A 48340-nucleotide genomic window follows, 5' to 3' on the forward strand; every position below is an offset into this window, starting at 1 on the left:
AAGTTAGTTTGTCTAGCATCTAAAAATAAAAATTGACGTTTCACGTTGTTTGTTTCGTTCAGTTTTCAAAGAACTACGTTGTCGCTCACAAGCGACTTTATCAATATAACATTTTGTTATATTTTCGTCAACAACTTTTTTTAATAAGTTGTTTTTCGTTTGTTTTGCTTGTTACCTTTCGTGGCAACGGATATAAATATACCAGTTTAATTATTAAAATGCAATAGTTTTTCTAATAAAATTTTTAACTTAGTAAAAAAGTATAAAAACAGCACATTTCTTCTATATAAATATAATTTCTCGCACCATCAAGATCTATTATACCCACGCAACTCATACTCAAATAAAAAAAGCTTTGGAGAAATCTCCAAAGCTTAGTCTTGTTTATGACGCATAGCAGGGAATAATAATACATCACGAATAGATGGTGCATTTGTTAATAACATAACTAGACGATCAATACCGATTCCTAATCCACCCGTAGGAGGCATACCGTACTCAAGAGCTTCGATATAATCATCATCCATCATGTGAGCTTCGTCATTACCTTGCTCACGCTCTTTTAATTGAGCTTCAAAACGTTCTTTTTGATCAATTGGATCGTTTAACTCAGTGAATGCATTTGCATGTTCACGTGCAACGATAAATAACTCGAAACGATCTGTGAATCGTGGATCTTCGTCATTCTTTTTCGCAAGTGGCGAAATTTCTACCGGATGACCGTAAATAAATGTTGGTTGAATTAATTTATCTTCTACTTTTTGCTCGAAGAACTCATTAATGATATGACCAACTTCCATTGTATCCTTAATTTCTACATTATGTTCTTTTGCAAGCTCACGCGCTTCTTCTACACTCATCGGAGTCCAGAAATCCGCTCCAGAGTGTTGCTTAATTGCATCTACCATATGAAGACGTGTCCATTCTGGTTCTAGATTAATTTCATAATCACCATATTGGATCGTTGTTGTACCCAATACTTTTTTCGCAATATGAGCAACCATATTTTCTGTTAGTTTCATAATATCATTATAATCAGCGTACGCTTCATATAATTCAATCATCGTAAACTCAGGATTATGACGAGTTGATACACCCTCATTACGGAATACACGGCCGATCTCATAAACTTTTTCTAATCCGCCCACAATAAGACGTTTTAAATGAAGTTCAATTGCGATACGCATATATAATTCCATATCTAACGCATTATGATGCGTAGTGAAAGGACGAGCAGATGCTCCACCCGCAATCGCGTGCATCATAGGCGTTTCTACTTCAAGATAACCGTTGTCATCTAAATATCTTCTCATTTCACGAATGATTTTACTACGAGTAACAAATGTTTCACGACTTTCCATACTTGTAATTAAGTCTAAGTAACGTTGACGGTATCGTTGTTCAACATCTTTTAATCCATGGTATTTATCCGGTAATGGACGAAGAGATTTCGTTAAAAGCGTAAATCCTGTTGCTTTTACTGAAAGTTCTCCAACGTTTGTTTTGAACACTTTACCTTCAATACCTACTAAGTCACCTAAATCTGCTGTCGTAAATAACTCGTACTCTTCATCTCCAACAGTATCTTTACGAACGTAAATTTGAACTTGTCCGTGTAAATCTTGAATGTGTGCGAATCCAGCTTTTCCTTTACCGCGTTTTGTCATAATACGACCAGCGATAGAAACCGTGATTTCCTTCTCTTCTAATTCTTCTTTAGAGAATTCTCCATATAGACTTACTAAGTCGGTTGTTGAATTTGTGCGTTCAAATCGTTTACCGAACGGATCGATTCCTTGCTCACGTAAATTATGTAGCTTTTCACGACGAACAAGCAATTGGTCGTTTAATTCTTCGTGGTTCATGTTATCCATGATATTGATATCACTCCAGCTCTATTAATTTTTACAATATATACAGTATAGCATTTTCTACTCAACTAGAAAAACTGCCAGCAACTAACTGGCAGTTCTTCTTTCTTTCACGTAATTATAGGAAGTGTGTAGAAGAATGTCAATCTTCTCCGTCCTCCTTATTAACCAACGTAAATTGTTTGTTGTTTCGCCTCTACTTCTTCTACAAATGCACCTAATACATTCGCAAGGTCTTCACGCGTGTTGCAAGTATTGATACCATTACGCACACTCGCATTACCACGAACACCTTTTAAATACCAAGCCGCATGCTTTCTCATCTCTCTTACAGCAACATTTTCGTTCTTTAAATCGATAAGACGATCTAGATGCAACATACATACATCAATTTTCTCACGGACTGTTGGTTCCGGCATTAATTCACCTGTCTCTAAATACTTTACCGTACGATAAATCATCCATGGATCCCCAAGAGCTGCACGACCAATCATAACACCATCTACACCAATCTCATCAAGCATACGCTTCGCATCTTGCGGTGTTTCGACATCACCATTTCCGATAACCGGGATATTCACAGCTTGCTTTACTTGTTTAATGATATCCCAATCTGCTTTCCCTTCATACATTTGCACTCGCGTACGTCCGTGAACCGCCACAGCTTGTCCGCCAGCACGCTCAACAGCTCTAGCATTTTCTATTGCGAAAATATGTTCTTCATCCCAACCGATACGCATTTTAACCGTAACCGGCTTTTCAACAGCATCTACAACCGCTGCTACCATTTCGTATATTTTATTTGGATCTAGAAGCCACCTTGCCCCCGCATCACATTTAACGATTTTCGGTACTGGGCAACCCATATTAATATCAATAATGTCTGCTGTCGTATATTTATCTACGTATTTCGCAGCATCTACAAGCGTTTCTTTCTCTCCACCGAAAATTTGTAAACTTAATGGTTTTTCTCTCTCATCAATATATAACATATCTAATGTTCTTTTGTTATTCAGTAATATTGCCTTATCACTTACCATTTCAGCACAAACTAAACCTGCACCAAATTCTTTAACTGTTAAACGGAATGCAGAGTTACACACTCCCGCCATCGGTGCTAATACAACCGGATTTTTCATCTCAATATTTGCAATCTTTAACAATCAACCTACTCCTTCCTGCACAGTCACTTTGGCATTAATTCATCTATCGAAACATTTAACGCCTTAGCAACTTCTACTACAAAATCTTGAGAAGGCGATCGATTCCCTCTCTCAACTTCACCTAAAACAGATACTGATACCCCTAATTCTTTAGCAAAACCTTCTTGCGTGTAGCCTTTTAGCTTTCGAAAAGCACGAATGCGTCTTCCCCATTTTTCTGCTTCCATACCGTTACTCCCTCTCGCCTTTTCATTTCTTCTACTTGTGAACGTGAAATGTTTTGTTTTATATCTTGATTAATCTCTAACAACGGAACGATAACAAAAGCTCTTTCGAACATCCGCGGATGCGGAACAATAAGATTCTCTGCTTCAATATTCTCTTGATTATAAAGTAAAATGTCAAGGTCGATAGTCCTCGGCCCCCACCTAATTTCCCTTTTTCTTCCTAGGTCATTTTCTACTTTTTGTGTTACTTTCAATAATTCTTGCGGTGATAAATTGGTAGAAATTTTTATAACTAAATTTAAAAAACAACTTTGATCAGTATAGCCAACTGGATCAGTTTCATACACTGACGAAACATCATCAACTTGAATATACGGACTTTTATTTAAAAACTGAATGGCTTCAGTTAAATACGTATAACGCTCTCCAATATTTGACCCTAATGCAATGTACGCTATATTATTCATGGACGTTCTCTCGTAATTTCTACTGCTACAGCGCGATAATGGCCCGGTATCGGCGGATCTGGTTTAATCACCTTAATTGTACACCGTGAAATACTTTTATATTGCTTTAATATATCTGCAGCAATATTTTCAGCGATACTCTCCACAAGCTTATACTTTCTATCCTCAACAACTTTTCTACATAATTCGAAAAGCTCTCCATAATTGACCGAATGCTCTAAGTCATCAATTTCCCCTGCACGCTTTAAATCCAACTCCACCGTTAAGTCAACTTTAAATCTCTGACCTAATCTATTCTCCTCTGGAAACACACCATGATAACCATAAAATTCCATATCATGGATATAAATTTTATCCAATTACCTTACCCCCTTACCAATCATCGCATCCATCATTTTAGCCATACGCGCCATTTCTTTCACATCATGGACACGAACAAACTCACAGCCCTTTTCAATACCAAGACAAACAGTAGCTCCCGTTCCCTCAAGGCGTTCCTCTACTGGCAAATCTAATACGTGCCCAATAAAGGACTTTCTCGAAGTACCTAAGAGAACCGGATAACCTAGCACATTTAACTGTTCTAAATTACGCATCGCCTCTAAGTTCTGCCCCGGTGTTTTAGCAAAACCGATACCTGGATCTAAAATAATATTCTCATCTCGCACACCAGCATTTTTAGCAATTTTAATACTGTCATACAAATCAGCAATCATATCCGCCATTAAATTACGATAATTCATATTATCACGGTTATGCATTAAAATGATGGGTACATCATAATGGGCTGCGACTTCAGCAATTTTCGGCTCCGCCTTCGCCCCCCAAATATCATTAATAATATGAGCACCAGCCTCAATTGCTTGCTTTGCAACTTCAGCTTTATATGTATCGATAGATATAGGTAATTTTACTTCTTTTGAAACTGCTTGAATCATCGGGACGACTCGCTTTATTTCTTCTTCTACTGATACTTTAGCAAAACCTGGGCGAGTAGATTCGCCACCAATATCAATAATATGAGCACCTTCACCTTGCATTTCTTTTGCGTGACGTACCGCAGCATCTACCTCGTTGTAACTACCACCATCAGAAAACGAATCTGGTGTTACATTTAAAATCCCCATAATTAATGTCTTTTCATTTAAATTCAATGTATATTCGCCGCAGCGTAAATCATAATCCCACTTCAAACTACACATCTCCTCTTCGTAATTCATTTCTGCTCCATAATTTCTCTCTTTGCATTCCATAAAGGTACATTAAACTTTTTGTAACCACTCCTACTTTACCCGGGAAATCCTGCGCTTCTATACGATAAAGCGGAACAATTTCTTGAATAGAGTTTGTTACGAAGACTTCATCCGCTGAAAGTAGCTCATCTTTTGTAAAGAAACCTTCCTTTACTTCTATATTTAATTCTTCAGCACTCTTTATAATAAACGCACGAGTGATACCATTTAAAATACCTGTCTCTAACGAAGGTGTATATAAAACATCACCTTTCACAAAAAATAGATTCGAAACAATACCCTCTGCAACATAACCTGCTTCAGTAAGGAAAATACCTTCCTTGCTCACAACATTTCCAATTTCACGCTTACCTAAAATATTATTTAAATAGTGATGAGACTTCAGGCGAAATGTCCCTTCCGGTGTATTTCGCACTTGTTTTAAAATAACACCTTCTTTTTCTACTACATCTCCTGGAGCTGTTAAAGGTTTTATAAAAACAATAACCGAAGGCTCTTCGTATATTTCCGTTTGTAATCCTATTTCATCTATACCCGCCGATACATTAAAACGTACATATGCATGCTTCAATTCATTCTTAGCGAGTAAATCTTTCAAAATAAGCATCACATCATTTTTTGTCATTGTCCATTTAATTTGCAATGTATCCAGCGCCTCTATTAAACGGTCATAATGATCATCCAATAAGAAAGGATGACCATTATAAATACGAAACGTTTCAAAAACTCCAAGACCATATAAATAACCATGATCATAAGGGGAAATTCTCGCTTCACTTGCTTCTACATACTGACCATTTACGTAAATTAACATAATGTCGCACTTGGACTGTATTTACGAATGAAATTCTGCAATAACTCTTTCCCATGAGAAGTCATAATAGATTCCGGATGGAATTGCACACCCTCTATCGGCAATGTCTTATGACGAAGCGCCATAATTTCCCCTTCCTCCGTCCAAGATGTTACCTCTAAGCAATCTGGTAACGTCTCTTTCTTAACAATAAGGGAATGATAGCGCGTCGCAGTAAACGGATTAGGAATATCCGAAAAAATCGTCTTTCCATCATGATGCATAAGCGAAGTTTTCCCATGCATTAATCGCTCTGCACGAACAACCTCTCCACCAAACACTTGTGCAATAGATTGATGCCCTAAACAAACTCCAAAAATCGGAATCTTCCCCGCGAAGTATTTAATAACTTCCATACTAATCCCCGCTTCATTAGGACTACATGGACCTGGAGAAATCATTAGAAAATCTGGTTTCATATTCTCGATATCTGAAATCGTCACTTCATCGTTACGTTTAACAACGAGCTCTTGTCCAAGTTCTCCAAGAAACTGCACTAAATTAAATGTAAAAGAATCATAATTATCAATCATTAATATCATTTCTCTCACCTAACCGTTTCTTCGCTACGTTCTTTTGCACGCCATAAAGCAATCGCCTTTTTTAACGACTCTTTATATTCATTTTCCGGATTTGAATCAATTACAATTCCCGCCCCCGCTTGTACATGAGCTTTTCCATCTTTAGCAAGAAGTGTTCTAATTACAATATTCAATTCTGTATCTCCAGAATAACCAATCCAACCGATTGAACCTGTATAAATCCCTCGGCGAACAGGTTCTAATTCCTCAATAATTTCCATTGTACGTATTTTCGGGGCACCAGTAATTGTTCCACCAGGGAATACAGCCTTCACTAAATCAAAAGCATCTTTATCTTCTTCCACCTCACCACGCACATTAGAAACAATATGCATAACATGTGAGTATTTCTCAATTACCATAAATTCATCTACTTCTACAGTGCCATATTTACAAACACGCCCTAAATCATTTCTTTCTAAATCCACAAGCATTACATGCTCTGCTCTTTCTTTTTCGTTCTTAATTAATTCTCTTGCTAATTCTTCATCCTCTTGCTCATCCGCGCCTCTAGATCTCGTTCCAGCAATTGGTCTTGTACTTACTTCAGTTCCTTGTTTCTTAATTAACAACTCTGGCGATCCACTAACAATTTGAAAATCCCCAAGCTCCAGGTAACCCATATATGGAGATGGATTAATTTCACGAAGACTTGTATAAATTTCTAGTGGATGCGTTTGTAAAGTTCTTTCTTGTCTCGTCGACAAGTTTACTTGGAACACATCACCCGCCCCAATATATTCTTGAATACATTCAACTGCCTTCATAAAGCCTGTTTCTGTAAAGGCAACCGCTTCATTTTTCTTTTTAGGACGTTCAAACGGCATAGTCACTTCAGGCACTTCTGCCACCCAAAGATCCTTCCATTCATTTAAACGTTCTTCTGCTTCTGCATGCTTATCTACATAATGTGTAATAATCCACAATAGCTTTTCTTTTTGATCATAGACAAACACATCGTCAAATAATAAAAAGTATATATCGGGTATATTCAGATCATCCTCTGCAAGAGAAGGGAGTTTTTCGATATAACGGATACAATCATAACTAAAGTAGCCAATTGCACCACCTTGAAAAGGCGGGTACTGTGGATTGTAGTCTGTTTTCCATTTCTCCATATATTCTTGCATTAAATCTAATGGATTCCCTCTTTTTATTGTTTCCTTACCGCTTTCACTTATATGTAACTTTTCACCCTTCCCTTGGATTACCGCTACCGGGTTTAAACCCACTATGTTATAACGACCGCCACGTCCACTTTCCAGCAAAATATGTTGCGGCTTATCCTGAGAAAGAAATTTATATTGCTTAAAGAAATCTAACTGATATGGAATAGAAAGCGCTAAAGATTTTCTTCGTTGCATATCAACACCCCGTCTTCTTTTATCCCACCCTCTTAGATGAACCAGCTCCAACTACATAAGTTATTTATATAGAGATTGATTATACTCGAAGGCTAGTGAAAATAATTTAATTATACTACCTCTTATTTTACATGAAGTTTTCTAGTCATTCACTCTTTTCCTATTTCCAATCCAAAAAGAAAAAGCATCCTTTTTCAAGGATGCTTTTTCAATCGCATTTAATTATGATTCAAATTGATAAAGTGGTGTACTTAAATAACGTTCACCGTTACTCGGAATAATAACAAGTACCTTTTTCCCTTTACCTAACTTTTTCGCAACTTCTGTTGCTGCATAAATAACTGCGCCTGAAGAGATACCAACTAAAATACCTTCCTCTTTAGCCACTCTTCTCGCATATTCAAATGCTTGCTCTGTTTTCACTTGAATAATTTCATCATATACTTCTACATCCAACGTCTCCGGAACAAATCCCGCCCCAATTCCTTGGATTTTATGTGGACCTGGTTTCCCACCAGATAATACTGGTGAATCTGCAGGTTCTACTGCATAAATTTTAATATCTTTATACGCTTCCTTCAGCACTTCACCAGCACCAGTAATCGTTCCACCTGTACCAATACCTGCAATAAACGCATCTAATTGGTCGCCCATTTGTTCAATAATTTCTGGACCTGTTGTTAAACGGTGAATTTCTGGATTTGATTGGTTTTTGAACTGTTGTGGTATAAAGTAGCCATGCTCTTTCGCTAATTCAGTCGCTTTACGAATTGCTCCACCCATCCCTTCAGGACCTGGAGTCAATACTAATTCAGCACCGTAAGCACGTAATAAATTACGACGCTCAATACTCATTGTTTCTGGCATTACTAAAATTGCATTATATCCTTTAGCAGCCGCTACCATCGCTAAACCAATCCCTGTGTTACCACTTGTTGGCTCAATGATTGTATCGCCCTCTTTTAACAATCCCTTTTTTTCAGCATCTTCAATCATAGCTAGTGCAATACGATCTTTAACGCTACTCCCCGGATTCATAAATTCTAGTTTTAAGTATATATCTGCGCTGTCTGATTCTACGATGCGGTTCAACTTAACGATCGGCGTTTTCCCGATTAATTCTGAAACTGATTGTGCCACTCGCATTCCTGTCACTCCTAACACCGAGTATTTTTATTGGTTTTATCTATATTTAGATTTTGTCAGAAAATTCCCTGTTTGTCAATCTATTCGGAGGGTTAATCCCCTTATTACAAATTCTCAATTAAATTTGTAATATCTTCTTTAGAGAACTTGTATCGTTCATTACAGAAATGACAATGAACTTCTGTTTCTTCTTCTTCTTCACGAATTTGCTCTAACTCTGTTTTACCTAAACTAATCAACACACTCTCAATACGTTCACGTGAGCACGTACAATTAAATTGAACATCCATTGTTTCTAATACTTTTACTTTATCTTCTCCAAGGACTGCATATAGTAGCTCTTCTGGAGAAAGACCTTGTTCGATCAATGTTGATACAGGCGGGATTTTTTGCAAACGATCTTCAATGAATGAAATTGTTTCTTCCTGTGCGCCCGGCATAATTTGAAGGATAAATCCACCCGCCGCTAATACGCTGTCATCTCCATTTACAAGTACACCCACACCAACAGAAGAAGGCGTCTGCTCAGAAACTGCGAAATAATACGTGAAATCTTCCCCTAGTTCTCCCGAAACGATTGGAGATTGACCGATAAACGGCTCACGCATACCAATATCTTTAATTACTGTTACAAACCCTTCTGTACCTACCGCTTGATATACACGTAATTTCCCTTGTTCCGTTCCTTCAAAATCAACATGTGGATTCGTTACGTAGCCACGTACATCTCCATTTGCATGAGCATCTACTAAGATAGGGCCAATCGGACCATTACCTTCTACCTTAATCGTTAACTTTTGATCACCTTTTAACATCGCACCCATCATTGTACCTGCAGTTAAAGAACGACCAAGTGCCGCCGAAGCTGTTCTCCATGTATCATGACGTCTTTGTGCCTCACTTACTGTATTCGTTGTACGTACACTATACGCACGTACTTCTCCATCAAACGCTAACGCTTTTACTAAATAATCTTTCATACTTATTTATTCACCTTTCTCATGCTGTAAATTTGCATTACGCTCATATAACATATACAAGCCTTTTAACGTTAAAAATGGATCTACAATATCAATTACATTCGATTCTTCTGAAATTAATTTCGCCAATCCACCTGTTGCAATAACTTTCGGTTCTTGTTTAGCTTCTTCTTTCATACGCTTAACAATACCTTCCACTTGTCCTACATAACCATAAAGAATGCCTGATTGCATCGCACTTACTGTATTCTTCCCAACAACACTGCTCGGTTTTGTAATTTCAATACGAGGAAGTTTTGCTGCCCTACTATATAAAGCCTCTGCTGAAATCATAATTCCTGGCGTAATAACTCCACCCATATAATGCTTTTCTTCATTAATATAACAATATGTAGTAGCCGTACCAAAATCAACAATAATAAGTGGACTTCCATACAATTGGATTCCCGCTACTGCATTTACAATTCGATCTGCGCCTACTTCACGTGGATTTTCATATTTAATATTTAGCCCCGTTTTTATTCCAGGCCCTACTACAAGCGGTTTAATTTTAAAATATTTTTCACACATACGTTCTAAAGCGAACATAATTGGTGGTACGACTGAAGACACAATAATACCTTTCACATCTTCAAACGAAAGACCCTCATGATCAAGTAACTGTTTTACAAGCATTCCATATTCATCTTCTGTCTTATGACGATCTGTTTCCATGCGCCAATGCTGACGAAGTTCCCCCTCTTCAAACACGCCTAGTACAGCATTTGTGTTCCCTACATCCAATACAAAAATCATATTCTCACCACTTATCTTATTTAATCTATATTTGTGTAGTATGTATAAAAACTTATAAAAACATCATATCACACATACTTATATAATCAGCTTTCCTATCCTCATCATTTTACAAAAAGATTGCTCTCTATTTCAATTTTTAATACTAGTTTTACTTAAATTACTTTATCCACTAAGCCCTTAATAGTAATTAACAAAAATCTTAACAAACAAAAAAGGAGTGACGATAGTCACTCCTTCATTTCTTACTTATCTTCTTTATCTTCATCGTCTTTCTTCATATTGATGTTTACTTTCACATCATCTGAAGATGTTGGACGCTCAGGTAATCTGCCATAATCATATAAATGATTAATTTGCTCTGCGTCTAATGTTTCTACTTCAAGTAACGTTTTCGCGATAATATCAAGCTTATCTCGTTTTTCAGTAAGAATATGTTTCGCACGAGCATAACATTCTTTAATAATTGTTTGCATTTCCACATCAATTTCATGTGCGATTGCATCACTGTAGTTTTGTTCTGAATGGAAGTCTCTTCCTAAGAATACCTGACCACCTTGTGAGCTACCAAATTGCATCGGTCCAAGCTTATCACTCATACCGAATTCCGTAACCATACGTCTTGCAATACCAGTTGCACGTTGGAAATCGTTGTGAGCACCTGTACTTGCTTCACCAAATACAATCTCCTCAGCTACTCGACCACCAAGTAAACCAGTGATTTTATCAAGTAACTCTGGCTTTGTCATGAAGTAACGATCTTCCTTCGGAAGCATTACCGCATATCCACCAGCCTGACCACGAGGGACAATTGTTACTTTATGAACGACATCAGCTTCATCAAGAACAACACCAATTACAGTATGGCCTGCTTCATGGAAAGCAACGATATTACGTTCTTTTTCAGAGATAACACGACTTTTCTTAGCTGGACCTGCAATAACACGATCCGTTGCTTCATCGATATCACTCATGTCAATCTTCTTCTTATCTCGACGTGCAGCTACTAAAGCAGCTTCGTTTAATAAGTTTTCAAGATCCGCACCAGAGAATCCTGGTGTACGAGTCGCAATTGCTCTTAAATTAATATGCTCATCAAGCGGTTTATTACGCGCATGTACTTTCAGTACAGCTTCACGGCCATTTACATCTGGACGATCTACTGTAATTTGACGGTCAAAACGACCTGGACGTAATAACGCTGGGTCAAGAATGTCTGGACGGTTTGTCGCAGCAATGATAATAATACCTTCGTTTGCACCGAATCCATCCATTTCAACAAGTAACTGGTTCAATGTTTGCTCACGCTCATCATGACCACCACCAAGACCTGCGCCACGTTGACGACCTACTGCATCAATTTCATCAATGAAAATGATACAAGGAGCATTTTTCTTTGCATTTTCAAATAAATCACGTACACGTGATGCACCGACACCGACAAACATCTCTACAAAGTCAGAACCACTGATAGAGAAGAATGGAACGCCAGCCTCACCTGCAACAGCACGTGCTAATAAAGTTTTACCTGTACCTGGAGGTCCAACTAATAGGACACCCTTCGGAATACGGGCACCAACTTCAGAAAACTTACGAGGGTCTTTTAAGAATTCAACTACCTCGACAAGTTCTTGTTTCTCTTCATCCGCCCCAGCAACATCTCTGAAACGAACTTTTTTCTTTTCATCATTATATAACTTCGCCTTACTTTTCCCGAAGTTCATAACACGGCTACCGCCGCCTTGAGCCTGGTTTAATAAGAAGAAGAATAAAATGAAGATGATGACAAACGGAATGATTGAAGTAAAGAATGTTACCCAAGCACTTGTTTCTTCTGCTGGTTGATACTTAACTTCGGCACCTTTCGCTTTATCATTGATTTTCTTTTGTAATTCCTCAGTATTTGGTGCATAAGTAACAAATTGTTCTCCTTGGCTAGAGTTATTGAATTGTCCTTTTACCTCAAATACACCATTTTTCGGTTGAAGTTGCACATTACGCACTTCACCGCTTTCTAGTTTAGTAATGAATTTGTCGTAGCTAACTGATGTCGTTTTTTGTGTCGAACCATTAAAATAGCTCACGATTCCAATTACTACTAAGAATATCAGTAAATAAAAGATGGTATTACGGAAGATACGATTCATTCCTAACCTCCTCTCACGGCATAAACACTATAGTAAATCGTAACATAGAAAAACTTTCCTATACAATTGTAAAGCCTGTATTTAATTAATTTGAGTAAACGCTTGGTTTTAATACGCCTACATAAGGAAGATTACGGTACTGCTCTTTATAATCTAATCCATATCCTACTACAAATTCATGTGGAACAGTAAATCCAACATAATCCGCTTTCAGATCAACCTTACGGCCTGTTGGCTTATCTAATAATGTAACAATTTTTACAGACTTCGCTTTACGATATTTGAATAAGTCTACTAAGTAGCTTAGTGTAAGACCACTATCAATAATATCTTCGACGATTAAAATATCGCGACCTTCTACAGAAGTATCAAGATCTTTTAAAATTTTCACTTCGCCTGTTGAAACTGTAGAGTGACCATAACTAGATACAGCCATAAAATCCATTTCAAGATATGTATCTGTTCTCTTTAATAAATCTGCCATAAATGGCATTGCGCCTTTTAATACACCAATTGCAAGAGGTACTGTGTTTTTATAATCCTCTGCAATAACTGCACCTAGTTCGCGCACCTTTTCTTGTATTTGTTCTTCAGAAATTAATACTTTTTCGATATCTTGATTCATCATTTCATTATCCTCCCGGAAGACTCCTTGCTTTTGTAGTGAATAATCATATATTTACCCTTCTTTGCCATCTCTTTCGAAATTGCAAATGCAGATCGCTTCAACAAGGGTACCCAAATAATGTTCCCACTTGCATCACAAACGACCGGCCATTCTTCTCTTTTTTCTTTTGGTACTTTCGCTTCGATAAAAATAGCTTTTATCTTTTTCGTGCCATCCATACCTTGTATTGACATGCGATCTCCATTTTCCCTAGAACGAATACGAAGTGGATATGATATATCATTATACTTAGCAACAAATACTGTTTCATTCATGTTACTTGGTATATCTTCGCTCACCTCTGTTACAAATTCATCCCCGTTCAATAGTGTAATGGTCCCGGGTACTGATAAATCTTGCAAAAAAGGAGAGACAATTTCTTGTTTAAATCTAAAGCTACACTCCTCGTATGTGCGAACAATTTTCAAATCACCTGGAAAATCAAGTGAACCTGAAGGTTGTGTCCGCTTAAAAAACTCAATCACCTTGTCAATATGTATAGAAGAAAGAGAAGATGGAATCTTATATTCATAAAGATAGTTTAATATTAGTTGAATCCCTCTTCTTTGTAAAGGCATAGACATGGATTCAAAGGCAGGAATTGATAAGCTAATTTGTTTATCACTTTTTTTTGTAATTACTTTATTCATTTTCTCAAAAGCTAATTCCTGCAAATAAGCCTCATCCTCTTGCATCTGCACGCTAAATTTTTGGAATTTCTCATGCATTTGTGGATTTTCTTCTTTTAAGTGAGGAAGGACATATTTACGTAATCGATTCCTTGTATATACTTCCTTTTTATTACTCGGATCTATACGTGGAATTAAATTTAGCTTATTACAGTAATCAACAATTTCTTCCTTCGTTACCCCAAGTAACGGCCTAATTAAATATCCATTATGAAAAGGACGCTTCACTGCAATTCCTGCATATCCTTTCGGAGTACTCCCTCTTACAAGACGCATTAAAATTGTCTCGACTTGATCATCTCCATGATGTCCAAGAGCAACATATCTTGCATCATATTTCTTCATTATTCTTTCCAAAAATGCATATCTGCATTCTCTAGCAGCAACCTGTGCATTCATTCCGTATTGCTGTTGATATTGTGATACATTAATCCTTATCGTTTCACAAATAATTCCCAGTTCTTCACAAAGGTCCTGCACAAACTGTAAATCCTCATGAGATTCATCACCTCTAAACATATGATCCACATGAGCTACTACAATTTCCAACTGTTTTTCCGCTCTTTTTTCTAATAAATAATATAAAAGGGCTAACGAGTCAGGACCACCAGAAACTCCCACAACAATTGTTGAATCATTCTTTAATACATCATGCTGCTTTACAAAGTCATCTACTTTTTCAACAAATGTATCTTTCAACTTCGCAATCACCTTTCATTAAACAAGAACAGCAACGTTAGTTACCTTGTCTATAATGGTACAACTTTTACAAACATTGTGCAAAAAAAAGATATACAAAAATTACATTTTTATCTTACATCCTCCGTGTATATTCATAAAATCAATAACATTACCTTTTCCCACAAAAAAACCTAGGTATTCACCTAGGTTTTTAAAATCAAATTATAGATAAACATTCCACTTATATTTTACTGCGCCTGCATTCCTACAATCGGAATCGTAGCCCACTTCGGCATATTTTTCTTCACTTTTGCCACCACAATAGTCATATCATCATTTATATAACCATCACAAGAGCGAATCACTTCTTCCATAATGATATCAGCAATTTCTTGCGGGTCTTCGGTTTGCAATTCTTTAATTTTCCGCTTCATCCATAATTCATGATTCTCTACATGCTGCGCGCCCTCAAAAATCCCATCGCTCATCATAATAAGGATATCGCCCGTTTTTAATTGTTCACCCACCACATCAACTTCAACATCTTCGATGATTCCCATCGGCAAATTACTTGCTTCAATTTTCAAAATATTATTCGCGCGTTTAACAAAACTCGGCGTTGATCCAATCTTTAAAAACCTAGCACTCGCATCCCGCAAATCTACCATAGCTAAATCTAATGTTGTAAACATCTCTTCTGTCGTTCTCAAAGAAAGGATTGAATTGATAGACTTAATAGCTATTTCTTCATCAATACCCGATTGGAGTATTTTTTGTAATAATTTCACCGTTTCCTTACTTTCCATATGAGCTCTTTGCCCATTACCCATACCATCACTAATCGCAAGTGCGTATTTACCAACACTTAAATCCATCATCGCATAAGAGTCACCCGAAACAAACCCACCGCCTTTTGCGGCTGTAGCCAATCCTGTATCAAGAGAATACGTCTTCGCCGAACCAAATGATATTAAACTGTGACCATTCGGATAAGAAGACTTTTCTTCATGTTTAACGACAATATTTTCTTTAAGGATATCCGAAAGCATCGGTGCAACTAACTTTTCACATTCACCATGTTCATTAGATGCAACTGGAATCAACATTTCAATATCAATACTTCCTCTATCTAAACAATAAATATCAACATGCTCTACTTCGACACCAAAATCACGGAACGCTTGCATAATCTGCTCTTCCTGCACTTGATGATTTTCACGCTCTCGTTGTATCTCCTCAGCAAAATCTTCCATAACTTTTGATACACCTAATAGTTGCTCCGCTACTATTCTACGATTTTCCTTCATTTGTTTTCGCAATTTTTGTCCCTCATAGAAGTGATCTAATTCACCCGCTACTAAATCCGTCACTTTTTTCCCTCTCACACAATGCTTGTCCCACTCACGAACTAATTTACGATTATGTTGCAGGGTTCCTTCTTCCGTTTCATTCATTATTTGTTTCATATAATCGTACGTTTTATCGAAATTCACTACCCAGCATTGATCCTTTTTAAAGCACGTTTGACATGTTTTCGCAGTAATTGTACTCAAAAACAAATCTGCTTCTGTCTCTTTATCTTCTTCCTCTACATACCCATATACAGAAAAACTATTAGATAAAGCAGCAAATACATTTGCGAATTGGTTGATTTTGTTCGCTGTAACATCACGCATCCTTCTTAAATATTGTTGTTGATCTTGCGAATGCTCTTGTGTACCTGGCATAAATTTAGCAATACGATCCAAAACAAGCTTTGGCGTTAATAAGAAGATAGCAATCGCTACACCTGACTCAATTAAAGTTGTTACAATATTTGTCTGCTTGTCTACATATAATGTAATTAAGCTTGTCCCTATTAATAAACCTAAACTAACACCTAAACGCTTCCCTTCTTTTAACAACCCACCAAGTAATCCAGAAAAAGCGAGAAGGCTAAGCTGAGACAAACTAGACACATTTGCTAAACTTAATATCAATCCTGTTACGACCCCCACTGTAGATCCTGTAGCAGCACCCGCAATAAATGCAAATACTAGTACTAAATACCTTGTAAAAATATGTTGAATAGAAGCATCATATACAAACCAATCTGTTGTACCCGTTAAAACAGATGCTAGTAATATAATCAAACAAACAATTTCTTCTGTCTCTAAAGCCTGTTGTTTTCCTTTCCTTTCCACTAAAAGCGGGACACTTTGTAAAAATATCATAGTTAATACGAAACTAAGCCCAGCCTCAATGGTACTAACGAGTAAATCGTACATGGTGACAGTTTGTTGCGCAAAATATACAACAACTAAGTGTGCGGTTAATGCGGAGATAAATACTTGAAATGGAACAAGTCCAACGGTTTTACGTGTAAATCTACTAAAGAAGATATTATAAATGAAGAAAGTAAAGATAGATGCAAAAGTAAAAAACAAATTATCTATCGAGACTGAAAGAGCTCCTCCCATTAGAGCTAAAAATGCTAGCGGCATCTTATCCCGCTTCATAACATAAACAGCAGCAAAAAACGGTAGTGCAAACGGTAAAATATTTGTTAATATATATGCTCTTCCCAAAAGAAAACCAATAACAACAATAATAAATCCCCATCTAAAGAAAACTTGTTCGAACTTCATTCGCAACTTACTCGTCCACTTTATTCCTCCAAGCTGACTCTCATTCATTGCCAATGCACTTGTATTCATAGTATTCCTTCCTGCTTTAGGCATATTTTTAACACCACCTGCATAGTTTAATTACTGTCATTATAAAAGATGATTGTTGGGATTTTTGTCAAAACAACAGTTTTCACTTTTATAATCGTTCGACTTTTTATTCGAAATAACTCTACAGATATACACGGTATGTAAGTTATCCTTGATTTTTTAATTAAATATTCAGAAAATATAGGGTGATTTTGTAGAAGTGTTGTATGTCTTAATCCATTTAACAAAAAAAGATCATGCAAATTTGCATGATCTTTTTAGATGACCCGTACGGGATTCGAACCCGTGTTACCGCCGTGAAAGGGCGGTGTCTTAACCACTTGACCAACGGGCCGTTAAAATAAATATAGCGGCGGAGGGGATCGAACCCCCGACCTCACGGGTATGAACCGTACGCTCTAGCCAGCTGAGCTACACCGCCATGTCGTCTTATTTAACGGACAATTAGTATCTTACATCAGATATTATTTAAAGTCAACACATCTTGAAAACTTTTTTAAAATATATTTTCACATATAAAAAAGCACCCTGAGCCATCACTCTGGGTACCTCTCTATATGTTAAAAACTAAACGCCTTATTATCCGCGACGTGCGCCACGGCCACCACGTTTAGACTCTGTGTTACGCTTTAAAGAAGTTAAACGATCTTCGCTATCCTTTAAGAAGCGTGCCATCTTTTGCTCAAATGTTTCTTTTGGAGCTCGGTCGTTACCGCCACCACGATTATCTCTGTTGAAAGAGCGATTATTACGTTGTGGACGTCCAGAACGTTGTTGATCACCACCGCGTTGGTATTCACCGCGTGGACGATCTCCTTCTGTTTTTTCACGTTCTTTCGCTTTTTTGATAGATAAACCAATCTTTCCATCTTTTTCAACATTAATAACTTTTACTTCTACTTGGTCGCCCACTTTTAAGTGATCGTTAATATCTTTTACATAGTTATCAGCAACTTCACTAATATGAACAAGACCAGTTAAGCCTTCTGGCAGCTCCACAAAAGCCCCAAAATTTGTAATACCTGTTACTTTACCCTGTAACTTGCTGCCTACCTCGATTGACATAAAAAAAATGCTCCTCCTTAGTGGTTAAAAAGTCAAATTTTACTTTATTATATATAATCCTAAAATATAGTGTCAATAAGACATACTCTACTTCGAAACAGGAAAAATTATCTCCCCTTTACCAGAGAAGAAATAATCCCTTCTAGCAATCTTTAATACGTACTCTTCATCATTTAACTTTTGAACTTCGTCTTTTAGACTTTTTTCTTTATTCGTTAATGAATCCAGTTCTTTTTTCATGTCCTTAACTTTTGCTTCTTTTGCTTTAATGGAACTGTTTTGTTGATAAAACGTTACACTAATACTCGCAATAATTGTAAAAGTAAAGACAAGAAAAACCGCTAAACGGCGATAAAGTCGCTTCCTGTTCTCATCCGTTTGTATTATATGCTCTTTAACAGGATTTGGACTCTGTTTTTCGATTGTTCTTTGTCTCAGTTCCCTCATTTCCGAGGTCCCCCTAACTTCTTTTTTATACGCTCCCATATTTGGAAGATATGTCCCTTCAATTTTGCTATATATTGCAGGAACCCTATATGTTTCACTATAAAAAGTTTAACACGATTAGGGAGAAGTTTCCATATGAGCGAAGCAATAAATCGAACAGGCCAGAAAAAAACTTTCCATATGAAAAGTAATATCCAAATCACAATTTTCCATAACACATGTCCAATTGAAAGCAGTATACGAAATAAGAATAATATAAATGCAATAAATAGCTGCGCTATAATAATAACAGGTTTTATCATGAGTAGCTGTATAATTCGAACAAAAAAATATGTTGTTTGCATAAAAATATAGATGAGAAAATTTAACAGCTTCATGTATAGTGCTTTCAGTAAGCTTTGATATGCCGCAAAACCACATAACAATGCCAAAAACACATATATACGTAGTTCAGCTTCATTTACGAGAAGCAATACATAAAAGACGAATAATGCTTGGACAATCCAAAATAATATATCTTGTATAAATACAAGCCAACGTTTACGTTCTTGGCGCTTTAAAAAACGTTGATATGTATCTAAAGACGCTCCAATCCAAGCACCCATTCCAATCATTGAAAGCATTGTATACAACTGAATTGTTAGACTCATTTAAACAACTTACTAAAGAAACCTTTAGTTTTTTCTCCTTGATTTTCATCAATATACAGCATCTCATTAACTTTCCCTTTAATCGACACAATACCTTTTTCTACATCTAAATTTTTCATTTGTAAATTTTGACCACGAATCGTTAAAAAACCCATTACGGTCTCTAGCAAAAACTCTTCGCTATCAAAACTCTCTACCTGCTTCACACCGGTAATATCAATTATACGCCTGCCACGCATAATAATGTCATGTTCTACAGAAACATTTTGTTGATTAGAAGACGTAGGTGAGTAACCATTATTCACGTAAATCCCCCCATAGGTTTTTACTAGCTAATAGTAATGTATGAGGGGATACATAATTTTAGAACAAGCCTTCTTCCGCTTTTACTTTTTCTTCACGAACTAAGCTATACATATTTGCTGCATCTTCTTTTTTAGTTGTTTCTTTCAATTCATTTATTTTTACAGTCACTATTTTTTGACCAAAACGAATTGTTAATTCATCAGCTACTTTCACATCAGAACTCGCTTTTGCCACTTGACCATTAATAGATATTCTTCCTTGATCAGCTACTTCTTTCGCTAATGTTCTTCTTTTAATTAAACGTGACACTTTTAAAAACTTATCTAGACGCATATCAAATCCCCCTATTAACGCTCTGTTTGTTTCGCTTCTTCCCATAAAACATCTAACTGTTCTAATGATAAATCTTCCATCTCTTTATTCATTTCAGCTACTTTTGCCTCCATGTATAAAAAACGACCAGTAAATTTCTCATTAGTTGAACGTAACGCCTCTTCTGGATCTATTTTATAATGACGGGCTATATTAACAAATGCAAATAGTAAATCACCAAACTCACCTAGCATCTTTTCCTCATCCATGTTTGTAACTTCTTGCTGGAACTCTTGCCATTCTTCCAAAGCTTTCTCTATCATCGGCTGCACATCAACCCAATCAAATCCAACCTTACCAGCTTTCTTCTGAATTTCAAAGGCGCGTAGTAACTGCGGCAAACTTTTAGGAACGCCATTTAAAACAGATTCTTTCACGAATCCTTTTTCTTGTTTTTTAATTTCTTCCCAATTGGCAATCACTTCATCAGCATTGTTTACATCCGTATTTCCAAATACATGTGGATGGCGACGAACCATTTTCTCAGATAGAGTTCGAATGATATCATCTATAGAGAACCAACCTTCATCTTCTCCGATTTGAGCATGAAGCATAACTTGTAATAATATATCACCTAATTCTTCTACTAAGTGATCATCATCCTCTTCATCAATTGCTTCCAACACCTCATAAGCTTCCTCAATTAAATATTTCTTTAATGATTGATGCGTTTGCTTTTTATCCCACGGACAACCATTTGGACCACGCAGGTCTGCAATAATTTCTCTAAGAACATCAAACTGTTGATACAAGGACGCACGCTCCTGAACAGGTGGCACGTACACACTTGTTAAATTATTCAATTCCGTTTCATGATCTAACATGTACAACGGTACCTTCTTTACTTGTTCAAATGAAGTTCCTGCAGCTGTTACGATATACACTTCATAATCATCTGGCAACATCTCCATTAATGTTAATTTCACATCAGATGCAACGAATGCATCATATACTTGGCAAAAGATTAAATGTTGACGTAATTCTAATTGCCCTCTTTCAAATGATGTAGCATCAAGTAATTGAAATCCTTCAATCGGGTCAATTTTTAGGCTTGCAAACATAGGATCAAGGAAACTTTGTCCACCCTCAATTCGCACTTCAACATTTGAAACGTCTCCTTTTTCCAACAATAGCTGAACTGTTCTTTCTGCTACAAGTGGATGTCCCGGAACCGCATAGATAATTTCTGTACCTTCAGCTTGTTCTAGCAATTTATTCGCAATTGTTTCATATACAATTTCAAACGTATCATGTGCTTCATATACAGCATCAAAAGCCGTATATTGTATGCCTTCTTTCTCTAATTCTTCTATAACCGGATGTTCCTTCGTTCTAACAAACAGATGGTCTGCTTCTTTTATTTTTCGATATACACCCATCGTTAGCTGATCTAATTCACCAGCACCTAAACCTAAAACAGTAATGATTCCACTCACAACCTGTCACCTCTATCCACTCTTCTTCAATGAACCTTCTTTTTTCTCTTGTTTCATAACAGTTCCTAATTCTTTTTTTGTAAATACACGTAATTTTAAAATAAAAAACATATATGTCAATCCGCCGATGGCTACACCTAACAACGCTTCAAGCGTCGCGCTCGCTCTATGTTCCGTATCAATTACTAATCCAGACATCTGCAACACACGCGTGAACATCATTAATACAAATCCCATACAGATACCACTAATTACTACACCTAACATATTTCGCTTATTGATAAGTGACCCTGATACAGCTCTCATAAGCAACAAACTATTTAGTCCAGAAATTATGATTAACGCACATAAAGTCGCTAAGGCTGCCCCTTTCACACCAAAATAAGGCATGAATATATAATTTAACGCTAACTTTAAGCAACCTCCAAATACAACAAATAATGCTGGCTTAAATGTTTGTCCCAACCCTTGTAAAATAGAAGCCGTCGTAATTGACAATGAACTAAATAAAATAGATAAAGATAAAATAGATAAAACATCTGATCCATCACTATTTTCAAACAACATAATATTCGTAGGTTGAATAATACAAGTTAGTCCAATAGCTGCTGCAAATCCAATAACAAATGTTATTTTCATTGCTAACTTTACCTTTTCTTGAATAAAGGAAAGATCTCCTCTTTCCTTCGCCGCTGTAATAATTGGAATAAGTGATAACGAGAAAGAAGTCGTCACAACAGTACCTAATTGCATTAGCGGAATACTTCTATCATAAACACCCTTTAATACTTTTGCACTTTCAGCCTGTTCTCCCGCACCAATAAGTAAAGTGTACAAGGACATTGAATCAGCCATCTGTATAAAAATAAGCACTAAATTACTAACACAAATCGCTAACCCCTGCCAAAAAAGGATTTTAATTATCTTCCTTTTACCCTTAATTCTCGCTACACGTTTAAAAAATATGGAACGAAAATCTCGACGCATATACAACATAAGTACAATAATCCCAATAAGTCCACCCGCAATTGAGCCTAACATAGCCCCTGCACCAACTGTATATAAATCAAATCCGTGAGCAATTAGGAATAGCGATAAAAATACAATAATAGAAACTCTAATTGTTTGTTCTATTACTTGCGAAACAGCCGTTGGCATCATATTATTGAACCCTTGAAAATACCCTCTTGCTACAGACAAAAACGGCATCAATAAGAACGAAAATGAAATAACACGTAGCAACTTATCTAAGTGCATATCGCCCATAGCTATCGCGATTGTTTCGGCCCCAAAAAACAATGTAAAGAAACCTATAAAACCAATTCCTAATAAAAACCAAAAAGATACACAAATAATTTCTTCTGCTTCTTTCTGTTTTCCCCACTCTAGTCGTTCTGCAACCATTTTTGAAATGATAACAGGAAACCCATAAGTAGCTAAAATTAAACAAAATCCATAAAACGGGTAAATTTGTTGGTAAATATAAAAACCAATATCCCCTGCTATATTTTGATATGGAATACGGTAAAAAGCGCTTAATACTTTTGTAACAAAACTTGCAATCGTTAATATAATAGCCCCACGCCAAAAGGCTTGATACTTCTTCGCTTCCATACAAGAAAACTCCTTTTTCTATTCTCACCTCTCGTATTATATCATAAAGAAAAGCACAAACTCCCTTACCACCACGGGTAATACTAGGTCCCTACACGTTAAAAATATTCAACGAAAAAAGGTAGCAAAGCGCTACCTTCATTCAATATACATATATCTCCAAATAATTGATTTCTCAAAAAGAAAGATCATAATTAGGAAAGATTGCTACTTCTAAAACCAATATACCCTTACTGTTCCATTTGTTTCGCTAAGAAACTGGCAGCAGTATTAACCGCTTTATGCTCGATTTCGCTTATAATAGCTTCTTTTGAAAAAATAATGACGGCTCCAATTGGGTCTCCGTTTGCAACAATCGGTCCAACTGTATAAGAATGAACCTTTTCTGTTACACCATCGATAATGGAAATATCACTTTCGTCCGTCATAATAACAGACTTTCTTTCTTCCATCGTTTTTTCGATTAGATCGCCAACACTTTTATTTAAGTATTCTTTTTTCGATACGCCTGATACTGCGATGATAGAATCTCGGTCACAGACAAGCACATTATGTCCTAAGCTGTCATATAAAGCCTCAGCATATTCCTTTGCAAAATCACCTAGTTCACTAATTGGAGAATACTTCTTTAAAATTACTTCTCCATCGCGATCAACAAATATTTCTAGTGGGTCTCCTTCTCGAATACGTAAAGTTCTACGAATTTCCTTTGGGATTACTACCCTGCCTAAATCATCAATTCGACGTACGATTCCAGTTGCTTTCATTCTAATGCTGCCTCACTTTCTACTGATGATCAAAGTGGTGAATTTACCTGTTCATGTAAAAATCACCAACTGTTAGACATAGTATTTTACACATTAGTTCTTCTATGCACGTCGAATTGTATTTTTTTATCTTATTTTAGGCATTTATTACTTCTTTTTTCACATCTGGTAAGCCTTTTAATAAATTTTCAGCAATTGTTAACCACTTCGATGTCTCTAAGCCATTTGTTTTCATAACAATTTTCAATTGTGATCCTTCCATTCCTAGACCGATCATACGCCCAAAACTATTTCCGAGCATGAATAATTTTCCACCATCAATATTTTGACTTGCTTGTTCAGAAAACAGGAATGTTACTTCAAATTTATTCTGCTTAATTAACTCAATTTGTTCTTTCATTGCCAACACTTTAATATTTGCAATTTGTAATAAATAACCAACTTCTTGTGGGTAATCACCGAATCTATCGATCATTTCTTCCTGCAATTCTTCAATATCCTCAATTGCAGAAACACCTCTAAATTGTTTATACATCATAATTTTTTGCTTACTATCTGAAATATAAGCATCTGGTAAGTATGCATCTACCTCTAAGTCAATTTCAACATTAACTGTATTTTCAGCCCCATCTGTTCCTCTTCGCTGTTCAATTGCATCTTTTAACATTTGAGAATACAGATCAAATCCGACAGAATCAATAAACCCATGCTGTTCTGCTCCTAACAAATTACCTGCTCCACGAATAGATAAATCTCTCATCGCAATTTTGAAACCAGATCCAAGTTCTGTGAACTCTTTAATTGCTTGCAGACGCTTCTCTGCAACTTCTGACAGCACTTTGTCACGTTTATAGGCAAAGTATGCATATGCAACACGATTAGAACGTCCAACACGCCCACGAAGCTGGTACAACTGTGATAACCCCATACGATCTGCATCAAATACAATTAACGTATTTACGTTCGGAATATCTACACCCGTCTCAATAATTGTTGTACTTACAAGAACATCATGCTGTCCTTCTAAAAATGATAGCATAACAGACTCTAATTCACTTTCGTTCATTTTCCCATGTGCGTACGTTACGCGAGCATCTGGAACTAACATCGAAATTTCATCTGCTTTTCTTTCAATATCCTCTACACGGTTATATAGGAAGTAAATTTGACCGCCTCTTGCAAGCTCTCGCTCTATCGCCTCTCGCATTAATGCTGGATTATACTCTACTACATACGTTTGGACTGGGAAACGATTTTCTGGCGGTGTCTCAATAACAGATAAGTCGCGCACACCAAGCATAGACATATGAAGCGTCCGCGGAATCGGAGTTGCCGTTAATGTTAATACGTCAACATTCGCCTTCAATTGTTTAATTTTTTCTTTATGCGTCACACCAAATCTTTGTTCTTCATCAATAATAAGAAGCCCTAAATCTTTATAAGTGACATCTTTAGATAAAATACGATGTGTTCCAATTACAATATCTATTGTGCCATCCTTTAAGCCCTTAATCGTTTCATTTTGTTGCTTTCTCGTACGGAATCTACTTAATAATCCTATATTGATTGGATAATCTTGAAAACGCTCTCGAATTGTTTCATAGTGTTGCTGCGCAAGAATCGTTGTCGGTACTAAAATCGCAACTTGTTTTTCATCCATAATTGCTTTAAATGCCGCACGAATAGCCACTTCCGTCTTTCCATACCCTACATCACCACAAAGGAGCCTATCCATCGGGCGTCCGCGTTCCATATCTTTTTTAATCTCGTCAATAGAACGTAACTGATCCTCTGTCTCTTGATATGGGAAAGATGATTCGAACTCTTGTTGTTCTGCCGTATCTGGCGTATATGCATAGCCTTTTGAAGCTTCGCGCTCAGCATATAGTTTAATTAGGTCATCCGCAATGTCTTGTACAGATTTTTCAACTTTCGTTTTAACCTTTTTCCAATCATTTCCGCCTAATTTGTAAACTTTCGGATCCTTACCTTCAGACCCTACATATTTTTGGACTTGATCAATTTGTTCAATTGGAACGTATAACTTATCATTACCTTGATATTTAATATTTAAATAATCTTTATGAACACCATTAATCTCTAATGTCTCAATACCTAAAAATTTACCTATACCATGATTTACGTGAACTACATAATCTCCAACTTTTAATTCCGAATAACTTTTAATACGTTCAGCATTCGATAACTTTTGTTTACGTTGTGATTTTTTAACTTTCTTATGAAAAAGCTCCTTTTCAGTAATGACAACAAGCTTTTGCATCGGCATTTCAAACCCTGCATGTAAATCACCTACAGCAATTTGTAGCCTTCCAGGCAATAAGATATCTGTGCCTTCTACAATATCTGCCTCAATATCATAATCACTTAAAATGTGTTGTAATTTCTTCACACGTTCATCATCTGTTCCAAGTACAACAGTCGTAAAATGCCCTTCATTCCATCTATCAATTTCTGTTTTTAACAAATTCATCTGTCCATGGAAATCTTGCATTGTTTTACATGTTACATTTACAATATTTTGCGGATGTGTGTGTGCGATATGACGCAAGAATAACGTTAAATATACAAAACTTCTTTTTTTATGATGAAGAAACCCCTCAAATGCGTGAGAGAAAGATAAATCTTGAATAATTGTTCCTTCACCAAGAAGTGATATATACCATTCCGCCTCTTCTGTTTCAAGATGTGATGCTGTTTCTTGAATACGGGAAATCTCATCTAAAATTACAACACCATCTTCTGGTAAATAATCTATCAGACTAGCAGGTTCTTTATAGAAAATAGATAAGTATTTAAACATCTGTTCTATACTTTGCCCGTTTTTCAACATCTCAATTTCATGACTTACCGTCTCAAGCACTGTAGTCTTTAGTTTATCATCAGAAAGTTTTTGCATCGTCTTAGTCAAACCTTCTTCAAGATGCTGAATTCCTGATTTTAATTCTTCCTGTGAAAATAAAAACTCTGTTGCCGGACCAAACCTAACGCTTTCTTTTTTACCTTGAGAACGCTGTTCATCCACATCAAATAATCGAATAGAATCGACTTCTGTATCAAAAAATTCAATACGAAATGGTAGTTCTTCAGTTAAAGGATAAATATCTAATATTCCCCCGCGTAAACTGAACTCCCCTGGAGCTTCTACCATCGACTTACGTTCATAGCCAATATGATGTAAAGTATGCAAGAGCGCATCTAAATCAATCTCTTGCCCTAGATTGATTTCAACTTGCTTTTGCTTCCACAATTCTTTTATTGGTAAAAATCTACGCAATCCTGCCACTGGCGCTACAATGATTCCATTCTCTCCCGCAGCCAAGCGATTTAACACTTCTATACGTTGCGCCTTCAATTCTGGACTTGCAACCCCAATTTCCGATGCTATCAGTTCATTCACTGGATATAGCCACACATCTTTTTCACCAAGTAACGCCACTAAATCTTCATGTACTTTTTGTGCTTGGTATAAGTTATGTGTAACGATTAATTGTGATTTTTTTGTTTTTTTATATAAAGCCGCCATTAATAATGAACGAGAAGACGTTGCCATCCCTGATATAAGTTGTTCTTTTAACCCATCTTCTAATCCATTAATAACCGATTGTATCTCTTCATTTTTATAAAATTGCTCTAATAAACCTATCATTTTTAAAACTCCTCTCAACATAAAGAGCAAGTCATTCTATTTTATGCAAATATTTTGGAAAAGGAAAACAGAAAAATGCTTTGGACATGCCAAAGCGACAACATTTTATTGCAGAAATTTTTCATACTCATAATACTCAGGATAAGATGCGAGCGTTTCTTGACACGATTCACAAATTGTTTTTATATATATATTTCCATTCTCATGAAAATGAATCATCTCTACTACTTCTTGCTCTGTTAGTTGAAATAAAACGTCGCTATATACTTTTTCTGCGTTAATGGAGCCTACATTACCTCCGCAGTGTCTGCAATAATAATACCCTTCCATACTAGCCTCCTAAAAATTCAATTACTACTAGTATGGGTAAAACAAAAGAGAAATATTCCCAATCTCATTTTTAACTATTGAAAGTATTCATGATTTGGAGAAAAGGCTTATTTAGCCACTCTTCACATGCATCCGCTGCTTTTTCAATAGAATGGTTAACATCCGGAATCTCTTCAGATGTAAAGCGTCCTAATACATAATCGACTACCTTCATTCCATTTTTCGGGCGATCGATTCCCATACGGATACGTTGAAATTCTTGTGTTCCTAGGTGCGAAATCGTTGACTTTACACCATTATGTCCACCAGCACTACCTTTCATGCGAAGACGCAATTTACCTACAGGAATGTCTAAATCGTCGTACATAACAACGAAGTCCTCAACATCAATTTTATAATAATCCATGAGTGGACGAATACTTTCCCCAGATAAATTCATATATGTTAGCGGCTTTAATAAGATTACCTTTTCTCCATTAACAAACCCTGCACCAAATACACCTTTAAATTTTTGTTCATTCAAAGAAATGTTCCAACGCTTCGCAAGTTCATCAATGGCCATAAATCCAATATTATGCCTTGTTAATTCATATTCTCTACCTGGGTTCCCAAGTCCTACTATCAATTTCATTCTTGTACCACTACTTTCTTTTTTCGATACGAAAAGACGTAACCAAAATTGGTTACGTCTCATTCTATCCAATTAATTGAATAATACACTCACAGATTCTTCTTCGTATACACGAATGATTGCTTCTCCAATTAATGGAGCAACTGAAAGTTCATGTACTTTGTCGATTTTCTTCTCTTCTGGTAATACGATAGAGTTCGTTACAACTAACTCTTTAATATTTGAATTTTGAATACGCTCAATTGCTGGGCCAGATAATACTGGGTGTGTACAGCAAGCATATACTTCAGAAGCACCGTTCTCAACAAGAGCGTTTGCTGCTAATGTAATTGTACCAGCTGTATCAATGATGTCATCAATTAAAATCGCTGTTTTTCCTTCAATATTACCGATAATGTTCATTACCTCTGATACGTTCGGGCGAGGACGACGCTTATCAATAATAGCGATTGGCGCTTTTAGACGATCTGCCATTTTTCTTGCACGAGTTACACCACCATGATCAGGAGACACGATTACAATATCTTTAAGACCTTTTGTTTCAAAGTAATCAGAAAGAATCGGTACACCCATTAAGTGGTCGATTGGGATATCAAAGAACCCTTGAATTTGTGGAGCATGTAAATCTAGAGTGATTACACGAGTTGCACCTGCTGTTTCAAGCAAGTTTGCTACAAGTTTCGATGTAATTGGTTCACGAGAACGCGCTTTACGGTCTTGACGCGCATAACCATAATAAGGAATAACAATATTAATTGTTTTCGCAGATGCACGTTTTAATGCATCGATCATAATAAGTAATTCCATGATATGTTCGTTTACTGGGAAGCTTGTAGATTGAATAATGAATACATCGCAACCACGGATACTTTCTTCAATGTTAATTTGAACTTCTCCATCACTAAAACGATCAACAGAACATTTTCCTAGTCCTACTCCAATATGCTTTGCAATCTGCTCAGCAAGTTCCTTATTAGAGTTTAAAGAGAATACTTTCAAATTAGAATTTAGATATTGAGTCGACATCTAGATTAACCCTCCACATTATGATTTTTTCTTATTCAGCAATTGATCAACATAGTCTTCTTTGTTAACTTGACGTGCACGTGCTACCGATAATGCTTTTGATGGAACATTCTCTGTAATTGTAGAGCCTGCTGCCACATAAGCACCATCTTCAACTGTTACTGGAGCAACAAGGTTTGAATTACATCCAATAAATACCCCATTACCAATCACAGTTTTGAATTTATTCTTACCGTCATAGTTCACCGTAATTGAACCACAACCAAGATTCACGTCTTCTCCAACTTGTGCATCCCCGATATAACTCAAGTGTGAAGCTTTACTTCTATTACCAAAGACAGTTTTTTTGATTTCCACGAAGTTTCCAACGCGTACTTCGTCTCCAATAACTGAATCTGGGCGAATGTGTGCAAATGGACCAATCGATACTTCTGTACCAAGTTTACTATCATGTACAGTAGATTGACGAATTGTCGTACGATCTCCAATTTCACTATCACGAATTACTGTATGCGGTCCAATTTCACAATCAGAACCAATTACAGTGTTCCCCTCAATAATTGTTCCTGGATGAAGAACTGTATCACTACCGATAATTGCATCAGCAGAAATATAAGTGTTACTTGGATCAATAATTGTAACACCATTTACCATGTTCTTTCGGTTGATACGGTTTTTCATAATAATTTCCGCTTGCGATAGAGCGACTCTGTCGTTAACACCTAACGTTTCATCGAACTGCTCTGTTTGATAAGCTGATACGATATGACCTTCATTTTTTAAAATCTCAATAACATCTGGAAGGTAATATTCACCTTGTACGTTATCATTTGAAACTTTAGAAAGTGAAGCAAATAAAGCCTTATTATCAAAACAATACGTACCTGTATTGATTTCTTTAATAGCTAATTCTTTCTCATTTGCATCTTTATGCTCAACAATCTTTTCAACATGACCATTCTCATTACGAACAATACGGCCATATCCAGCAGGTTCTTCTATGTACGCTGTTAGCACCGTCGCCATTGCTCCTGCTTCTTTATGTTGCTGAAGTAATGCTTCCATCGTTTCAGCAGTTATTAGCGGCGTATCCCCACAAATAACTAAAGTTGTTCCTTCTTCATTTGCAAGTACACTTGCAGCTTGATCTACAGCATGTGCTGTACCAAGTTGTTCTGCTTGTAATGCAAACTCACTTACGTTTCCTAGCTGTTCTTGTACCATTTCAGCACCATGCCCAACAACCGTTACAAGTTTCTGCAATCCTAATTGAGATACTTGATCGACTACGTGTTGTACCATAGGTTTTCCACATACAGGATGCAGCACTTTGTATAGCTTAGACTTCATACGTGTGCCTTTACCTGCAGCTAGAATCACTGCAAATCTGTTTGACATATAGACCCTCCATCGCAACCTATTTATCCATTAAAGATATTATCCTAAATCATCATATATTTCAAGAAACACATTTTAACTATTAAATTTTACCATAATTCTTATAAGATGTTTTACTCTTTAGTATCTTTTTTAAGAAATAAGCTATACTATTTAAAATGATTTTGAAAAAATTAGTAGTTTCTTCTTTTTATGTTAATGAATTATGAAATTTTCAAATATAAAGCAAAAAAAACAAACTCCTGTAAATGCTTACAGGAGTTTGCTACAAAATTATAAGGCTTTTCGTCAAAGCCCTTTTCATTCGAATTTTACGAAGCACCTGCTTCTTCAAACTCAACCTCTTCTAACTCGCCTAAACGATGATACTCTGTTAAAACCGCATCTTGAATTTTAGAGCGTGTACCAGAATTAATCGGATGTGCAATGTCACGGAACTCTCCATCTGGAGTACGTTTACTTGGCATTGCTACAAATAATCCATTATTACCATCAATTACACGAATATCATGAACAACAAATTCATGGTCCAAAGTAATAGAGGCAATTGCTCTCATGCGGCCTTCTGTGTTTACGCGGCGTAATCTTACGTCAGTCACTTCCATCTTGTGTTCACCACCCTTTTCTAAATAAGCGATATATTTGTATAAATTCCACAAATTTTCTATTTTCCCTTTAATTTTTTAAAAATTTTTAAGATAAAAATTTTTAATGTAGTTGAATATAGAGATTAGTGGAGGTTATCGCTTACAAAAGGTTACTTAACTAGGGCGATTACTTCAATTTCAACGGAAACATCTTTCGGTAATTTTGCTACTTGCACACAAGATCGAGCTGGTTTATGAGTAGAGAAATAAGAGCTATATACTTCGTTCACAGCATTAAAATCATCCATGTCCTTTAAAAATACTGTTGTTTTTACGACTGTATCAAATGAAGCACCCGCTTCCTCTAATACCGCTTGTAAATTTTGAAATACTTGTTCTGTTTGTACTGTTACATCTCCTGTTACAAGCTCCCCATTTTCCGTTAATGGAATTTGTCCTGAGCTATAAAACATATTATTTACAATAATCCCTTGTGAGTAAGGTCCAATCGCTTGTGGTGCCTTGCTTGTTTGAACAACTTTCATACTTTTCACCCTTTTATTATTTATTTTACTCTTTAAAAATAGTGTACGAAAGGCAGTTTGTCCATCTATTTTATAATCTATAAATAAAATAAAAAAAGATAGAGCTATCTGCTCTACCTTTTATTCAGCCTCTACAAGCCCTTCATCAAATGGTGCAAGAGAATAATTCCCTTTTTCCACTTGAATCGTTTTTTCTTTCACATCAACTTCCGATAGACGAATTAATGATACAAAATTATTAATTAGTCGTTCTTCAATATCTGTGGATTCTACTAATACACCAATACCAACAACATTAGCCTTGAACTCTTCTAACATACTCATCATACCTTGAATCGTTCCGCCAGCTTTCATGAAGTCATCAATAATTAAAACATTCGATCCTTCTGGAAGGCTGCGTTTTGCTAACGTCATTGTTTGAATTCGTTTAGAAGAACCCGACACATAGTTAATACTAACAGTCGGACCTTCTGTTACCTTATTATCTTTCCTTGCAATTACAACTGGTACATCTAAGTAATTTGCCACTGCATAAGCAAGTGGAATCCCTTTCGTTGCCACTGTCATAACCGCATCAATTGATTGCCTAGCAAAAACAGAAGCAAACAAACGACCTGCGCCATTAATATGGCGAGGATTACTTAATAAATCTGTCATGTATAAGTAACCGCCAGGCAAAATACGATCTGGATTTTCAAATAAGCCACAAAGCTCATCAATAATTAGATCTGCCTCTTCTTCACTTATATACGGTATATATTTCACTCCTCCTGCTGCTCCTGGTATCGTTTGCAATGTGCCGACCCCTTGTTGTTCAAACGTTTGCTTAATAATAACTAAATCCTCACTAATGGAAGACTTAGCCGATTGATACCTTTCAGCAAAAAAAGTGAGAGATACTAGCTGACGAGGGTTTTGTAGCAAGTAATAAGTCATATCGACTAATCTTGTACTTCTTCTAATTTTCATACTCTCACCTCAAATCACGAATATTCTAAACAAATCATAACGTATTATACGTCTTTATTCAAGCGTTTCTCGCTCTCCTAATAAACGTACCGCATAGACCTGTTCACAAAATCCTTTTAATCCGTTATAAATGCGATGCATTCGAGAATCATGGTGTACAAGTCCAAATACAGTTGGACCACTTCCACTCATCAATACAGCATCCGCTCCGAATCGCTTCATCTGTGATTTAATACGTGCAACTTCAGGATGCATTCCAAATGTTACATCTTCTAAAACGTTACCAACAGTATCACAAATCCCTTTATAATCTCCAGAATTTATGACATCAACCATTTTATCTACATTTGGATGTGTAACTCGATTTAACTTTAAATTTCCATACACATCAGCAGTAGATACACCTATATGTGGTTTCGCTAAAATAACCCAACAAGAAGGCGGAGTCTTTATATGCTCAATTTTCTCTCCTCTTCCAGTGGCAATTGCTGTGCCGCCATATACACAGAAAGATACATCTGATCCAATTTCTGCGCCAAGCTCTGCTAACTCATCAATTGTAAGCCCTAAATTCCATAATTTATTAAGACCACGTAATGTCGCTGCTGCATCACTACTTCCACCTGCTAATCCAGCTGCTACTGGAATCGTTTTTTCAATAGTAATAGATACACCTTTTTTTACATTAAACTTCTCTTTTAATAATTTCGCTGCCTGATAAGCTAAATTTCGTTGGTCGTCTGGGACATACCGATTATGGGATAAAATTTCAATACGGTCTTCTGCTAATTCCGTTAGTTCTAGACGATCTGCTAAATCAATGGTTGTCATAATCATTTTCACTTCATGATATCCGTCTTGTCTTTTTCCCAGTACATCTAACGACAGATTAATCTTTGCTGGTGCTTTCACTAGTAGCTTCAATCTATTCACCCACTCTATGTACTCAATCTTTTATCGTTTATTTTACCATAAATTTATAGTAAGACGATGACACTTCCCTAATTATAACGAAAAGCATTCAGAATGAAACTACTTATGTAAAATGATGGCACCTTTTAGAGTACAAAAAGCCGAGGAATGTCTCCTCGGCTACCGTAGCATAGAAAGTATCTTACAACTACTGGTTTCGTTTCATTAATTGCTGTTCTGCAATTTCTATAGCACGTTTCACCATGTTACCAGCATCTTTCGCACGAATTCCGCCCCATCCTTCTTTCTGAACAACATCATAAAAGCCAAGCTCTTTTGCTAGCTCTTCTTTAAATTGGTTTGACATGACACCTCTTCGTCTACTCAATGCAGAGTCCCTCCTTATTTTGCTACGGTATAGTTAGTATGCAAAATAATATAGCTTTTCATTTATGGGAATATATGTAATGATATACGGATTATAAAATGACCTCATCATGAGGGTCTCCATAAAATGTTAACTCTACTGTCTCTGTTAAAACATCTGCATAACTATAAGATACACGTTGCAACGCATCTTCTTGTTGATCCAATTGTACAACAAAAACAGAACGGTATGTTTCTGCTAGTACACCTGATTGCTCCACAGTTTTTCTTCTTCCACTATTTGCTTTTAACATAAGTCGCTGTCCAAGATGGTGATCTAATTCGCTTTTAATTTCATCTAAACGTTTTGACATATACTTCGCTACACCTCGCTGTAATTTAGATTGAACACTTAAAACACGATATATCTATCCTAATTATTAACCTCGATTCACAGCTAATATCATCTTGCGTTTGAATAGATAGAAGAAATACTATATTGTAAAAGTATCATTACGTAGTCTGTACGTTCTTGTCTCTTTTTATCCAAATTCATTTAAATCCTTCCATACAAAAAAGCAAGATACATATGTACCCTGCTTACTCTTCGTAATGTTGAAAAGGTAATCCCGTTCGTAAAATCCCTCTCGTTTCAATTCCACCTAGTCCCTTTTCACCAGTAATTGTATTACGTACGACATCCCATACATTGACTCTCTCCATAAATGAAGTAAAACTAATTTTACCAACTACATATACAGGATCTAGTGCATGAATATTAATTCTAGATGGTGAACTAGCGAAATTGGCCCCTGCACGAATTAGTGCCTCAAAGTGCGATTGACATGCCCCAGCAAAAATAACAAGTTGATCCAATGATGGATATTTTTTTCGCACTTCTCGAACAGCCTGTACAAAATGCCTTGAATGCCTGTATGCCGCTAAATCTCCCTTCACTCCTTTCGATTTTGTATATGCATCATGCCCCGTAATAACGAGAATGTCTGGGCGAAAGTGATCTATTAAGTCTACTACTTTTTCATGCATCTCCGTTTCTTTACAATGAATACCTTGTACAGGAACGCCAATTTTGTTATATAAGTCTAAGCACTTGCGCAAATATAAAGGATCTCCATCTATATGCAATACACGTCCCGGCATTTGAAAATAATTCACCTCACTTGTGTATCCACCAGTTGAAGTATGTTCATGCCTTTGTTTCATTAACACATAATCTTGTTGAAACAAACGATACGTGCGCTCCATTGTTTCTTTCTCACGCTTCACCCTTTTTTTATGTTCTCGTTGATCTATACTAATTAAATCTTCAAGTGGCGCATCCGCCACCAGTCTAATTTCCTCTCCAAACAATATAGCTATCTCGCCTTTTATTTCTATAATACGAAAAAGAATATCCCTCTTATGAGAATATCGTTCCACTAATTCTCCAACATGTAAAGCCATTCTCCTACCTCCAAACTCATTAGGCCATCTTACCTGTTTTTAAAATATGAATTTAGAGGGAGAAAGGTGACAAAAGGGACAGTTCAAGTTGAACTGTCCCTTTCATATTCTTATGATAATTTATGAAGAACCAATGCATTACTTAATGTTGCAAACTCTTCAATAGATAGCGTTTCGCCTCTTCGCTTTGGATCAATTCCTACTTCTGTTAAAATTCGATCCAATAATTCCTTATCTTTCGGGAAACCATTTAAATTATTTGATAAATTATTCATCAAAGTTTTACGGCGCTGTGCGAAACTTGCTCGTACTACTTCAAAGAAGAATGTTTCATCTGTCACCTCTACAACCGGTTTCGGACGCTTTAGAAGGCGAATAATTGCAGAATCAACATTTGGCTGTGGTACAAACACTGTACGCGGTACAGTCATAACTGTTTCAACTTCTGTATAATACTGAATAGCAATCGATAAAGAACCATACTCTTTCGTTCCAGGTTTAGCAGCTAAACGATCTCCAACTTCTTTTTGCATCATAACAACAAATCCACGAACTGGTAACTTTTCTTCAAGCAATTTAAATAAAATTGGCGTTGTAATATAGTATGGCAAGTTAGCTACTACCATTACATCTTGCCCTTCTTCAAATTGCTCATTAAATACTTCATGTACATCCGCTTTTAGTACGTCTTTATTAATAACTGTAACGTTACCATATGGTGCTAACGTCTCATCTAAAATTGGTAATAGTCTTTGATCAATTTCAAAAGCCACTACTTTTTTAGCACGCTTCGCTAATTGCTCTGTTAATGCACCGATACCTGGTCCAATTTCAATTGCACCACTTTCTGAACCAATTTCTGCATGATCGACAATACGATTTAATACATTTGTATCAATTAAAAAGTTTTGTCCTAAACTTTTTTTGAATGAAAATCCATACTTTTCAACAATGTCTTTTGTACGATTTGGCGTTGCGATATCCTTCATTTTTTTTCCTCCTGTATTACTTGCTTATAAGCTTCTCCAAATGATTCCTTTGAAACTTGAAACATCTGTAATCGTTTATGTAACTGTTTTGCATTTGTATAACCAATCTTTAATAGCTTACCCATTCTTTCTCTGCGGCTCTTTGCCATTTCTCCGCCCACTAAGCCTGCATCGACTAAATCACTCCAACTAATTTCACTTGTATAAGCTTCCATTTCTTCATGTATATTCTCTAGAGCACGGCGAATCGACTCATTAGAAGCATGTTCGATCCCAACTCCCTTTTTCCTTTTAGCAAGCGCTTCTTCCTTCGGTAAAAAGGCATGCTTACAGCCGGGAACCTTGTCAGAAATAATTTTTCGAATACGCTCTCCAGGATAATCTGGATCTGTGAAAATAATAACGCCCCTTTTTTGCTGCGCTAATTTAACTTGCTCAATAACATGATCACCGATTGCTGAACCGTTCGTTTCAATTGTATCCGCATCAACAGCACGCTTAATCGCAACTGTATCATCTTTACCTTCTACAACGATAATCTCTTTTATTTTCATGCTTGCCTCCACACTCGTTTCGTCTCTACTTAGTAAAACAAAAAAATGACGACTTTTCCATTATTATTTTCCTCATTCTTATATTTTAAAAAATAGAATAGAAAAATCTTTGTTCTCTGTCCTTATTGTAACACTTCATCATTCACATTTATTTTCTTCATCACTTCTACTAGTGTTTTTTCAAAATAAAAAAGAACAGGTTTCCCCATTCTTTTTTATTCAACACCAAATAAAGCTTTTGCATTTTTGGTTGTCATTTCTGCTACTTCTTCATAAGAAACACCTTTTAAATTCGCAATTTCTTCTGCTACGAGTTTTACATAACTCGGTTCATTTCGTTTCCCTCGAAATGGATGCGGCGTTAGATATGGACAATCCGTCTCTATTAACAATTTCTCTAATGGAATCTCCGTAGCAACCTCTTTCGGCTTTTTAGCGTTTTTAAATGTAACTGGTCCGCCTAACGAAATTAGAAAGTTCATATCAACACATCGCTCTGCTACTTCTACGCTGCCGCTAAAACAATGCATAATGCCTCCTACTTCAGCTGCATTCTCTTCTTCTAGAATATCAACAATATCTTGAGTTGCATCGCGATTATGTATAATAATCGGCAATTTCACTTTTTTCGCTAATGCAATTTGTTTACGAAATACTTCTTTCTGTATTTCTTTTGGAGACTTATCCCAATGATAATCTAAACCCATTTCTCCAAGTGCAACGACTTTAGGATGAGAAGCAAGTTCTTCTAACCAAGCTAAATGTTCTTCTGTCATGTCAATTGCATCAACTGGATGCCATCCAACCGCAGCGTAAATAAAATCATAAGCTTCAGCTAATTCCATCGCCTTTTTTATCGTTACTTCATCAAAACCAACAACAACTGTATAAGTAACTCCCGCTTCTTTCATTCGGGCAATAACTTCTTGCAAATCTTCTTCAAATTGCTCTGCATTCAAATGCGAATGTGTATCAAACAACATAATACATAACTCCTTTTATATTGAAATCCAGTTTATTCTACAAAAATAAGTTCTTTAATAACTTAACGATAACAATACTACAATCTTAATGCAAAAATAGAGAATGTAAAAAGAAAAAAGACGCTTCACACATGTTACACGTGAAACATCTCTTTTCTTGTCTTAATTACTTGATTTTTGTACCATTTGGTAGATTTTGGTCAATTGATGCTAATGACAATACGCCATTCTCTTCACCCGCTAAAATCATACCTTGCGATAATTCACCGCGTAATTTTACAGGTTTTAAGTTTGTTACACAAATAACCTTTTTACCTTTTAGGTCTTCTGGCGAATAGAATTTTGCAATTCCAGAAACAACTTGACGCTTTTCTGTGCCTAAGTCTAGTTGAATTTTTAACAGCTTGTCTGCTTTTTTCACAGGTTCAGCAGATAGTACTTCAGCTACGCGTAATTCTACTTTAAAGAAATCATCAATTGTAATTTCTTCTGCCTTCGGCTCTTCTTCTTTTTTCTCTTCTACTTTAGGGGCAGAGCTTTTCATTTGTTCTTTAATGTACTCTACTTCCACTTCTATTTCTAAACGAGGGAAAATCGGGTTTCCTTTTTCTACTTTTGTTCCAGCTGGAATACAGCCAATTGTAGATAGACTTTCCCAAGATTTATGAGCCTCATCAGTAAGGCCAAGCTGAGCAAACATCTTGCTTGGTGCTACTGTTAAGAATGGCATAAGCATAATACCTGTTTGACGAAGTACTTCTGCTAAATGAGCCATTACGGAAGCTAACTTTTCACGATCATTCTCATCTTTTGCTAATACCCATGGTTGTGTTTCATCAATATATTTATTCGTACGACTAACCAATTGCCAAATAGATCCTAACGCTACAGAGAACTCCATATTCTCCATTGCTTCTTCTACTTTTTTCAAAGTATCTTGTGCAAACGCTACTAACGTTTCATCAAATTCTGTTACATTTGCTTTAAATGCAGGGATTTCTCCGTTAAAGTACTTATCAATCATAGCTACTGTACGATTTAATAAATTACCTAAGTCATTTGCTAAGTCGAAATTAATACGCTCCACAAATCCTTCTGGTGTAAATACGCCATCAGATCCAAATGGAACTTCACGAAGTAAGTAATAACGTAATGCATCCAATCCATAACGATCGATTAATGTAACTGGATCTACTACGTTTCCTTTTGACTTACTCATCTTTCCATCCTTCATTAAAATCCAGCCATGAGCAAAGACTTTCTTTGGAAGAGGTAAATCTAATGCCATTAAAATTATCGGCCAATAAATTGTATGGAAACGAACGATTTCTTTCCCAACTAAATGCACATCTGCAGGCCAGAATTTTTTATATTTCTCTTCATTTGCTGTTCCATAACCTAACGCCGTAATATAGTTAGATAATGCGTCAACCCATACGTAAATAACGTGTTTTGGGTTACCAGGAACACGAACTCCCCAGTCAAATGAAGTACGAGAAACTGCTAAATCTTCTAATCCTGGTTTAATAAAATTATTAATCATTTCATTTTTACGAGACTCCGGCTGAATGAAATGTGGATTATCTTCATAGAACTTTAATAGTCTGTCGACATATTTACCCATTCTAAAGAAATAAGATTCTTCACGAACAAGTTCTACATCATGACCACTATCTGGGCTTTTCCCTCCAACTACTTTGTCACCTTCCATAATTGGATCTACTAATTGATGCTCTGTATAGAACGTCTCATCTTGTACAGAATACCAACCTTCATATTCATCAAGATAAATGTCACCTTGATCTACTAATTGCTTAAAGATTTTTTCGACAACATCTTTATGACGATCTTCAGTTGTACGAATAAAATCATCATAAGAAATATCCATCTTCTCCCAAAGCTCTTTAATTCCTGCAACAATATTATCAACATATGCCTGTGGCGTAATATTTAACTCTTCTGCTTTCTTTTGGATCTTCTGTCCATGCTCATCAGTTCCTGTTAAATAATGCACATTATATCCTTGCATACGCTTATATCGTGCCATCGCATCTCCTGCTACTGTCGTATAAGCATGTCCAATGTGTAATTTTCCACTTGGATAATAAATTGGGGTAGTAATATAAAAGGACTTATTTTCCTCTGTCATTGTTTTGGACCTCCCGAATAACCTCATATGTATTTATAAACAGTATATCAAAAACTCATATATAAAGTGAAACTTTAATCAGTGGGGTTTTTCTTCATCCCCACTGATTATTAGCCCACATCAATCGGGCTTTTACGAGCAGCCCGAACCTCACTTATCTTCTTTAAGCCAACCTAATTTTGAATTCTGGGTCTTAATGCTCGATATCTTTATCATCTATTGCTCATATTTCAAAAAAATATACAATCTTCACTTGAAATTTGTTATTTTTTTCTGAAAATATTGTAAATAATTGTGGAATTTCCTCTCAATCTATTATATATAAGAAATAAGAAATCTATAAATCTTTTTAAAAAATATAGAATTTAAGAATTGACGGAAATGTAAATGATTGGTATCATATGTCCATAGGGTATTTTGTCGAAAAATGACGAATCTAAAAATAGACTCGAAACTTATAAACTATTTATTTAGGAGGAAAAAAATTATGAAATCTACTGGTATTGTTCGTAAAGTTGATGAATTAGGTCGTGTAGTAATTCCAATCGAATTACGCCGTACTTTAGGTATTGCAGAAAAGGACGCTCTTGAAATCTATGTTGATGACGAAAAAATCATCTTAAAGAAATATAAACCAAACATGACTTGCCAAGTAACTGGTGAAGTATCTGACGGTAACCTTTCTTTAGCTGAAGGTAAAATCATCTTAAGCAAAGAAGGCGCTGAGCAAATCTTAAACGAACTTCAAGATTATATCGAAACAGCAAAATAAGCTTCTCAATTATGAGAAGCTTATTTTTTATCGACATGATAGATTTGATATACATCTCTTTTCGACAAATCTCGATCTTTAGCGACTGTTTTAATCGCTTCTTTTGAATTCATACCTTTTTCATTTATATAGTGTTCAATATGATCATATACTGAAAGAGATTCCCACCATTGTTCTTCTGGAGCAGGTTCTTCTGTTGAACCAGCTACTAAAATACAAAACTCACCACGTACTTCATTTTGCTTCGTCCACTCAATTGCTTCTTGAATTGTCCCTCGAATAAATTCCTCAAATTTTTTCGTTAACTCTCGACACAATACAATCTCTCTATTTCCCAACACTTCCTGCATCGAAATTAAAGTATCATCTAAACGATGAGGCGCTTCATAAAACATCATTGTAGTTTGTACATAACGAAGCTTTTCTAACTCCATCTTCCGTTCCTTTTTGTTTCTCTGCAAGAAACCATAGAAATAAAACTGCTTTGTTTCAAGACCGGATGCAATTAATGCTGTAAGGGCTGCATTTGCTCCAGGAAGCGGAATTACATGATATTGCTCAGCTACTGCCTCAACAACAATATCGTAACCCGGATCAGAAATACACGGCATACCAGCGTCACTAACAAGTGCTACATTCTTTCCATCCTCTAACTTCTCTAATATTCTCTTTCCACTTACTTCTTTATTATGCTCATGATAACTCGTGACAGGTGTTTCAATTTCAAAATAATTACAAAGTTTTTTCGTTTGTCTCGTATCTTCAGCAGCAATTAAATCAACTTCTTTTAAAATTCGGATTGCACGAAATGTCATATCTTCTAAATTTCCAATAGGAGTTGGTACTAAATATAAAACTCCCTTTTCATTTTGTTGAAAGCTTTTTTGTTGCCACATAGCGTTCTCCTTTTTGCATATATGCCTCTTTTTGTTTTCTCGTTAATTGCTTAAAGTAATACTCCGCTTGCATAGCTGTACGCTTATCATCATGGGTCTCTACATATTTTAAAACGACAGGAAGCCTGACGCGTGTATACTTAGCTCCTTTGCCGCTATTATGAGTCTGTATTCGTTTTTCTATATGGTTTGTATATCCAGCATAATAACTTCCATCAGAGCACTCTACCACATAAAAAAAATGCTTATTCTTCTCCATATAAAATTGAACGTATCTCCTTTGTATATTCGTTATTGTTCTCATATACAACGAGAGGTGGTAAAATTTTTAAATCTGCATTTCCATCCTTAATTCCTTCAATTAACAATGTATTTGCTTCTTTTCCAACCTTAGGATAAACAAATCGCACACGCTTTGGTTCAATTTTATATTTACGCATTAATGTGACAATGTCGAGTAATCGCCCTGGACGATGTACAAACGCCACTTTCCCACCTTGTTTTACTAACTGACTACTTGCAGATACAACATCTTCTAATGTACACATAATTTCATGACGAGCTATCGCTAAATGTTCATTCATATTTTTCTCTGAAGTTTGAGGTGTTTGAAAATATGGTGGATTACATGTAACAACATCATATTGATGACGTCCGAGTTTCTCTGGCATATCTTTCAAATCTCCATGTATGAGGTGAATTCTTTCTTCCAGCCCATTATATTGAACACTTCTTACTCCCATATCATATAAGCGTTCTTGAATTTCCACACCAGTAATCTTTCCTTTTGTTCTTGTACTTAATAGAAGGGGGACAACTGCGTTACCTGTACACAAATCAAGTAAATTCCCCTTTTGAATTGGTACCCATGCAAAATCTGCCAGTAAAACAGCATCTAAAGAAAAATTAAATACTGATGGGCTTTGTATAATCTTCATGTCTTGCGCTAATAAGTAATCTAAACGTTCATCTTCATATAAATTCATATACTGCTCCTTTTCTTACCCTTAACCTACCCTATTTCATGTATAAAAAATTACCTTTCCAATTATAATTGGAAAGGTAATTTCACTTTTTATTTAAGAATGACAGACAGAACAAACAATCTCCCTCTTTACGTACACTTCCATAATGCAGATTGCAAATATGAAAACCTTCTTGATACAGTCTCGCTAAATTGTCATAGCCTTCACCAATATCTGTTTTCGGCTTCACTTCTTTACGCTTTTGAGTTTTTTGTTTTTCTTTATTCTGCACTTCTTCAAAACGGTGTCGCAAATTGTTATTTTCCATTTTTATATGCTGGTTTTCTTCCAACAACTCTGCAAGATGCTGTTTTAACTCTCCCAACTGTTTGTATAAATGTCCAATTTGCTCTTCCATACTAGAAACCGATTCAAAAATATCTTTTTTCTCCACAAGCACCCACCTCATTAATCTGTGGTTTGACTCGAAACGACCCCTTTATTCACTAACTCATCTAACGTATATTCTACTATCCGTTCCTTGTCTACTAGTTCCACTTGAATTAATCTTTCTAAAATATTTAATCCGATCACACGGCCAGTACCATGCGGGGTTTGTATACGTTGATCTAAATCAGGAAGTTGTTCCTTTGCTGCCTCATATTCATCATTCTCATATTTTAAGCAACACATTAAGCGACCACATAAACCAGAGATTTTTGCAGGATTTAATGATAAATTTTGATCCTTTGCCATTTTAATGGATACAGGTTCAAAATCTCCTAAAAAAGTAGAACAACAAAGCATACGACCACATGGACCAATACCACCTAGCATCTTCGCTTCATCACGAACACCAATTTGTCTTAGTTCAATTCTTGTTCTAAAAATTGCCGCTAAGTCCTTCACTAGTTCGCGGAAATCAATCCGACCATCCGCAGTAAAATAGAAAATAATCTTATTACGATCGAATGTATACTCTACATCTACAAGTTTCATATCAAGATTATGCTCTACTACCTTTTGCTGACAGACTTGATATGCTTCTTTTGCAGCATGTTTGTTCTCTTCAACAATGGTACGATCATTTTCATTTGCAATACGAATAACCTTTTTTAGCGGTAATACAACGTCGTTTTCATCAACTTGCTTTTTGGTAATAACTACTTTTCCGTATTCAATACCTCTTACCGTTTCTACAATAACAAACTCATTTTCAGAGATATCGAACTGATTTGGATCAAAGTAATATACCTTTCCGGCCTTCTTAAAGCGAACACCTACTACATCATACAAAACGGTCATCCCTCCTGCAACCGCAACACTAACTGTTCGAACACAAGCTGCGCATTTACATTAGCGTTGATTCTATTTTTTGCCTCTAATATATTAAAGAGAGCTGATACAATGCGCTTCTGAGCATAGGAAAACGATTCAAACATCTCTTTCTGCTCATGAAAAACAAGACGATCTTCTTCTCCAAGTTGAACATATAGTAAATCCTTATAAATAAGGAGTAACATATCTAACCCTTGCTGTAATTGTTCTTTCTCTCCAAAGTGTTTTCCCCATTTTTCTTGTACAAAAAAAATAGAGGTTTTATCTTTTTCGAGCGCTTCACATAATTTTATCACTAAAGCTCGTGCTTGTGCAAACCATTCATCACTACATAAAGCTAAAGCTTCATCAAAACTATTTGTGAGTTGAGCAGCAAGTGTCGATAAAGATGCTGTAATACCTTCTTCCTGTAATCTTCTAATTAAAGATTCTGTAGGTAACGGTCTAAACGTAACAACTTGGCAACGAGATAAAATCGTATTTAAAATTTGATGACTTTGTTCAGTAAGTAAAATAGCGGTTGTATCACTACTTGGTTCTTCTAAAAATTTCAAAAGTGTATTTGCCGCATTTGCTGTCATACGATCTGCGTGCTCAATAATATATAATTTTTTATTTGCCTCTAATCCTGTTTTTGAAAACTCTTCTTGTAAATCATGAATTTGCTGCTTCTTAATAGATAATCCGTCTGGTTTTACAATATGTAAGTTAGGGTGGTTACCTGAATCAATTCGCTTACAATTTGTGCATACATGACAGGGCTCTACTCCATTCCGCTGAGAACAGAGGAAACTCTTTGCCATTTGAATTGCTGTCGCAAACTTTCCCGTACCTTTCCCTCCCTCTAACAAGTAAGCGTGGGATATACGCTCTTTTGCAATGCTATTCATCAACATTTTTACACCGATGGGTTGTATAGCAGAAAGCTGCTCCCACGTCTTCATCATAATGCATACCTCACTTATTTCATTCTTTCCTTCTATTATAACAATTTATCTTCTATAATCTGAACAACTTCTTCTATAAGTTTTTCCATCGGCTGATCAGCATTTACCAATACAATACGCTCCGAGAAACGTTCTACAACTTGTAAATACCCTTCGCGCACACGTTTATGGAAAGAGATATCTTCCATATCTAGTCGATTTACTTCACGTCCTGCATCTTTTTCAATCCGAGCCAAGCCAACCTCAGGCTCAATGTCTAGATAAATTGTTAAACTAGGCATACAGTCCTCTGTTGCGAAACGATTTATTTCAAATACCTTATCCATACCCAATCCTCTTGCATAGCCTTGATATGCTAAAGAACTATCTATAAAACGATCACATAACACGAGATAGTTCTCATTAAGTGCTGGCATAACTTTTTCTACTAAATGTTGTCTGCGCGCAGCAGCATAAAGAAGCGCTTCTGTACGTGCTTCCATCATCGTATATTCTTGTTTATGTAAAATCGTCCTAATGTCCTCAGAAATTGCAATACCACCTGGTTCTCTTGTCGCCATTACCTTTTGTGCTTTTTGTTCAAAATATGGCAATAAGCTTTTAATTAACGTTGTTTTACCTGAACCTTCTGGGCCTTCAATTGTTACAAATAATCCCTTCATCCTAAAACCTACTTTCTATATCATACACTTTCATATATTTCGTATTACCTTGAAAACGAGCTCCTGCTCTCTCTAAATACATAATTTGCTCTTTATGCTCTGAAGTAATTCTCTCTCCATACATAACCAATGGAATCCCAGGTGGATACGGAATCACCATTTCCGCCGCTATCATTCCAACAGCCTCTTCTATAGATACTATCCTTGTTCCATATCTTTCTAGTTGTTTATACGTATACGGCAACGGAGAGAATTCACCTTTATAAGTATAACGAATAGATTCCCTCTTGTCTTTCACGTCATAATGTTGCAATGCTACTCGGATCATCTCTATAACCTTCATATACCCCTCATTTGCTTGCAGGGGTAAAATAAATAGGACATTGTACGGATCAGCCATCTCTGTATATATACCGACCTTTTCAAATACGGACTGTAATTCGTACCCTGATAACTGACAACGAGTTTGTACGGTAACCTTTAACTCGTCTTGCAACGGATATTCTAAAATGGCGATTTGGGGAATAGAACGTAACCGTTCCTTAAATCTCCGTAAAAACTCAACAATTTCACCATGACCTTCTTCTTTTATACGCGCCATTGTAAAGCGTGCTATATCCAAGGAAGCCATAATTGGATACGATGGACTACTAGATTGTAGCATACTTAAATAAGTAGTAACCTTCTCTTCGTCTACTAAGTAACTATTTATATGTAAATAGGAACCCATTGTCATTGCGGGTAATGTCTTATGTGCAGAATGCACTACAATATCTGCACCATATGTTAACGCTGATTTCGGGAATGGTTCTCCTAAACAAAGATGTGCCCCATGTGCCTCATCTATCAAAACAGGGATTTCATGTGCATGTGCAAAAGCGATGCTTGCCTCTAAATCCATGCCCATACCATAATAATTAGGATGCGTTAGAATGAGTGCTTTCGCATTTGGATATTTTCCAATTGCTTTCTTAATAATTTCATTACGAACTCCCACTGGTACGTTATAAGTTTCATCAATCCATGGATCTAAAAAAATGGGATTTGCTCCCGCTAGTTTTAAACCATTAATAATTGATTTATGACAATTTCTTTGTACAAGAACAATATCATGTTCCCCACAACAAGACAAAATCATCGCTAAGTTCCCGACTGTTGAACCATTAATTAAAAAATAACTTCTCTTTGTATCATACACTTCAGCCAGTAATTGTTGTGCCTCATCTATACATTCAAACGGACTATGCAAATCATCTAGTCCTGCTAACTCAGTTACATCAATAGATAGAATATCTTTAAACTCTCTTATTGCCTTCTGAGGGAAGTTTAAACCATTCTTATGACCTGGGACATGAAAGGATAACGGCCCTCTTTCTTTAAACTCGATTAACGCCTCATATAAAGGCATATGATTTTGATTCATCTACATCTCTTCCTTATTATTCATTCTCCATCTATTATACAGAACAAAAAAAATAATAGGCATATGCCTATTTAAAAATATGATACTTCTAATTTTCGAAGTTGCTTTAAATAATGTATATATTTCGGATCATCTGTCTCTGTATTCACCATATCCTTTTCACATTCATAACATATTAAATTATTATAAACATATATACCTTCTTTTCTTTTTGTCTCACAAACAATACAAACTTCACTTTGTAATTTCATAACCTTCCCTCCCTATTTAAGTGAACCTATTTTATACTTCTAATCCTTAACAATTTCCAGAAAAATATACACCCATCTCTTATATAATATGATTAACTCTTGGGCAACGTGTTTGTATTACCATTACTTCTTTCCCATTCTTTTTAACAATACAAAAAAACACAAGTCAAAAGACTTGTGTTTTTAGTTGCTTGGCGACGTCCTACTCTCACAGGGACAAGGTCCCAACTACCATCGGCGCTAGAGAGCTTAACTTCC

The 48340-nt window shown here is 36.1% G+C and carries 50 protein-coding genes and 2 tRNA genes; 1 reads left to right on the forward strand and 51 read right to left on the reverse strand.

The window, feature by feature from the left end; genetic code table 11:
• Window positions 1-374: 374 nt before the first annotated feature.
• From lysS to metG, 42 genes are all read right to left on the reverse strand, one after another.
• Entirely contained in the window at window positions 375-1874 is a 1500-nt protein-coding gene (lysS, locus tag MRP26_RS29735) for a lysine--tRNA ligase (protein ID WP_000369686.1), read from the reverse strand.
• Between the two features lie 161 nt (window positions 1875-2035).
• Window positions 2036-3034 (reverse strand): tRNA dihydrouridine synthase DusB, encoded by a 999-nt coding sequence (dusB, locus tag MRP26_RS29740; protein ID WP_000912249.1) that lies wholly within the window; start codon window positions 3032-3034, stop codon window positions 2036-2038.
• 23 nt (window positions 3035-3057) lie between these two features.
• Window positions 3058-3261 carry a helix-turn-helix domain-containing protein gene (locus MRP26_RS29745; RefSeq protein WP_000387030.1) on the reverse strand — a complete coding sequence of 68 codons (204 nt, stop codon included), beginning with the start codon at window positions 3259-3261 and terminating at the stop codon, window positions 3058-3060.
• Window positions 3213-3728 carry a 2-amino-4-hydroxy-6-hydroxymethyldihydropteridine diphosphokinase gene (gene folK, locus MRP26_RS29750; RefSeq protein WP_001059456.1) on the reverse strand — a complete coding sequence of 172 codons (516 nt, stop codon included), beginning with the start codon at window positions 3726-3728 and terminating at the stop codon, window positions 3213-3215. The genes MRP26_RS29745 and folK overlap by 49 nt, the downstream gene beginning before the upstream one ends.
• Window positions 3725-4087 (reverse strand): dihydroneopterin aldolase, encoded by a 363-nt coding sequence (gene folB, locus MRP26_RS29755; protein ID WP_242807435.1) that lies wholly within the window; start codon window positions 4085-4087, stop codon window positions 3725-3727. The genes folK and folB overlap by 4 nt, the downstream gene beginning before the upstream one ends.
• Window positions 4088-4948, reverse strand: a complete 861-nt coding sequence (folP, locus tag MRP26_RS29760) for a dihydropteroate synthase (RefSeq protein WP_242807437.1) — start codon at window positions 4946-4948, stop codon at window positions 4088-4090.
• Window positions 4923-5795: an aminodeoxychorismate lyase gene (gene pabC, locus MRP26_RS29765; RefSeq protein WP_016513295.1), complete on the reverse strand. Its 873-nt coding sequence runs from the start codon at window positions 5793-5795 to the stop codon at window positions 4923-4925. The genes folP and pabC overlap by 26 nt, the downstream gene beginning before the upstream one ends.
• Window positions 5789-6376: an aminodeoxychorismate/anthranilate synthase component II gene (pabA, locus tag MRP26_RS29770; protein WP_000602297.1), complete on the reverse strand. Its 588-nt coding sequence runs from the start codon at window positions 6374-6376 to the stop codon at window positions 5789-5791. Before pabA ends, pabC begins: the two co-directional genes overlap by 7 nt.
• Window positions 6377-6381: 5 nt before the next feature.
• Complete coding sequence (pabB, locus tag MRP26_RS29775) at window positions 6382-7779, reverse strand: aminodeoxychorismate synthase component I (RefSeq protein ID WP_242807439.1); 1398 nt, start codon at window positions 7777-7779, stop codon at window positions 6382-6384.
• A gap of 222 nt (window positions 7780-8001) precedes the next feature.
• Complete coding sequence (gene cysK / locus MRP26_RS29780; protein ID WP_001261712.1) at window positions 8002-8925, reverse strand: cysteine synthase A; 924 nt, start codon at window positions 8923-8925, stop codon at window positions 8002-8004.
• 104 nt (window positions 8926-9029) lie between these two features.
• Window positions 9030-9905, reverse strand: coding sequence for a redox-regulated molecular chaperone HslO (hslO, locus tag MRP26_RS29785; RefSeq protein WP_000656367.1), 876 nt, complete (start codon window positions 9903-9905; stop codon window positions 9030-9032).
• Between the two features lie 6 nt (window positions 9906-9911).
• The gene (locus tag MRP26_RS29790; protein WP_000578365.1) at window positions 9912-10700 is read right to left on the reverse strand and encodes a type III pantothenate kinase; all 789 of its coding nucleotides are present in this window, start codon (window positions 10698-10700) and stop codon (window positions 9912-9914) included.
• Between the two features lie 245 nt (window positions 10701-10945).
• Window positions 10946-12847, reverse strand: coding sequence for an ATP-dependent zinc metalloprotease FtsH (gene ftsH, locus MRP26_RS29795; protein ID WP_001079669.1), 1902 nt, complete (start codon window positions 12845-12847; stop codon window positions 10946-10948).
• A gap of 85 nt (window positions 12848-12932) precedes the next feature.
• Window positions 12933-13475 (reverse strand): hypoxanthine phosphoribosyltransferase, encoded by a 543-nt coding sequence (gene hpt / locus MRP26_RS29800; RefSeq protein WP_000981846.1) that lies wholly within the window; start codon window positions 13473-13475, stop codon window positions 12933-12935.
• The gene (gene tilS / locus MRP26_RS29805) at window positions 13472-14902 is read right to left on the reverse strand and encodes a tRNA lysidine(34) synthetase TilS (protein ID WP_000655457.1); all 1431 of its coding nucleotides are present in this window, start codon (window positions 14900-14902) and stop codon (window positions 13472-13474) included. Before tilS ends, hpt begins: the two co-directional genes overlap by 4 nt.
• A gap of 230 nt (window positions 14903-15132) precedes the next feature.
• Entirely contained in the window at window positions 15133-17604 is a 2472-nt protein-coding gene (spoIIE, locus tag MRP26_RS29810; RefSeq protein ID WP_242807441.1) for a stage II sporulation protein E, read from the reverse strand.
• 259 nt (window positions 17605-17863) lie between these two features.
• Window positions 17864-17935, reverse strand: a tRNA-Glu gene (locus MRP26_RS29815).
• A gap of 13 nt (window positions 17936-17948) precedes the next feature.
• A tRNA-Met gene (locus tag MRP26_RS29820) sits at window positions 17949-18022 on the reverse strand.
• Window positions 18023-18180: 158 nt separating this feature from the next.
• Window positions 18181-18666, reverse strand: a complete 486-nt coding sequence (locus MRP26_RS29825; RefSeq protein ID WP_000021451.1) for a S1 domain-containing RNA-binding protein — start codon at window positions 18664-18666, stop codon at window positions 18181-18183.
• Between the two features lie 87 nt (window positions 18667-18753).
• On the reverse strand, window positions 18754-19113 hold the full coding sequence (divIC, locus tag MRP26_RS29830; protein WP_001208739.1) for a cell division protein DivIC: 360 nt from the start codon (window positions 19111-19113) through the stop codon (window positions 18754-18756).
• Window positions 19110-19763: a spore cortex biosynthesis protein YabQ gene (gene yabQ / locus MRP26_RS29835; RefSeq protein ID WP_000059781.1), complete on the reverse strand. Its 654-nt coding sequence runs from the start codon at window positions 19761-19763 to the stop codon at window positions 19110-19112. Before yabQ ends, divIC begins: the two co-directional genes overlap by 4 nt.
• Window positions 19760-20068 (reverse strand): sporulation protein YabP, encoded by a 309-nt coding sequence (gene yabP, locus MRP26_RS29840; protein ID WP_001059104.1) that lies wholly within the window; start codon window positions 20066-20068, stop codon window positions 19760-19762. Before yabP ends, yabQ begins: the two co-directional genes overlap by 4 nt.
• A gap of 58 nt (window positions 20069-20126) precedes the next feature.
• Window positions 20127-20402, reverse strand: coding sequence for an RNA-binding S4 domain-containing protein (locus MRP26_RS29845; protein WP_001234876.1), 276 nt, complete (start codon window positions 20400-20402; stop codon window positions 20127-20129).
• A 14-nt stretch (window positions 20403-20416) separates the two neighbouring features.
• The gene (gene yabN, locus MRP26_RS29850; protein WP_000014278.1) at window positions 20417-21877 is read right to left on the reverse strand and encodes a bifunctional methyltransferase/pyrophosphohydrolase YabN; all 1461 of its coding nucleotides are present in this window, start codon (window positions 21875-21877) and stop codon (window positions 20417-20419) included.
• 12 nt (window positions 21878-21889) lie between these two features.
• The gene (locus MRP26_RS29855; protein WP_000387594.1) at window positions 21890-23491 is read right to left on the reverse strand and encodes a putative polysaccharide biosynthesis protein; all 1602 of its coding nucleotides are present in this window, start codon (window positions 23489-23491) and stop codon (window positions 21890-21892) included.
• A 230-nt stretch (window positions 23492-23721) separates the two neighbouring features.
• Complete coding sequence (spoVT, locus tag MRP26_RS29860) at window positions 23722-24258, reverse strand: stage V sporulation protein T (protein ID WP_000648306.1); 537 nt, start codon at window positions 24256-24258, stop codon at window positions 23722-23724.
• A gap of 136 nt (window positions 24259-24394) precedes the next feature.
• The gene (gene mfd, locus MRP26_RS29865) at window positions 24395-27925 is read right to left on the reverse strand and encodes a transcription-repair coupling factor (RefSeq protein WP_000579684.1); all 3531 of its coding nucleotides are present in this window, start codon (window positions 27923-27925) and stop codon (window positions 24395-24397) included.
• Between the two features lie 105 nt (window positions 27926-28030).
• The gene (locus tag MRP26_RS29870; RefSeq protein ID WP_000399438.1) at window positions 28031-28255 is read right to left on the reverse strand and encodes an anti-sigma-F factor Fin family protein; all 225 of its coding nucleotides are present in this window, start codon (window positions 28253-28255) and stop codon (window positions 28031-28033) included.
• Window positions 28256-28325: 70 nt separating this feature from the next.
• On the reverse strand, window positions 28326-28886 hold the full coding sequence (gene pth / locus MRP26_RS29875) for an aminoacyl-tRNA hydrolase (protein ID WP_000767702.1): 561 nt from the start codon (window positions 28884-28886) through the stop codon (window positions 28326-28328).
• A 72-nt stretch (window positions 28887-28958) separates the two neighbouring features.
• Window positions 28959-29912 carry a ribose-phosphate diphosphokinase gene (locus MRP26_RS29880; RefSeq protein WP_000107420.1) on the reverse strand — a complete coding sequence of 318 codons (954 nt, stop codon included), beginning with the start codon at window positions 29910-29912 and terminating at the stop codon, window positions 28959-28961.
• A gap of 18 nt (window positions 29913-29930) precedes the next feature.
• Window positions 29931-31310, reverse strand: a complete 1380-nt coding sequence (gene glmU / locus MRP26_RS29885; RefSeq protein ID WP_053563253.1) for a bifunctional UDP-N-acetylglucosamine diphosphorylase/glucosamine-1-phosphate N-acetyltransferase GlmU — start codon at window positions 31308-31310, stop codon at window positions 29931-29933.
• Between the two features lie 311 nt (window positions 31311-31621).
• Window positions 31622-31915 (reverse strand): septation regulator SpoVG, encoded by a 294-nt coding sequence (gene spoVG / locus MRP26_RS29890; RefSeq protein WP_000454041.1) that lies wholly within the window; start codon window positions 31913-31915, stop codon window positions 31622-31624.
• Between the two features lie 152 nt (window positions 31916-32067).
• Window positions 32068-32442, reverse strand: a complete 375-nt coding sequence (locus tag MRP26_RS29895) for a RidA family protein (protein WP_000869823.1) — start codon at window positions 32440-32442, stop codon at window positions 32068-32070.
• Window positions 32443-32562: 120 nt separating this feature from the next.
• Window positions 32563-33411, reverse strand: coding sequence for a pur operon repressor (purR, locus tag MRP26_RS29900; RefSeq protein ID WP_000702467.1), 849 nt, complete (start codon window positions 33409-33411; stop codon window positions 32563-32565).
• 54 nt (window positions 33412-33465) lie between these two features.
• Window positions 33466-34335 carry a 4-(cytidine 5'-diphospho)-2-C-methyl-D-erythritol kinase gene (ispE, locus tag MRP26_RS29905; RefSeq protein WP_000772104.1) on the reverse strand — a complete coding sequence of 290 codons (870 nt, stop codon included), beginning with the start codon at window positions 34333-34335 and terminating at the stop codon, window positions 33466-33468.
• A 196-nt stretch (window positions 34336-34531) separates the two neighbouring features.
• Entirely contained in the window at window positions 34532-34711 is a 180-nt protein-coding gene (sspF, locus tag MRP26_RS29910; protein ID WP_002094215.1) for an acid-soluble spore protein SspF, read from the reverse strand.
• 91 nt (window positions 34712-34802) lie between these two features.
• Complete coding sequence (gene veg / locus MRP26_RS29915) at window positions 34803-35063, reverse strand: biofilm formation stimulator Veg (protein ID WP_000044346.1); 261 nt, start codon at window positions 35061-35063, stop codon at window positions 34803-34805.
• 226 nt (window positions 35064-35289) lie between these two features.
• The gene (gene yabG / locus MRP26_RS29920) at window positions 35290-36153 is read right to left on the reverse strand and encodes a sporulation peptidase YabG (RefSeq protein WP_001173734.1); all 864 of its coding nucleotides are present in this window, start codon (window positions 36151-36153) and stop codon (window positions 35290-35292) included.
• A 110-nt stretch (window positions 36154-36263) separates the two neighbouring features.
• Window positions 36264-37142 carry a 16S rRNA (adenine(1518)-N(6)/adenine(1519)-N(6))-dimethyltransferase RsmA gene (rsmA, locus tag MRP26_RS29925; protein ID WP_000651548.1) on the reverse strand — a complete coding sequence of 293 codons (879 nt, stop codon included), beginning with the start codon at window positions 37140-37142 and terminating at the stop codon, window positions 36264-36266.
• Complete coding sequence (gene rnmV / locus MRP26_RS29930; RefSeq protein ID WP_000692837.1) at window positions 37139-37696, reverse strand: ribonuclease M5; 558 nt, start codon at window positions 37694-37696, stop codon at window positions 37139-37141. The genes rsmA and rnmV overlap by 4 nt, the downstream gene beginning before the upstream one ends.
• 215 nt (window positions 37697-37911) lie before the next feature.
• Window positions 37912-38679: a TatD family hydrolase gene (locus MRP26_RS29935; RefSeq protein WP_000895840.1), complete on the reverse strand. Its 768-nt coding sequence runs from the start codon at window positions 38677-38679 to the stop codon at window positions 37912-37914.
• 166 nt (window positions 38680-38845) lie between these two features.
• The gene (gene metG / locus MRP26_RS29940) at window positions 38846-40828 is read right to left on the reverse strand and encodes a methionine--tRNA ligase (RefSeq protein WP_000134131.1); all 1983 of its coding nucleotides are present in this window, start codon (window positions 40826-40828) and stop codon (window positions 38846-38848) included.
• A gap of 487 nt (window positions 40829-41315) precedes the next feature.
• Between metG and MRP26_RS29945 the strand changes: the two genes are divergently transcribed.
• Window positions 41316-41600: an AbrB/MazE/SpoVT family DNA-binding domain-containing protein gene (locus tag MRP26_RS29945; RefSeq protein ID WP_000843036.1), complete on the forward strand. Its 285-nt coding sequence runs from the start codon at window positions 41316-41318 to the stop codon at window positions 41598-41600.
• Window positions 41601-41620: 20 nt separating this feature from the next.
• On the opposite strand, the gene rsmI is transcribed toward MRP26_RS29945, so the two are convergent.
• The 9 genes from rsmI to MRP26_RS29990 all read right to left on the reverse strand — a co-directional run bounded on the left by rsmI (window position 41621) and on the right by MRP26_RS29990 (window position 48082).
• Window positions 41621-42496 (reverse strand): 16S rRNA (cytidine(1402)-2'-O)-methyltransferase, encoded by an 876-nt coding sequence (gene rsmI / locus MRP26_RS29950; RefSeq protein ID WP_000267824.1) that lies wholly within the window; start codon window positions 42494-42496, stop codon window positions 41621-41623.
• A complete protein-coding gene (locus MRP26_RS29955; protein WP_000414350.1) occupies window positions 42465-42755 on the reverse strand; it encodes a GIY-YIG nuclease family protein in 291 nt (96 codons plus the stop codon). The genes rsmI and MRP26_RS29955 overlap by 32 nt, the downstream gene beginning before the upstream one ends.
• Window positions 42742-43482, reverse strand: a complete 741-nt coding sequence (locus MRP26_RS29960; protein WP_001055355.1) for a tRNA1(Val) (adenine(37)-N6)-methyltransferase — start codon at window positions 43480-43482, stop codon at window positions 42742-42744. Before MRP26_RS29960 ends, MRP26_RS29955 begins: the two co-directional genes overlap by 14 nt.
• 82 nt (window positions 43483-43564) lie before the next feature.
• Window positions 43565-43915, reverse strand: a complete 351-nt coding sequence (gene yabA, locus MRP26_RS29965) for a DNA replication initiation control protein YabA (protein WP_000412063.1) — start codon at window positions 43913-43915, stop codon at window positions 43565-43567.
• A 14-nt stretch (window positions 43916-43929) separates the two neighbouring features.
• Entirely contained in the window at window positions 43930-44757 is an 828-nt protein-coding gene (locus tag MRP26_RS29970) for a PSP1 domain-containing protein (protein WP_000272429.1), read from the reverse strand.
• Between the two features lie 5 nt (window positions 44758-44762).
• Entirely contained in the window at window positions 44763-45746 is a 984-nt protein-coding gene (gene holB, locus MRP26_RS29975; RefSeq protein ID WP_000978578.1) for a DNA polymerase III subunit delta', read from the reverse strand.
• A gap of 35 nt (window positions 45747-45781) precedes the next feature.
• Complete coding sequence (gene tmk / locus MRP26_RS29980) at window positions 45782-46408, reverse strand: dTMP kinase (protein ID WP_000677220.1); 627 nt, start codon at window positions 46406-46408, stop codon at window positions 45782-45784.
• Between the two features lies 1 nt (window position 46409).
• Entirely contained in the window at window positions 46410-47831 is a 1422-nt protein-coding gene (locus MRP26_RS29985) for an aminotransferase class I/II-fold pyridoxal phosphate-dependent enzyme (protein WP_064531870.1), read from the reverse strand.
• 71 nt (window positions 47832-47902) lie between these two features.
• Window positions 47903-48082 (reverse strand): sigma factor G inhibitor Gin, encoded by a 180-nt coding sequence (locus tag MRP26_RS29990; RefSeq protein ID WP_000776279.1) that lies wholly within the window; start codon window positions 48080-48082, stop codon window positions 47903-47905.
• Window positions 48083-48340: the final 258 nt, after the last annotated feature.

This window comes from Bacillus sp. CCB-MMP212 (assembly GCF_022748145.1).
In the GTDB taxonomy this organism is placed as follows: domain Bacteria; phylum Bacillota; class Bacilli; order Bacillales; family Bacillaceae_G; genus Bacillus_A; species Bacillus_A cereus.

Bases quoted from the DNA above. Each gene is read 5' to 3' on its own strand.
- MRP26_RS29960 (WP_001055355.1), bottom strand. From the start codon at position 43,482: ATGAATTTATATGAAGATGAACGTTTAGATTACTTATTAGCGCAAGAC.
- rnmV (WP_000692837.1), bottom strand. From the start codon at position 37,696: ATGAAAATAAAAGAGATTATCGTTGTAGAAGGTAAAGATGATACAGTT.
- cysK (WP_001261712.1), bottom strand. From the start codon at position 8,925: ATGCGAGTGGCACAATCAGTTTCAGAATTAATCGGGAAAACGCCGATC.
- MRP26_RS29790 (WP_000578365.1), bottom strand. From the start codon at position 10,700: ATGATTTTTGTATTGGATGTAGGGAACACAAATGCTGTACTAGGCGTG.
- metG (WP_000134131.1), bottom strand. From the start codon at position 40,828: ATGACAGAGGAAAATAAGTCCTTTTATATTACTACCCCAATTTATTAT.
- MRP26_RS29825 (WP_000021451.1), bottom strand. From the start codon at position 18,666: ATGTCAATCGAGGTAGGCAGCAAGTTACAGGGTAAAGTAACAGGTATT.
- purR (WP_000702467.1), bottom strand. From the start codon at position 33,411: ATGAAAATTAGAAGAAGTACAAGATTAGTCGATATGACTTATTACTTG.
- pabC (WP_016513295.1), bottom strand. From the start codon at position 5,795: ATGTTAATTTACGTAAATGGTCAGTATGTAGAAGCAAGTGAAGCGAGA.
- spoVG (WP_000454041.1), bottom strand. From the start codon at position 31,915: ATGGAAGTGACTGACGTAAGATTACGCCGCGTAAACACAGAAGGCCGC.
- veg (WP_000044346.1), bottom strand. From the start codon at position 35,063: ATGTCAAAACGTTTAGATGAAATTAAAAGCGAATTAGATCACCATCTT.
- MRP26_RS29870 (WP_000399438.1), bottom strand. From the start codon at position 28,255: ATGGAAGGGTATTATTATTGCAGACACTGCGGAGGTAATGTAGGCTCC.
- MRP26_RS29880 (WP_000107420.1), bottom strand. From the start codon at position 29,912: ATGTCGACTCAATATCTAAATTCTAATTTGAAAGTATTCTCTTTAAAC.
- folK (WP_001059456.1), bottom strand. From the start codon at position 3,728: ATGAATAATATAGCGTACATTGCATTAGGGTCAAATATTGGAGAGCGT.
- yabQ (WP_000059781.1), bottom strand. From the start codon at position 19,763: ATGAGTCTAACAATTCAGTTGTATACAATGCTTTCAATGATTGGAATG.
- MRP26_RS29895 (WP_000869823.1), bottom strand. From the start codon at position 32,442: ATGAAAGTTGTTCAAACAAGCAAGGCACCACAAGCGATTGGACCTTAC.
- ftsH (WP_001079669.1), bottom strand. From the start codon at position 12,847: ATGAATCGTATCTTCCGTAATACCATCTTTTATTTACTGATATTCTTA.
- MRP26_RS29985 (WP_064531870.1), bottom strand. From the start codon at position 47,831: ATGAATCAAAATCATATGCCTTTATATGAGGCGTTAATCGAGTTTAAA.
- MRP26_RS29745 (WP_000387030.1), bottom strand. From the start codon at position 3,261: ATGGAAGCAGAAAAATGGGGAAGACGCATTCGTGCTTTTCGAAAGCTA.
- pth (WP_000767702.1), bottom strand. From the start codon at position 28,886: ATGAAATTGATAGTAGGACTTGGGAACCCAGGTAGAGAATATGAATTA.
- spoIIE (WP_242807441.1), bottom strand. From the start codon at position 17,604: ATGCCTAAAGCAGGAAGGAATACTATGAATACAAGTGCATTGGCAATG.
- lysS (WP_000369686.1), bottom strand. From the start codon at position 1,874: ATGGATAACATGAACCACGAAGAATTAAACGACCAATTGCTTGTTCGT.
- folP (WP_242807437.1), bottom strand. From the start codon at position 4,948: ATGAATTACGAAGAGGAGATGTGTAGTTTGAAGTGGGATTATGATTTA.
- hpt (WP_000981846.1), bottom strand. From the start codon at position 13,475: ATGATGAATCAAGATATCGAAAAAGTATTAATTTCTGAAGAACAAATA.
- MRP26_RS29855 (WP_000387594.1), bottom strand. From the start codon at position 23,491: ATGGAAGCGAAGAAGTATCAAGCCTTTTGGCGTGGGGCTATTATATTA.
- mfd (WP_000579684.1), bottom strand. From the start codon at position 27,925: ATGATAGGTTTATTAGAGCAATTTTATAAAAATGAAGAGATACAATCG.
- glmU (WP_053563253.1), bottom strand. From the start codon at position 31,310: ATGTCAAACAGATTTGCAGTGATTCTAGCTGCAGGTAAAGGCACACGT.
- MRP26_RS29845 (WP_001234876.1), bottom strand. From the start codon at position 20,402: ATGCGTCTAGATAAGTTTTTAAAAGTGTCACGTTTAATTAAAAGAAGA.
- yabG (WP_001173734.1), bottom strand. From the start codon at position 36,153: ATGGCTTTACATGTTGGAGAATTAGTGGAACGATATTCTCATAAGAGG.
- divIC (WP_001208739.1), bottom strand. From the start codon at position 19,113: ATGAGGGAACTGAGACAAAGAACAATCGAAAAACAGAGTCCAAATCCT.
- MRP26_RS29955 (WP_000414350.1), bottom strand. From the start codon at position 42,755: ATGGAGAAGAATAAGCATTTTTTTTATGTGGTAGAGTGCTCTGATGGA.
- holB (WP_000978578.1), bottom strand. From the start codon at position 45,746: ATGATGAAGACGTGGGAGCAGCTTTCTGCTATACAACCCATCGGTGTA.
- MRP26_RS29945 (WP_000843036.1), top strand. From the start codon at position 41,316: ATGAAATCTACTGGTATTGTTCGTAAAGTTGATGAATTAGGTCGTGTA.
- rsmA (WP_000651548.1), bottom strand. From the start codon at position 37,142: ATGAAGGATATCGCAACGCCAAATCGTACAAAAGACATTGTTGAAAAG.
- pabA (WP_000602297.1), bottom strand. From the start codon at position 6,376: ATGATATTAATGATTGATAATTATGATTCTTTTACATTTAATTTAGTG.
- tmk (WP_000677220.1), bottom strand. From the start codon at position 46,408: ATGAAGGGATTATTTGTAACAATTGAAGGCCCAGAAGGTTCAGGTAAA.
- rsmI (WP_000267824.1), bottom strand. From the start codon at position 42,496: ATGTGGCAACAAAAAAGCTTTCAACAAAATGAAAAGGGAGTTTTATAT.
- MRP26_RS29990 (WP_000776279.1), bottom strand. From the start codon at position 48,082: ATGAAATTACAAAGTGAAGTTTGTATTGTTTGTGAGACAAAAAGAAAA.
- MRP26_RS29935 (WP_000895840.1), bottom strand. From the start codon at position 38,679: ATGTTGTTTGATACACATTCGCATTTGAATGCAGAGCAATTTGAAGAA.
- hslO (WP_000656367.1), bottom strand. From the start codon at position 9,905: ATGAAAGATTATTTAGTAAAAGCGTTAGCGTTTGATGGAGAAGTACGT.
- spoVT (WP_000648306.1), bottom strand. From the start codon at position 24,258: ATGAAAGCAACTGGAATCGTACGTCGAATTGATGATTTAGGCAGGGTA.
- pabB (WP_242807439.1), bottom strand. From the start codon at position 7,779: ATGCAACGAAGAAAATCTTTAGCGCTTTCTATTCCATATCAGTTAGAT.